This is a genomic window from Adlercreutzia sp. CNCM I-6216, from assembly GCF_977113345.1.
The window spans coordinates 1-41,150 of sequence record NZ_CDSBIE010000017.1; the positions used below are offsets into that span (position 1 = coordinate 1).

34 protein-coding genes, 1 rRNA gene and 1 other RNA gene are annotated in these 41,150 nt (G+C 63.3%); 29 read left to right on the plus strand and 7 right to left on the minus strand.

What is annotated here, in order from left to right; translation table 11 throughout:
* Positions 1-15: 15 nt before the first annotated feature.
* The 4 genes from rrf (at position 16) to aspS (ending at position 5,639) form a co-directional block, all read left to right on the plus strand.
* Positions 16-130 (plus strand): 5S ribosomal RNA (rrf, locus tag ACYVRU_RS11160).
* Between the two features lie 273 nt (positions 131-403).
* Positions 404-1,006, plus strand: a complete 603-nt coding sequence (locus tag ACYVRU_RS11165) for a HEAT repeat domain-containing protein (RefSeq protein ID WP_022738987.1) — start codon at positions 404-406, stop codon at positions 1,004-1,006.
* An 18-nt stretch (positions 1,007-1,024) separates the two neighbouring features.
* The gene (gene acnA / locus ACYVRU_RS11170; protein WP_302683263.1) at positions 1,025-3,685 is read left to right on the plus strand and encodes an aconitate hydratase AcnA; all 2,661 of its coding nucleotides are present in this window, start codon (positions 1,025-1,027) and stop codon (positions 3,683-3,685) included.
* Between the two features lie 172 nt (positions 3,686-3,857).
* Positions 3,858-5,639, plus strand: a complete 1,782-nt coding sequence (aspS, locus tag ACYVRU_RS11175) for an aspartate--tRNA ligase (RefSeq protein WP_302683264.1) — start codon at positions 3,858-3,860, stop codon at positions 5,637-5,639.
* Between the two features lie 111 nt (positions 5,640-5,750).
* Here the strand turns inward: aspS and ACYVRU_RS11180 are convergent, their stop codons facing one another.
* Positions 5,751-6,422 (minus strand): type II toxin-antitoxin system RelB/DinJ family antitoxin, encoded by a 672-nt coding sequence (locus tag ACYVRU_RS11180; RefSeq protein WP_114540185.1) that lies wholly within the window; start codon positions 6,420-6,422, stop codon positions 5,751-5,753.
* Positions 6,423-6,941: 519 nt separating this feature from the next.
* On the opposite strand from ACYVRU_RS11180, the gene ACYVRU_RS11185 reads away from it, so the two are divergent.
* Genes ACYVRU_RS11185 through ACYVRU_RS11255 form a run of 15 tightly spaced genes read left to right on the plus strand, consistent with a single transcriptional unit; the run spans position 6,942 to position 22,781 of the window.
* Entirely contained in the window at positions 6,942-7,490 is a 549-nt protein-coding gene (locus ACYVRU_RS11185) for a 4Fe-4S dicluster domain-containing protein (RefSeq protein WP_022739000.1), read from the plus strand.
* Between the two features lie 20 nt (positions 7,491-7,510).
* Entirely contained in the window at positions 7,511-9,685 is a 2,175-nt protein-coding gene (gene fdhF / locus ACYVRU_RS11190; protein WP_022739002.1) for a formate dehydrogenase subunit alpha, read from the plus strand.
* A gap of 37 nt (positions 9,686-9,722) precedes the next feature.
* Positions 9,723-10,316, plus strand: coding sequence for a 4Fe-4S dicluster domain-containing protein (locus ACYVRU_RS11195; protein ID WP_114540184.1), 594 nt, complete (start codon positions 9,723-9,725; stop codon positions 10,314-10,316).
* Positions 10,317-12,407: a hydrogenase 4 subunit B gene (hyfB, locus tag ACYVRU_RS11200; protein WP_114540183.1), complete on the plus strand. Its 2,091-nt coding sequence runs from the start codon at positions 10,317-10,319 to the stop codon at positions 12,405-12,407.
* Positions 12,408-12,416: 9 nt separating this feature from the next.
* Positions 12,417-13,343, plus strand: a complete 927-nt coding sequence (locus ACYVRU_RS11205; protein WP_114540182.1) for a respiratory chain complex I subunit 1 family protein — start codon at positions 12,417-12,419, stop codon at positions 13,341-13,343.
* 9 nt (positions 13,344-13,352) lie between these two features.
* On the plus strand, positions 13,353-14,009 hold the full coding sequence (gene hyfE / locus ACYVRU_RS11210) for a hydrogenase 4 membrane subunit (protein ID WP_114540181.1): 657 nt from the start codon (positions 13,353-13,355) through the stop codon (positions 14,007-14,009).
* A 3-nt stretch (positions 14,010-14,012) separates the two neighbouring features.
* Positions 14,013-15,590: a hydrogenase 4 subunit F gene (locus tag ACYVRU_RS11215; protein ID WP_114540180.1), complete on the plus strand. Its 1,578-nt coding sequence runs from the start codon at positions 14,013-14,015 to the stop codon at positions 15,588-15,590.
* Positions 15,590-17,329 carry a hydrogenase large subunit gene (locus tag ACYVRU_RS11220; RefSeq protein ID WP_114540179.1) on the plus strand — a complete coding sequence of 580 codons (1,740 nt, stop codon included), beginning with the start codon at positions 15,590-15,592 and terminating at the stop codon, positions 17,327-17,329. Before ACYVRU_RS11215 ends, ACYVRU_RS11220 begins: the two co-directional genes overlap by 1 nt.
* A gap of 3 nt (positions 17,330-17,332) precedes the next feature.
* Positions 17,333-17,863, plus strand: a complete 531-nt coding sequence (locus ACYVRU_RS11225) for a formate hydrogenlyase complex iron-sulfur subunit (RefSeq protein ID WP_114540178.1) — start codon at positions 17,333-17,335, stop codon at positions 17,861-17,863.
* Positions 17,864-18,646, plus strand: a complete 783-nt coding sequence (locus ACYVRU_RS11230) for an NADH-quinone oxidoreductase subunit B family protein (RefSeq protein ID WP_461186155.1) — start codon at positions 17,864-17,866, stop codon at positions 18,644-18,646. It abuts the gene before it with no gap.
* Complete coding sequence (locus ACYVRU_RS11235) at positions 18,643-19,230, plus strand: formate hydrogenlyase maturation HycH family protein (RefSeq protein ID WP_114540177.1); 588 nt, start codon at positions 18,643-18,645, stop codon at positions 19,228-19,230. The genes ACYVRU_RS11230 and ACYVRU_RS11235 overlap by 4 nt, the downstream gene beginning before the upstream one ends.
* Positions 19,224-19,730, plus strand: coding sequence for a hydrogenase maturation peptidase HycI (hycI, locus tag ACYVRU_RS11240; protein ID WP_114540176.1), 507 nt, complete (start codon positions 19,224-19,226; stop codon positions 19,728-19,730). The genes ACYVRU_RS11235 and hycI overlap by 7 nt, the downstream gene beginning before the upstream one ends.
* A 51-nt stretch (positions 19,731-19,781) precedes the next feature.
* A complete protein-coding gene (locus ACYVRU_RS11245) occupies positions 19,782-20,612 on the plus strand; it encodes a formate/nitrite transporter family protein (protein ID WP_157012727.1) in 831 nt (276 codons plus the stop codon).
* Between the two features lie 3 nt (positions 20,613-20,615).
* Entirely contained in the window at positions 20,616-21,425 is an 810-nt protein-coding gene (fdhD, locus tag ACYVRU_RS11250; RefSeq protein ID WP_114540175.1) for a formate dehydrogenase accessory sulfurtransferase FdhD, read from the plus strand.
* A 21-nt stretch (positions 21,426-21,446) separates the two neighbouring features.
* On the plus strand, positions 21,447-22,781 hold the full coding sequence (locus tag ACYVRU_RS11255) for a chloride channel protein (protein WP_227070566.1): 1,335 nt from the start codon (positions 21,447-21,449) through the stop codon (positions 22,779-22,781).
* Between the two features lie 159 nt (positions 22,782-22,940).
* Here ACYVRU_RS11255 and ACYVRU_RS11260 read toward each other — a convergent pair whose 3' ends face one another.
* Both ACYVRU_RS11260 and ACYVRU_RS11265 read right to left on the minus strand, forming a co-directional pair.
* A complete protein-coding gene (locus ACYVRU_RS11260; RefSeq protein ID WP_461186156.1) occupies positions 22,941-23,978 on the minus strand; it encodes a tyrosine-protein phosphatase in 1,038 nt (345 codons plus the stop codon).
* Between the two features lie 5 nt (positions 23,979-23,983).
* On the minus strand, positions 23,984-25,639 hold the full coding sequence (locus tag ACYVRU_RS11265; RefSeq protein WP_173111765.1) for a serine hydrolase: 1,656 nt from the start codon (positions 25,637-25,639) through the stop codon (positions 23,984-23,986).
* A 231-nt stretch (positions 25,640-25,870) separates the two neighbouring features.
* Here ACYVRU_RS11265 and ffs point away from each other — a divergent pair.
* The 5 genes from ffs to recR all read left to right on the plus strand — a co-directional run bounded on the left by ffs (position 25,871) and on the right by recR (position 30,492).
* Positions 25,871-25,964: signal recognition particle sRNA small type (gene ffs, locus ACYVRU_RS11270), an RNA gene on the plus strand.
* A 145-nt stretch (positions 25,965-26,109) separates the two neighbouring features.
* Positions 26,110-26,964: a VTT domain-containing protein gene (locus ACYVRU_RS11275; RefSeq protein ID WP_461186157.1), complete on the plus strand. Its 855-nt coding sequence runs from the start codon at positions 26,110-26,112 to the stop codon at positions 26,962-26,964.
* 3 nt (positions 26,965-26,967) lie between these two features.
* Complete coding sequence (gene dnaX / locus ACYVRU_RS11280; protein WP_461186158.1) at positions 26,968-29,481, plus strand: DNA polymerase III subunit gamma/tau; 2,514 nt, start codon at positions 26,968-26,970, stop codon at positions 29,479-29,481.
* A gap of 75 nt (positions 29,482-29,556) precedes the next feature.
* Complete coding sequence (locus ACYVRU_RS11285; RefSeq protein ID WP_022739071.1) at positions 29,557-29,865, plus strand: YbaB/EbfC family nucleoid-associated protein; 309 nt, start codon at positions 29,557-29,559, stop codon at positions 29,863-29,865.
* A 30-nt stretch (positions 29,866-29,895) separates the two neighbouring features.
* Positions 29,896-30,492 carry a recombination mediator RecR gene (gene recR, locus ACYVRU_RS11290; protein WP_022739074.1) on the plus strand — a complete coding sequence of 199 codons (597 nt, stop codon included), beginning with the start codon at positions 29,896-29,898 and terminating at the stop codon, positions 30,490-30,492.
* Between the two features lie 80 nt (positions 30,493-30,572).
* Here the strand turns inward: recR and nrdD are convergent, their stop codons facing one another.
* Positions 30,573-30,890, minus strand: coding sequence for an anaerobic ribonucleoside-triphosphate reductase (gene nrdD / locus ACYVRU_RS11295; protein ID WP_022739078.1), 318 nt, complete (start codon positions 30,888-30,890; stop codon positions 30,573-30,575).
* A 143-nt stretch (positions 30,891-31,033) separates the two neighbouring features.
* Positions 31,034-31,990, minus strand: coding sequence for a response regulator transcription factor (locus tag ACYVRU_RS11300; protein WP_278572501.1), 957 nt, complete (start codon positions 31,988-31,990; stop codon positions 31,034-31,036).
* 377 nt (positions 31,991-32,367) lie between these two features.
* On the opposite strand from ACYVRU_RS11300, the gene ACYVRU_RS11305 reads away from it, so the two are divergent.
* Positions 32,368-33,957 carry a YfcC family protein gene (locus tag ACYVRU_RS11305; protein WP_330037209.1) on the plus strand — a complete coding sequence of 530 codons (1,590 nt, stop codon included), beginning with the start codon at positions 32,368-32,370 and terminating at the stop codon, positions 33,955-33,957.
* A gap of 255 nt (positions 33,958-34,212) precedes the next feature.
* Here ACYVRU_RS11305 and ACYVRU_RS11310 read toward each other — a convergent pair whose 3' ends face one another.
* Positions 34,213-34,425 carry a hypothetical protein gene (locus ACYVRU_RS11310; protein WP_114540168.1) on the minus strand — a complete coding sequence of 71 codons (213 nt, stop codon included), beginning with the start codon at positions 34,423-34,425 and terminating at the stop codon, positions 34,213-34,215.
* Positions 34,426-34,457: 32 nt separating this feature from the next.
* Complete coding sequence (locus tag ACYVRU_RS11315) at positions 34,458-34,853, minus strand: hypothetical protein (protein WP_114540167.1); 396 nt, start codon at positions 34,851-34,853, stop codon at positions 34,458-34,460.
* Between the two features lie 279 nt (positions 34,854-35,132).
* Between ACYVRU_RS11315 and ACYVRU_RS11320 the strand changes: the two genes are divergently transcribed.
* From ACYVRU_RS11320 to ACYVRU_RS11335, 4 genes are all read left to right on the plus strand, one after another.
* The gene (locus ACYVRU_RS11320) at positions 35,133-35,636 is read left to right on the plus strand and encodes a helix-turn-helix domain-containing protein (protein ID WP_114540166.1); all 504 of its coding nucleotides are present in this window, start codon (positions 35,133-35,135) and stop codon (positions 35,634-35,636) included.
* A 254-nt stretch (positions 35,637-35,890) separates the two neighbouring features.
* A complete protein-coding gene (locus tag ACYVRU_RS11325) occupies positions 35,891-36,262 on the plus strand; it encodes a type IIL restriction-modification enzyme MmeI (protein ID WP_114540165.1) in 372 nt (123 codons plus the stop codon).
* Between the two features lie 148 nt (positions 36,263-36,410).
* Positions 36,411-37,478 (plus strand): DNA-processing protein DprA, encoded by a 1,068-nt coding sequence (locus tag ACYVRU_RS11330; protein WP_114540164.1) that lies wholly within the window; start codon positions 36,411-36,413, stop codon positions 37,476-37,478.
* Positions 37,479-37,486: 8 nt separating this feature from the next.
* Positions 37,487-41,059: a hypothetical protein gene (locus tag ACYVRU_RS11335; protein ID WP_461186159.1), complete on the plus strand. Its 3,573-nt coding sequence runs from the start codon at positions 37,487-37,489 to the stop codon at positions 41,057-41,059.
* Positions 41,060-41,150 lie beyond the last annotated feature (91 nt).

The following is a 41,150-nucleotide window of genomic DNA, read 5'->3' on the forward strand; positions in this document are numbered from 1 at the left end:
GGGAGCGCCTCCCGCGAGCGGAACCATGGAGTGGGGGATCACCCGATCCCATTCCGAACTCGGCAGTTAAGCCCCACCTCGCCGAAAGTACTGCGGCGCCAGGCCGCGGGAGGACAGGTCGTTCCGCTCGCAGGGGGCGCTTTTCTGCGCTCCGGCCGCCCTGACGGGACGGCCGGACCTGCCGATGCCTCGCCGACTTCCTCGGGCGAACCTGTGCGACAAAACTATATTATTATTATTATTATTTGGACGCCCATGCGGGCGTCTTTTTGTTTTTGTGCGCCCTTAACCGTGAAATGGGAACGGCTTCTTTCTTTGAAAATATAAGGACGCGTATAATGTTTTCTGGAAAACTGGCGTCGATGACAGAGCCGAAGGGCTCGTCAGGAAAGGGAGGTTTCCCTTGAGTTCAGAGACCCCTGAAGATAAGAAGCGCGTTGAGGAGGCGCTGAAGGATTCGGCGAAGCTGAAGGAGTTGGTGGAGGCTCTTTCCGATGGGAGCCGCCGCGGCCGCCAGCAGGCAGCGAAGGTCATTGCGGGCGTGGCTGCTGAGAATCCTGAAATACTCGTGCCTTTCGCGTCCGATCTCGTCGACGCATTGGAGCGCCCCGAGGCTCAGACGCGTTGGGAATGTCTTGATGCGCTGACTTACGTCGTGCCCTTCGACTCTCGGCCCTGCGACAAGGCCATCCCCGGCGCCGAGGCGGCCCTGTTCGACGAGGACAGCGGTCCTTTGCGTTTGGCCGCCATGCGCTTTCTGTGCAAGCTGGGTGCGACGACCGAGAAACGCTCGGAAAAAGTATGGCCTCTCATCGACGAGGGCATCCAGTGCTATCACGGCGATTTGGAATTCCAGGATATGCTTCTGGCGGTCATCGACTTCTCCCAGGGGAAGCTGGACGGGTCTGTGAAAAGCGCCCTGGCCGATCGTATGCGCTTCGATGCCGAGAACGGCAAGGGCATGCTCAAGCGCCGTGCCGCTCAGATCATCGAAAATGTAGCTTAGTTCCAAGGAGATTGACACATGAGCTTTGAAGCTTCTTTGAAGGTGGGCGATGGGGCCTACACCTATTACCCGGTGAGCGAGATAGAGGGGGCGGCGCAGCTGCCTTACTCCCTTACCGTGCTTTTGGAGAATGCGCTGCGCTGCGGGCGCACGCCCGAAGAGGCCCAGGCCATGGCCGAGCGCATCGTAACTGCCGGCTTGGCGGGCCAGACGGGCGAGGAAGTGGAGTTCTCGCCGGCGCGCGTGTTGTTCCAGGACTTCACGGGTGTGCCGGTGTTCGTCGATTTCGCCGTCATGCGCGAGGCCTGCGCCGATCTGGGCGGCGATCCGAAGAAAATTAATCCCCAAGTGCCGTGCGATTTGGTCATCGACCATTCGGTCATCGCGGATGTGGCCGGGTGCGACGGCTGCATGGATGAGAACATGAAGCTGGAGTTCAAGCGCAATGGCGAGCGCTACGACTTTTTGAAGTGGGCCCAGGAGTCCTTCGAGAACGTGCGCATCGTGCCGCCGGGACAGGGCATCTGCCACCAGCTGAACATCGAGAAATTCGCCAGCGTGGTCATGGAGTCTCCCGCCGGCCTTACCGGCGCCGATGGCACGCCCGTGGTGTACTTCGATACGCTTGTGGGCACCGACTCCCATACGCCCACGGCCAACGGCATCGGTGTGCTCGGCTGGGGCGTGGGCGGCATCGAAGCGGAGGCGGCCGCGCTGGGCCAACCCATCACGACGCTTGTGCCCCGCGTCATCGGCGTGAAGCTGACGGGCGACTTGTCCGAAGGCGTGTCGGCCATGGACGTGTCGCTGACGTTCGCACAAATGCTGCGCGAGCGCGGTGTGGTGGGCTGCTTTGTGGAATGCTTCGGCCCCGGTGTGGCGGCGCTTTCCGCCACCCAGCGCGCCTGCATCTCGAACATGACCCCGGAGTACGGCTGCACCTGCACGCTGTTCCCGGTGGACGACCGCACCCTGGACTACCTGCGCCTCACGGGCCGCAGCGCCGAGCAGGTGGCTCTGGTTGAAGCCTACGCGAAGGCCCAGGGCTACTGGAATGATCCCGAGGCGGCGCCGCGCACCTATGCCGAGGTGATCGAGCTCGATCTTTCCACGGTTCAGCCTTCTCTGGCGGGCCCCTCGCGCCCCCACGATCGCATTCCGCTCGCCAAGGCCGGCGAGCGCTTCCGCGCCATCTGCGCCGAGCGCGGCCTCGACGATGCGACGGTGCATGTGGAAGTTGACGGCGAGGACTACGAGCTGACCCACGGAGCCATTGCCATCGCCGCCGTGACGAGCTGCACCACGGCTACCGACCAGGCCATGATGCTGGCCACGGGCCTCATGGCGCGCAACGCCGCCGAGCGCGGGCTTGCGCCGGCACCCTGGGTGAAGACCATCTTGGCTCCCGGTAGCCGCGCCACCGAGCTTCTGCTCGAGCGGGCGGGGCTTACTGAGCCCTTGCGCCAGCTGGGCTTCTATACCTGCGGTTTCGGCTGCATGAGCTGCATTGGCAACTCGGGCCCTCTGTCCGAGGCCATGCATGCCGTGGCCGACGACATCGAACTGGCCAGCGTTCTGTCGGGCAACCGCAACTTCGAGGGCCGCATTTCGCCGGACGTGTCGCAGAACTACCTGATGCAGCCGGCCAACGTCATCGCCTACGCCATCGCCGGCACCATGGACATCGATCTGGAGAAGGATCCCCTTGGCACGGACGCTGAGGGCAATCCCGTGTTCTACGCCGACATCGTGCCCGCCGCCGACGAGGTGGCCGCTCTTGTGGACGAGTTCGTGACGGCCGACTTGTACGAGCAGGGCGCCGCAAACATGTTCGAGGGCGACGCCGCGTGGCAGGCCCTGGGGGCCGAGCCGAGCGATACCTTCGCTTGGGACGACGACTCTACCTACGTGCGCCGCCCGCCCTATTTCGACGGCATGACCCGTGAGGTGTCGGGCCAGGACGCCATTGAGGGCGCCCGTGTGCTCGGCAACTTCGGCGACTTCATCACGACCGACCATATCTCGCCGGCCGGCGCCATCGCACCGGACATGCCGGCGGCCGAGTACCTGGAGGCCCATGGCGTGGCTCCGGCCGACTTCAACACCTACGGCAGCCGCCGCGGCAACCACGAGGTGATGATGCGCGGCACCTTCGCTAACGTGAAGCTGCAGAACAAGTTGGCCGATGGACGCAAGGGCGGCTGGACCCGCGACTTCACTACCGGTGAGATAACGCCTCTGTATTATGCTGCCGAGAACTACGCCGCCTCCGACACGCCGGCGGCGGTGCTCGCGGGCAAGATGTACGGAAGTGGCTCGTCCCGAGACTGGGCGGCCAAAGGCCCGATGCTGCTCGGCGTGCGCGTGGCCATCGCGGAGAGCTTCGAGCGCATCCATCGTTCCAACCTCATCGGCATGGGCATCCTGCCGCTGCAGTTCATCGAGGGGCAAAACGCGGAGACGCTGGGCCTCGACGGCTCCGAGACCATCACGGTGGCGCCCATCGACTTCTCGGCGGGGCTGCCGAGCCCGGCTGTCGTGAAGGTGACGGTCGAGAAGCCCGATGGAAGCGCCGTGACCTTCGATGCCACCGTGCGCATCGACACGCCCACGGAGGGCCGCTACTACGAAAATGGCGGCATCCTCCAGTACGTGCTGCGCGATCTGATTGAAGGATAAGAGCCGATCGCGCATTGTCCAGCCCCCGTCGCTGCTTGTGAGCGACGGGGGCTTTTTGCTGCCGTCTGTGCGCTTTTCCGTTGCCGAACGCGCCGAAAGCTAGCTTGCGCGCCTGCAATGCGGTACGATTACGGGCACGTGATTTTTGACCCCTAGGAGCAACGAAACGACTATGGAAGACTTCCGCAACGAATATTGCATGCATACCGCCACCTGCGGGCAGCTGCGTGCGACTGATGTGAACCAAGAGGTGACTTTGTGCGGTTGGGCGTGGCACACCCGCGACCACGGCGGCCTCATCTTCATCGACCTGCGCGACCGTGATGGCTATACTCAGGTGGTGGTCGATCCCGATTGCGTGAGCGAGGAGGACTTCCATGCGGCCGAGCACTTGGGTCGCGAGTACGTGCTGAAGGTGTCCGGGCGCGTGCGCGAGCGTGCACCGGAGGCGATCAACCCGAACATGATCACGGGCGAGATCGAAGTTTTGGCCAATGCGGTAGAGGTGCTGAACACGTCGGTGACGCCGCCCTTCTCCATTGAGGATGGCATCGAGACCGATGAGATCACGCGCATGAAGTGGCGCTATCTGGACATCCGCCGTCCCGAGATGCTCGCCAACCTGAAGCTGCGCCACACGGTGACCCAGGCCATGCGCCGGGCCCTGGACGAGCGCGGTTTCCTGGAGATCGAGACCCCGATTCTGGCGAACTCCACGCCCGAGGGCGCCCGCGACTACATCGTGCCGTCGCGTCCGAACCCGGGCAAGTTCTACGCCCTGCCCCAGAGCCCCCAGCAGTTCAAGCAGATGCTCATGTGCGCCGGCGTGGAACGCTACTACCAGATCGCCCGGTGCTTCCGCGACGAGGACCTGCGCGCCGATCGCCAGCCCGAGTTCACCCAGGTCGACATTGAGATGTCCTTCGTCGAGGGCGACGATGTGTGCGACATGATGGAAGGCGTCATGGCCGAGACCTTGAAGGCCGTGGGCGTGACCGACGTGACCTTCCCGCTGCAGAAGATGCAGTATGCCGACGCCATGCGCGACTACGGCTGCGACCGCCCCGACGTGCGCTTCGGCATGCTTCTGCACGACATCACCGACATCGTGAAGGACACTGGCTTCAAGGTGTTCGCCTCCGTCGCCCAGTCCGGCGGAGTGGTGAAGGCCATCAACGTCAAGGGTGCCGGCGACTGGTCCCGCGGCGAGGTGGAGAAGCTCGCCAGCATCGCCGAGGCCAACGGCGCCAAGGGCATGGCCTGGGTGGCGTTCACCACCGATGGCCAGGAGAAGAGCCCCATCAAGAAGTTCTTCACCGACGAGGAGTGGGCGGCCCTGAAGGCCGAGATGGAAGTAGAGCCCGGCGATCTTTTGCTGTTCGCGGCCGATAAGCCCGAGATCGCCAACGCGGTGCTCTCAGCCCTGCGCCTGCACATGGCCGACGCCATGAACATCCCCCGCGAGGGCCACGCGCTGCTGTGGGTCGTGAACTTCCCCATGTTCCGCTACGACGAGGACGAGAAGAAGTACGCTGCCGAGCACCATCCCTTCACCCATGTGCTGAAGGAGGATCTGGACAAGATCGAGAGCGATCCGCTGGCCTGCGGCAGCTACTCCTACGACTTGGTCATGGACGGCTTCGAGGTGGGCGGCGGCACCATCCGCATCCACAACGCCGAGGAGCAGCGCCGCATCCTGCGCGTCGTGGGGCTGACCGACGAGGAGATCGACGAGAAGTTCGGCCACCTCATCCGCGCGCTGGAGCTGGGCGCCCCGCCGCACGGCGGCATCGCGCTGGGCTTGGATCGCCTCGTGATGCTTCTGGCCCGCAAGGACTCCATCCGCGACGTCATCGCCTTCCCGAAGACGAGCAGCGCGAGCGACCCGATGACGGGCGCTCCGAGTGCCGTCACCGGCCGTCAGCTGAAGGACGTGAACCTGCGCATCCTGTAAGCGCGCAGCGAGCTCTCGCAGATGCGACAACCTGTTTTGCACGGCGCCTGCCCTTTGGGGTGGGCGCCCTTTTTGTGAGCAGTCGATTCTTCTCTGGCGGCGAACAGAGGCCTATCGGGTGATGTTGGAGAGCTGCTTGTTGAAGGTCTCCACCGGATAGCCCGTCAGCACGTTTCTGGCGGCAATGAGGCAAGCGGTGAACGAGAGGCGGTTGCCGGCGTAAAGGCGCGCGGCCAATCTGACGGTCGCGCCGTCTTGGAAGGAGACGTCGTCGGCGAGAAGCTCCATCACGGTGCCGATGAGCGATCGGGGAACGCGGTAGTCCTCCTCGAGCAGCTGGACGGTGAGCGCCGCCGTTTCCGGATAAGCTTGGGCGCATCCGGAGGCGATCAGGCGCCGCGCTTTGGCCGATGGTCGCGGCTCGTCGTCGAGCAGGTAGTGCAAGAGGACGGTTTCATCCACGATGGTTGTGGCGGGGTCGGCGACGGTTGTCGTGCGAAAGCGCGCGTCGCCCGTGTTCTCCCCCTGCTTTTTGAGCCATGCGGCGCGCTCGTCTCCCGTAAGGTGGGGGTTGGCGTAATGGCGCAGCTTGCCGAAAGCCGACGTGCCCCCCTCGCTTTTGCTGAGGTGCGGCGTGAAGGGGAGCCGTCGCTCGATAACCGATTGGGCCACGAAGAGGCGCACGGCCTCGGAGGGGGAGAGGCCAAGGGCCTCGAAGAGGCGGTCGGCTTGTTCTTTGAGATCCTCATCGATGCGAATTTGCATGGTTGCGTGCTTGGCCATGGGAGCCTCCTGGGTAGCGCCGTTGCGGCCTCTTCGGTAGCGAGAAGAGGCTTATTTCGGGGGTTTTGTACCAACTTCATAAAGAAACCCCTGGGAAATGGAATATAGTGTAGTACAAATACACTACAAATAGAAGAAGGCTCATCCAAGCTGTCCCTTATTTCCAATTTGAAAAAAGCCAAAATTCACTCTTGCGAAACACTTTCGAGGGGCGTATAACGGCCGTGACATCTTCGAGAGGCACTAGCTGTCCGACTTAATATCTTTTTCCTTTGCTACGGCTTTACCGCAGGGGACACCTGCGTCCATTTTGAGGGGTGCGCAAAGAGCACTCCCGGCGATTCCGGAGCGCCGGGAAGTCGTTGCGCAGCGTCAGGAGGCGCGCGTCTTTGTTGGGTGAAGCGAGCCGCCGCTCCGTGCTTGGGCCGATCCGACGATAGGGGAGGCAACGGCAGGGCGCGGAATCATGCCAGCGACGGCCTTGCGGCTGTCGCGCGAGAAGAGCGTAGGAGGATCTACATGGGTTCCAAATTCGTCATTGCCGACCCGGGCCTGTGCATTGGTTGCCAGACCTGCATGGCGGGCTGTCTTCTGAAGCACAGTGTGCCGGGTGACGTTCCCAAGCCGCGATTGAATCTCATCACCACCCTTACCATTTCGGCGCCCATCGTGTGCCACCATTGTGCCGACGCGCCCTGTGTGGCATCGTGCCCCGAAGGCGCGCTATACTTCGATGGCGCCCGCGTGGCCGTCAAGCAGGAGCGCTGCATCGGTTGCCGCAGCTGCGTGCTCGCCTGTCCCTATGGAGCCGTGGAGGTCGTCTCCCAGGAGGGCGCGGCCAAGCTCGGCGGCCTTACGGTGGAAAGCGCTCCCAAGGCATCCCTTGTCAAGTGCGATTTGTGCTACGACCGCGAGGGCGGCCCGGCCTGCGTGGAGGCCTGCCCCACCGGAGGTCTTATGGTCGTCGACGAGGAGGAGCTGGCCGACCGCCAGCGTCAGCGCCGTATGAGGGCCGCCGTGGCCTCGGGCGCCTTCTCGAGCGTGCCCTTGAACACCGATCTCAACTAGCCCCAAGGAGGAATTGCACTATGGAAAAGCACATGGCCGTCTGCCCGTACTGCGGTGCCGGTTGCAAGCTCAATCTCATCGTGGACGACGGCATGGTCATCGGCGCCGAGGGCCTCGATGGCGTGACCAACGAGGGCGAGCTGTGCCTGAAGGGCCTGTCGGGCTTCGATTTCATCAACGACACCAAGATTCTCACGCCGCGCATCCTGCATCCGATGATCCGCCGCGAGAAGGGCGGCGAGCTGGAGCGCGTCACCTGGGACGAGGCGCTGGACTTCACGGCCAAAAAGCTCATGGCCATCAAGGAGAAGTACGGCCCCGACGCCATTATGCTCACGGGCTCCTCGCGCGGGCCGGGCAACGAGGCCAACTACGTCATGCAGAAGTTCACCCGCGCCTGCGTGGGCACCAACAACATCGACAACTGCGCCCGCACCTGCCACGGCCCCTCGGTCATCGGCCTTATGGACACCGTGGGCTCCGGCGCCATGTCCGTCTCCATTCCCAACATGGAGAACGCCGACCTCATCATGTTGTTCGGCTACAACCCCTCGGCCTCGCACCCGATCGTCGCCCGCCGTATCGTGAAGGCCAAGGAGAAGGGCGCCAAGATCATCGTCGTCGACCCGCGCTCCATTGAGACGGCGCGCATCGCTGATCTGTACATCCAGATCAAGAACGGCTGCAACCTCGCCTTCATGAATGCGTTCGCCAACGTTATCGTGAGCGAGAACCTGCACGACCGCGCCTTCATCGACGCCCACACCAACGGCTTCGACGAGTGGTGGGAGACCATCAAGAACTACACGCCGGAGTCGGTCGCCGACATCTGCGGCTGCAGCCCCGACGATATTCGCAAGGCCGCCCGCATGTACGCTACGGCCCCCAACTCCATTATCGGCTGGGGCATGGGCGTCACCCAGCAGCGCCAGGGCGTGAAGACGGTGCACACCATCGCCGCCATTGCCTGCGTCACGAACCAGATCGGCCGCGACAACGCCGGCCTGGCTCCGGTGCGCGGCCAGAACAACGTCCAGGGCTCCTGCGACATGGGCATGTGGCCGAGCCTGCTTCCCGGCTATCAGAAGGTGGAGAACCCCGAGGCCCGCGCCAAGTTCGAAAAGGCATGGGGTCTGCCGGAGGGGAAGCTTCCCGCCGAGCCCGGCTTCAAGCTGACCGACCTGCCCCATGGCGTGAAAGAGGGTAAGATCAAGGCCTTCTACAACTTCGGCGAGGATCCGTTGCAGACTGAGCCCGACTCCGCCGATATGAAGGAGACGCTGGAGAACCTCGAGCTGCTCATCAGCCAGGACATCTTCATGACTCAGACGACGGCTTTGGCCGACGTGGTGTTCCCGGGCACGTCCTGGGGCGAGCATGACGGCGTGTTCTCCGCTTCCGACCGCACCTTCCAGCGCTTTACGGCTGCCGTGCCGCCCAAGGGCGAGTGCAAGCACGACTGGCAGATCTTCAGCGAGCTGTCGACCCGCATGGGCTATCCCATGCACTACGAGGACACCCAGGAGATTTGGGACGAGATGCGCTCGCTGTGCCCGAACTTCTACGGCGCCACCTACGAGAAGATGGCCGGCGTGGGCCATGCCCAGTGGCCGATTCCGACGCTGGAATGCCCGGGCACTCCGACGCTTTACAAGAACGGCCAGTTCAACACCGCCGACAAGAAGGCCATTCTCATGGCTCACGATTTCGTGGAGCCCACCGAGATGCCCGACGACGCCTATCCGCTCGTGCTGTGCACGGTGCGCGAGGTGGGGCACTACTCCTGCCGCTCTATGACCGGCAACTGCAAGGTGCTCTCGATGCTGGCCGACGAGCCGGGCTACGTGCACATCAACCCCGCCGATGCCGCCGCCCGCACCGTCAAGGACGAGGATCTGGTCTGGGTGAGCTCGCGCCGCGGCAAGGTGATCACGCGCGCGAAGCTGGACGAGCGCATCAACAAGGGCGCCGTCTACATGACCTACCAATGGTGGATCGGCAAGTGCAACGACCTGACCATGCATGTGACCGACCCGCTGTCCGGTACGCCCGAGGACAAGTACTCCGCCTGCGAGGTGCACTGCATCGACGACCAGGTGTGGGCCGAGCGCCATATGCAGTCGCTCTACAGCGCGATGAAAGATCGCCTGGCTGCGGAGGCGGCACCTCAGAACGTCGCGCCCGCCGCTCAATAGGGCGTCTCGCTACCGCACTCATTCCGAAAGGACTCTGATGAACACTTTCATCGCCATAGAGCCGGATAGGTGCATTGGATGCGGCACGTGCCTTGCCGCCTGCAGCCACGGCCACCGTGTGGCCGGGCTGCAGGCGGAGCCCCGTCTCGCACTGACGTTTACCCCGCAGGTGACGGCCGCCGTCACCTGCCATCAGTGCGAGGGGGCGCCGTGCTTGGCGGTTTGCCCCGTGGATGCGATCAAGCGCACCGAAGAGGCCATCGTCGTGAACGAGCAGACCTGCATAGGCTGCAAGTTGTGCGCGGTGGTGTGCCCCTTCGGCGCCATCCATCCCTCGGGCACGTCCACGGCGGGCGTTGCCGGCATCTCCTATCCCACTCCCACTCAGCCGCGGGGCACATCGCCTCTGCTGGCTTGGAGCATCGGCGTCTACACCTGCGCCGTCAAGTGCGACCTGTGCTCCACCTTGGGCCCCGACGAGGAGCCCCATTGCGTCGAAGCGTGTCCGACCAAGGCGCTCTACGTGCGCGATGCCACGACGCTCGCGGGCGTTCGCAAGGACAAGATGCGCGCCGCCGTGGCGGCCAACCAGATCATGATGGGTCGAACGACGAACTTGAAGGAGGCCTAAATGTTGGAACTGATACTGCTTTCCCTCGGGCTCTCCTGCGCCACCGGCGTACTGTCGCTGGTGGCGTCGAAGGCCCGCGCTGCTTCCAAGACCATCGCTTGCGTCGGCGGCATGGGGGCAGCGGCCTTAAGCTTTGCCGGCGGCATCGGCGCGCTGTTCCAGACGGCTACCTACGCCAGCTGGATCGGGCCTATGCCCTTCACGAACTTCACGCTCTTGCTGAATCCGCTGGCGGGCCTTCTCATCGCGGTCATCGCCGCGCTGGCCTTCGTGGCGTGGCTCTACGGGCTTTCCTACTTCGATGAGTACTACGAGGCGGGCATTGGCGTCATCGGGTTCTTCATGAACCTGTTCATCGCCTCCATGAACCTCGTCATCCTGGCCGACAACGCTTTTTGGTTCCTCGTGTTCTTCGAGCTGATGTCGCTCACGTCCTACGTGCTCGTCATCATCGACCGGACGGAAGCGTCGCTCAAGGGCGGTTTTCTGTACCTCATCATGGCCCACATCGGCTTTCTGATGATCGCGTGCTCGTTCTTCGCCATGGCCTCGGCCACCGGCTCGCTCGAGTTCGAGGCGTTCCGCACCCATGCGTTCGCCCCCGGCATCGCCACGCTGGCCTTCGCGCTGGCCTTCTTCGGTTTCGGGGCGAAGGCGGGCATGGTGCCCTTCCATTCGTGGCTGCCCCAGGCCCATCCGGCGGCGCCCTCCAACGTGAGTGCGCTCATGTCCGGCGGCATGATCAAGATCGGCATCTTCGGTATTTGCAAGGTGTGCTTCGATCTGCTCGGCGCTGCGGGCGGCGAAGTTGGTTGGGGCGTGCTCGTCATCGTCATCGGCGCCGTCTCCTCGGTGCTCGGCGTGGTCTATGCTCTGGGAGAGCACGACCTCAAGAGTCTTCTGGCCTACCACTCCGTCGAGAACATCGGTATCATCCTGCTTGGTGTCGGCGTGGGCATCTACGGCTGGGCCGCAGATCTGCCTTGGCTCGCCGCCATCGGGCTTCTGGCCGGTCTCTATCACTTGGTGAACCATGCCATGTTCAAGGGCCTGCTCTTCCTCGGCGCCGGCAGCGTGCTGCATGCCACGGGCACCCGCAACATGGAGGTGCTCGGCGGCCTGGCGAAGGTGATGCCCATCACGGCGGTGTGCTTCCTCATCGGCTCCCTCGCCATTTCGGCCATCCCGCCGCTCAACGGCTTCGTGTCCGAGTGGTTCACCTACCAGGGACTCATTGGGGCGGCCATGGACGGCGGCATCTTCATGCGCATCGTCTTCGCCTTTGCCGTGGTGGCCCTCGCCATCACCGGCGCTCTGGCGGTCACCTGCTTCGTGAAAGCCTTCGGCGTGACGTTCCTCGCCCGTCCCCGTTCGGAGGCGGCCGAGCATGCCCACGAGGTGCCGGCTCCCATGACCATCGCCATGGTCATCCTCACGGTGGCCTGCATCGCTCTGGGACTCGGCGCGGCCTGGGTGGCGCCCGTTATCAGCTCCATCGCGAGCTCGATGCTCGCGGCGCCGTCTCTGCCGGTGGTCGAGGGCGCGACACTGGTGTCCTTGGACACGGTCTCGGTAGTCTCGCCGCTCATCATGGCCGCTCTTATGGCCGTTGTCATCGCCCTGTGCGCCTTGGTGCGCAATGCCGCCAATCGGAAGGGCGGCATGAAGAGCGACCCGAGCACGTGGGCGTGCGGCTATGAGGCGGATCTGTCCATGGAGACGCTCGCCTCTACGGTGGGCGCGAACGTCAAGACCTTCATGGGGCCGCTCTACGCCCTTCGCTACGGCGTGAACCGCGCCGGCCAGGCGGTTGCCCGCTTGATCGCCCGCGCGCTTGAGTCCGATGCCGAAGAGGCTCCCGCCGCCCCCGTGGCGACCGGCGCTGTGGCCTCGCGCTACGATCGCGACCGGACGGTCGGCATCGCTCCAGCCGAGCGGCACGCTCCGGCGCTTTCCAACTCGGTGCTCTCCATCGTGAGCGATGTGGGCGCCTGGTTCGGCCGCATGGAGAGCGGGGATTTCCGCACCTACATCGTTTACATCGTCGGCGCGCTGGTGTTCTTCCTCGCGCTCATCATCCTGGTACGTTAGGGGGATGCCATGACTATCATTATCGCGATACTTCAGGCCATCCTTCTGGTCGCCATCGCCCCGCTTCTTTCCGGCATCACCCGCAAGATTCGTGCGAAGATGCACTCCCGTACGGGCACGAGCGTGCTGCAGGACTACTACGACCTGGCGAAGCTGTGGCGCCGCTGCGAGGTGAAGGAGGGCGGAAGCAGCATTGTCTCCCGCCTTGCGCCGCCGATATTCTTGGGCTCGTTCATCCTGCTCGCTGCGGGTCTTCCGCTTGTGACTCAGGCGTGCCCGGTGCCTATTCTCGGCGACATCATCACCATTCTGTACCTCATGGCCCTTCCGCGCTTCATGTTCGCCCTGGCCTCCATCGACTCGGCCGGTTCCTACACGGCCATCGGCGGTGTGCGCGAGCTGCTCGTGGGCGTGCTGGTTGAGCCCTCGCTCATACTGGTGCTCTTTGTCATGGCCGTGGCCGCGGGCTCGACCAACGTGGGGCTTATGGCCTCATCGGTGGCCAATCTGACGGCATGCCCCTTCGTGGCCGTCGTCGTGGCCGGCGTGGCCTGCGCCATGGCCTGCTACATCGAGACGGGAAAGCTCCCGTTCGATCTGGCCGAGGCGGAGCAGGAGATTCAGGAAGGCCCTCTGGCCGCCTACTCGGGTCCGTCGCTGGCCATGATGAAGCTGGGCGTCTCGCTCAAGCAGCTCGTGGTGGCGAGCTTGTTCGTGGCGATCTTTCTGCCCTTCGGCGCGGCGGCCACGGCGTCTCCTCTCGATCTGCTCGGCGGCCTGGTGGCCTACGCGTGCAAGGTGCTCGCGGTGTTCCTTGTCGCCTCGGTGATCGAGAACGCGGTCATGCGCGTGCGCTACAAGTATCTCGGCCGTTACACCTGGTTCGTCGTGGGGATTGCCTCGCTGTCCCTCGTGTTCCTCGTCATTGGAATTTAGGTGGTGAATATGTTCGGTTACCCATTAGTCAATGTGCTCGGCGCCTGCCTCATCATCACCTCGATGATGGTGGTGCTCGCCCGCACCGGACGGGCGGCGGCCTTCTTGTACTCGCTGCAGTCCCTGGTGCTCGTTGGCGTGCTCGCTTCGCTCGGCGCCGTCACGGGCTCGACAGAGCTGTTCACCTGGTCGGCCACGGCCTTCGCCACGAAGGTGGTGCTCGTGCCCGCCATCCTGCTGTTCACGCTGAAGAAGATTGGCGACGACGCCGAGGCGGACCTTCCGCCGAAGCTAAACCCCATGAAGTCGGTGGCGCTGGTGGCCGTGGAGGTGTTCGTCTGCTTCGTGGCCGTCTCCGGCATCGATTTGCCCACGGCTGCGGCGGTCAAGCCCACGCTGGCCGTGTCGCTCGCGCACTTCTTCATCGGGCTCACCTGCATCGTTATCCAGCGCTCCATCTTCAAGCAGATCTTCGGATACTGCCTGATGGAGAACGGCTCCCATGTGACGCTCGCGCTTCTGGCGCCTCAGGCGCCGGAGCTGGTGGAGATCGGCGTCGCCACCGACGCCATCTTCGCGGTGATTATCTTGGCGGTGCTCGTGTGGCGCATGGCGCGCTATGCGCACACCCTTGACGCCGACGACCTCTGCGAGCTGAAGGGATAAGCCATGGATTACTCAATGTTACTTCTGGTGCTTTTGGGCTGTCCTTTGGCGGCGGCGCTGCTCATTGCCGTGCTGCCAGCGAAATCGACTCCCCGCGGCGCCTACGAGACTCTTCACGTACTCTCCCTGGCGGGCGTCGCGGTAGCGGGTCTGACGCTTGTGGTGGCCGCCTTTGCGGGCAGCGACATCTTCGCTTTGGGGGAGTGGTTCCATCTCGATGGCCTCAGCGCCCTGTTCTTGGGGCTCATCGCCGTCATCGCGCCTTGCACGGGCGTGTACTCGCTGCCCTATGTGGCCCACGATGTGGCCGAGGGCAAACTCGGGCCCTCCCAGGTGAAGCAGTACTATGCCTTCTTCAGTCTGTTCGTGTTCTCGATGATTCTCGCCGTCACCTCCAACAACATCATCATGATGTGGGTTTCGGTGGAGGCCACGACGCTTTCCACGGTGTTTCTCGTCGGTGTGTACCGCACGAAACTCGCCCTGGAGGCGGCTTGGAAGTACGTCATCGTCTGCACGGCTGGCGTGGCCTTCGGCTTGTTCGGGACGCTGCTCGTCTATGCGAACGCCGCCGACATTATGGCCGATCCGCACCAGGCGGTGTTCTGGACAGCCATCCTTCCCAACGCGCCGTTCATGGACCGGTCCCTCATGATGATCGCGTTCGTATTCGCGGCCATCGGTTTTGGAACCAAGGCGGGCCTGTTCCCCATGCACACGTGGCTCCCCGATGCCCACTCCGAGGCGCCGAGCCCGGTGTCGGCCCTCCTCTCCGGCGTGCTTTTGAAATGTGCCATCCTCATTGTGCTGCGCTTCTACATTCTGACGGCGGCCAATGTGGGCGCGACGTTCCCCCAGACGGTCATGATGATCCTGGGCGTGCTGTCGGTGTGCTATGCGGCCTTCGAGGTGTACAAGCAGAACGACCTCAAGCGCAAGCTGGCCTACAGCTCGTGCGAGAACGTGGGGCTCATCGCCGTATGCTTCGGCATCGGCGGCCCCCTCGGCATCATCGCCGGGCTCGTGCACTGCGTTGCCCACGGCCTCACCAAGGCCCTCATGTTCTGCCTGTCCGGCAATGTGATGATGAAGTACCACACGCGCGACCTCGCGAAGATCTCGGGCATCATTTCGGTGGCGCCGGTGACCGGCGTGCTGTTCGCGGCCGGCTGCCTGGCTTTGGCGGGCTTCCCTCCCTTTGCCATGTTCGTCAGCGAGATGTTCATGGTTCTCGCCGGCGTGGCCGCGGAAGTTTGGTGGGCCGTGGCGCTTGTGCTCGTGGCGCTCGTGGTGGTGATTATGGCGCTCGTGCGCATGATCACCGGATCGGCGCTGGGGCGCGTGCCCGAGGGCGTGAAGCGCGGCGACGTGCCCGCTTTGGCGCTTGTGCCCGAGGTGGTGCTCCTCGCTTTGGTGGTGCTGCTCGGCGTGGCGCTGCCGGGGCCCTTGGCCGGCTCCATTGAAGAGGCCAGCGCCATTGTCATGTCCTACGAGGAAGAGGGCCTCTCTTCCGGCAGCTTGTTCGAAGATGCCCTGGCGGCTTTGGCTTTCGATGATACCCCCGAGGAGGTGTTCGAGTAATGACGACGAAGAAGCAGTCGCCTTTGCGCGTGGGCGAGACCCATGTTCAGGCCGTGAGGGACACCTTTCCCGGCGCGGTGCTCGATGCGACGTGGCAGGCCGCCGATCAGGTGACCATTACGGTGCCCACCGATATGCTGCCCGATGTGGTGGAGTTTCTGTACTACGGCCGCGGCGGCTGGCTGCCCAACATGGTGGCCAACGACGAGCGTCCGCTGCATGGTTGCTACGCCCTGTACTACCTGCTCTCTATGGAGGAGAGCGATCCGGGGTTCGTGGTGGTGCGCGCCGAGGTGGATCCGCATTCCATGGAATACCCGTCGGTGACCCCGCGGGTTCCCGCTTGCGTGTGGAGCGAGCGGGAGGCCTTCGACATGTTCGGCCTGCGCGCCATGGGGCTCCCCGACGAGCGCCGGCTCGTGCTGCCGGACGACTGGCCCGATAATCTGTATCCGCTGCGCAAGGACTCCATGGACTACCGCAAGCGCCCGGCTCCCGTGACCGATGTGGAGAACTACTCGTTTCTCTACGAGGGCCATGCCGAGGAGACGACCGAGGTGCCCATGGGCCCTCTGCATATCACCTCCGACGAGCCGGGGCACTTCCGCCTGTTCGTGGAAGGGGAGGACATCATCGATGCGGACTACCGCCTGTTCTACGTGCACCGTGGCATGGAGAAGGTGGCCGAGAGCCGCCTGAACTACGACGCCGTGACGTTTCTGGCGGATCGCATCTGCGGCATCTGTGGCAACGCCCACTCGGTGGCCTACGCCGAGGCGGTGGAACACGCCCAGGGCATCGAGGTGCCCGTGCGCGCCCAGTACATCCGCTCCATCTTGCTGGAGGTCGAGCGTTTGCACTCTCATTTGCTGAACCTGGGGCTGGTGTGCCACTACTGCGGGTTCGATACGGGATTCCAGCACTTCTTCCGGGTTCGCGAGAAGACCATGGACTTGGCCGTGCTGCTCACCGGAGCCCGCAAGACCTACGGCTTGAACCTGATCGGCGGCGTGCGGCGCGACATCTTGGACGAGCAGAAGCTCGCCACGATCAAGTACGTGCGGGAGCTGCGGCACGAGGTGGAGGCGCTCGTGGACATGCTCGTGTCCACGGCCAACTTCGAGTCGCGCACGGCCGGCATCGGAAGGCTTGACCCGGCGGTGGCCCGCGACTTCAGCCCCGTGGGGCCCTGTGTTCGCGGCAGCGGCATCGCCCGCGATGTCCGTTTCGACCATCCCTTCGACGGCTACAAGTTCCTCGTGGGAATGTCGGCGCGCAGCCACGACGGCTGCGACGTGCAGAGCCGCACGCTGGTGCGCGTGGAGGAGTTTATGGATTCCCTGGATATGATCGAGCAGCTGCTCGAGGGAGCGCCGTCCGGGCCCATTCAAACGGAAGACTGGCAGTACACACCGCACAAGTTCGCCTTGGGCTACACCGAGGCGCCCCGCGGCGAAGACATGCACTGGGCTCAGGTGGGGGACAACCAGAAATGCTATCGCTGGCGCGCCAAGGCGGCCACGTACTCGAACTGGCCGATTTTGCGCTACATGTTCCGCGGCAACACCGTGGCCGACGCCGCCATCATCGTGGGTTCCATGGATCCGTGCTATTCCTGCACCGATCGCGTGACGGTGGTCGATGTCAAGAAGAAGACGTCCACCGTGCTCACCAAAGATCAGCTCGAGGGCTACTGCCGCCGCCGCACGCACTCGCCTCTTTCCGGGAAGGGGTGGTAGGCTATGCTGAAGCTGTTCAAGGAAATCCGCAAAACCGGCGACGCCACGGTGGGCTATCCTTTCACTCCCCTGGAGATGCCCGCGGGGTTTCGCGGCAAGCCGGAGCACAACGAGAAGCTCTGCATCGCGTGCGCGGCCTGCGCCATCGCCTGTCCCGCCAATGCCATCACTATGGAACTTGATGCCGAGCAGAACTACCTCACGTGGGATATCAGCTACGGTCGCTGCATCTTCTGCGGGCGCTGCCAGGAGGTCTGCCCTCTGTTCGCCATCGAGCTGACAACCGACTTCGAGCTGGCCGTGACGAACAAGGAGGATCTGCGCGAGTCCTGCTCCTACGGCGTGGCCCGCTGCGCTCGTTGCGGCAAGCCCTATGCCCCGGCCAAGGAGGTCGATTACGCTCGCCGCGTGCTCGCGGGCGTGGGCGGTTCTGCCGCGGCCGATATCGAAAAGGTCGACCTGTGCCTGGATTGCCGCCGCATCGACGATGCCGAGGCCTTTGCGCACCAGGCGCCCGAGAGGGGGGAGGAGTAAATGCTGGAGAACGATTTTCCGCTCGATCTCCAATGGCGGCCCGATCCGGTCGTGCTGGACGCGAAGGTGGCCGAGGCGAAGCAGAAGCTCCTTGAGTCCATCAAGCGCTCCGTGTACGTCTATCGCGTCGATTGCGGCGGTTTCAACGGCTGCGAGATCGAGATTTTCGCCACCATCACCGCGGTCTTCGACGCGGAGCGCTTCGGCATAAAGGTCGTGCCCTCGCCGCGCCATGCGGATATGCTCATCTATACCGGGGCCATGACGCGCTCCATGCGGGAGCCGGCGCTTCGGGCCTACCATGCGGCCCCCGATCCGAAGATTGTGATGTCGTACGGGGCTTGCGGGTGCACGGGCGGCATCTTCCACGACAACTACTGCGTGTGGGGCGGCACCGATCCGATTCTGCCAGTTGACGTGTACGTGCCGGGATGCCCGCCCTCGCCGCCGGCCACGATCTTCGGGTTCGCCACGGCTTTGGGCCTTTTGGATCAGAAGTTGCACGCGAGCCACCATGTGGCCCCGGCCGGCGAGCAGGCGCCCGTGGCCTTCCCGGCCATTCCCTACAAGGTGCGCACGGCGTTCGAGCGCGAGGCGCGCCGCATGAGCGGGTACTACTACGGAAAGCAGATCGTGGACGAGTTCATGCTGGCGTTGTCCAAGGACACGGTGGATGCCCTGGGAGCGGCCGATGCGCTCATCGCCGCCGAGACCGATACGCGCAAGCGCGCCGTGTTCATGGATCTGAAGGCGCTGCTTTTGAGCAAGGTCGTCGACGAATGAGCGTGACCGTGCGACAGCGATGCAGGCGCGAGGCCGCCGGTTTCGAGGAGCCGGCGGCCTTGGGGGACGTCCTTTCGCCCACAAGGCCGCTCGCGGCCCATACCACCGATGGGCGCACGGCTCGCGAGGTGGTGTTCTACCGGCTGGGCGAGAAGTTCGTCGATCACGAGCGCTCTATCCCTGAGGATGTGCGGTCGGTGCTGTACTACACGCTGGCCATTGGGCACCATACCGGGGTCATCGATTGCCTTGCCCCTCGCTTGACGACTTCGCGCGAGGTGTTCGCCGACGTGCTGGCGCTTCTCGGCCCGGGTCGGGCCCACGACAAGCTGGCGGGTATTGAGAAGTTCGGCGAGATCGAGGTGAAAAAGGAGCACGTGCCCGTGCTGAAGCCCGCGGTTCTCGCGGCGCTCGATCGCGTGGGCGCTGCCCTGGAAGTGAGCGACGAGCCGCCCTTGTGCGCCGTGTCGGAGGCGGTTGTCGCCATCGATGCCCCGGCGTGGCTAGAGGAGTTCCTGCGTCTTTTGGAGGAGATCCAGTGCGAGCCGTGCGTGTACGCCATGGGGAGGAGGGTCACATGCTGAATGCCGAGGAGATTCTCGCGGCCAGCGAGGCGTCCAAACGCGGTGGCAACATCGTTTTCTGCGTGGGCAGCGTCCTGCGCGGCGACGATGCGGCCGGGCCTCTTCTGGCCAAGAAGCTGGAGGATTTTCCCGTGGAGGGCTGGACGGCCGTGGACGGCGGCCAGACCCCCGAGAACGATCTGGGCTATCTGCGGCGCCTTGCGCCGAGGCGGCTTCTGCTGGTGGATGCGGCGGCCATGGGCCTTGAGCCCGGCGCTATCCGCCGCCTTCAGGCCGCGGACGTGGCCACCCAGTCGCTTATAACGACCCACACGCTGCCCATCACGTACCTGCTCGGCGAGCTGGAGGCCGTGTGCGAAGAGGTCGTGTTTCTGGGCGTGCAGCCCGCGGGGACCGAGTTCTTCGATCCGGTGAGCCCCCGGGTGCTCGCGGCCGTGGAGCACGTGTACCAGTGCCTCGCCGATGGTGCCGATTTCGAGCAGTATCCCTTTGTGAATTGAGATGACGCACGTAGGTGCGCCTTTGGTAACTTGGAAAGGATTGAAACAACTATGGCTATTGTGAAAGAAGATCTGGCCGCTGTGAGCCCCGATGCGCTCGCGCCGGCGGCCACCGAGGCCAAGGCCGAGAACATCGGCGTGACGAAGGCGGCCATGCCCGGTGCCAAGTGCTTCGTCTCCGCCATGCTCGCCGGCGCCTTCATCGGCTTCGGCGGCATGTACTTCTGCACCTTCCTCGGCGACACCACCATGGCCTTCGGCGTGCAGCGCCTCGTCGGCGGCTTGTGCTTCTGCCTGGGCCTGTGCCTGGTGCTGTGCTGCGGCGCGGAGCTGTTCACGGGCAACGTGCTCATGGTGTGCGCGAAGGCGTCGAAAAAGATCACCTTCGGCGGCCTGTTCCGCAACTGGGGCATTGTATGGGTCGGCAACCTCGCCGGATCGCTTCTGGCTATGTTCATCATCTTCATGTCGAATTTGCAGGGTATGAACGGGGGCGCCGTGGGCGAGGCGTTCGTCTCGGTGGCCGCCGGCAAGGTGTCGCTCGCGCCCGAGGTGCTCTTCTTCAAGGCGATTCTCTGCAACATCCTCGTGTGCCTGGCCGTGTGGATCGGCTTCTCCTCGAAGACGACGGCCGATAAGGTTCTGGGCATCCTGCTTCCCATTTCGGCCTTCGTGGCCTGCGGGTTCGAGCACTGCGTGGCGAACATGTTCTTCCTTCCCATGGGCCTGGTGCTCAACGGCCTCGGCTTCGGCGCGGCCGGCGCGGTGACGCTGGGGGGCGTTGCCTACAACCTCGTGCTCGCCACGCTCGGCAACATTGTCGGCGGTCTTTTAGTGGGTCTGGCCTACTGGTTCATCTACCGCAAGAAGCAGGAGAAGTAGATCATGAACGTGATCGATCGGTATCGGGAGGGCGAGCCGGTGGAGCTCTGCGAGGGCGAGCTGCTGACGCCGGCGGGACTTGCAGGCGACGCCGCGAGAGGGGTGCTCGTCGAGCATGCCATGGAGGTGACCGTCAACACGGTGCCCACCATGCGCGTCGTCTGCACTCCCGATCACCTGGTCGATTTGGTGGTGGGCCGTCTCTACACCGAGGGCATCGTGGGAGGGCTCGACGATATCGAGGACATCTACGTATGCGATCAGGGGACGCGTGCCTCGGTGCTGCTCTCCTGCCATCATGCTGATTTTTCGCGGCAGGGTGTCGAGACGGTTCCCTCGTGCTGCACGGGCAACCGCGTCTATAACCGCTACTTCACCAGCGACGAGCGCCCGGCCAAGGTGAAGCCCATTCCGTGGGAGGCGGCATGGGTCTTCGCCGCGGCGCGAGCGTTTGCGGAGGATTCGCCTTTGCACAAGGCGACGACGGGCACTCACAGCTGCTATCTCGTGCTCGGGGGCACCGTGACCATCTGCCGCGAGGATCTGGGTCGCCACAACGCCTTCGACAAGGTGGTGGGGGCCGCTTTGCGCGAGGGCATCGATTTGCGGGACGCGCTGATCTTCTCAAGCGGTCGTTTGCCGGTGGACATGGTCATGAAGGCCATCCATGCCGGCGTTCCGATTTTGGCCACCAAGGCGGTGCCCACCGACGAGACCATTCGCCTCGCCCGTGAATTCGATCTGACGCTTATCTGCCAGGCGCGTCCCGATTCGGCCGTGGTCTACAACGACCCTTTGGGGGAGAAGCGCTAGGGGGTTGAGAAGGGGAGGCCGATGAGCGCCGCGAAGCGACAATCTGCGAGGGCGGGCGTGATTTTCGCGCTCGCCTTGGTGGTGCTCGGGGCGCTGGTCGGCCTGCTCACCGTTGCGCTCAGCGTTGCCGTAGACGGGGGCGCCTCCCTGTTTGCGGAGCGACCGCAGCTCGTTTGGCTGCTGCCGGTGGCGGGGCTTTGCTCCTATGGGGCGTATCGGGCGGTCGGCCTTGATTTTTCCTGGAGCACCGCTCGGGTCATGGAGGCAGTTCGCGATGGGCGTTCGGTGCCTCCGCTGCTTGCGCCGGCGATCATCGTGGGCACGGCGCTCACGGTGCTGTGCGGAGGGTCGGTGGGCAAGGAGGCGGCGGCGCTCCAGATGGGCGCGGCGGCAAGCGGCCTTTTGCGCGATCGTGTTTCCGCGCGTTTCCGCACGGTGCTGGCGCCAGCGGCTATGGGCGCCGCTCTCGGCGCTATGCTGGATGCCCCGTTGGCGGGCGTCGTGTTCTCCTTCGAGGCGCTTCGCCGAAGGCCCGGCTCGCTTGCTTCGCTCGCTGCGCCGGCGGTGACGTCTTTAGTGTCCTGGAGCGTGGTACGGGCGATGGGCGTACGCTTTCTTCCGGGTTCCGTTGCGGCGCCGGCCGTATTGGACGTTGTCCTCGCAGGCGATTCCTTCATGGGGGATCGGGTTGTCGGGGCTCTGCTTTTGCTCGCTGCGGTGGGTGCGGCGGCGGGACTGCTGGCCCTTGCTTTCTGCGGAGCGCTCGGGAAGCTTCGGGGCGGTCTCGCCCGGCTCGGGGCGCCCGTCTTTGCGCTGGCGGTCGGGGGAGTGGCCACGGCGCTCGTCGTCGGCTATGCGGATCTTTTCCACTATGAGGACGTGCGCTCGTACTGCGGTACGGGCCTTTTGCAGATTGAGGCGGCTCTGGCGGGGGAGGCTCTGCCTTGGTGGGCCTTCATCGTAAAGGCGGCACTTACGCTGCTCACTCTTGCCGGTGGTTTCAAGGGCGGCGAGATCATGCCCGTTCTCGCCATCGGCACCTGCCTCGGCGCGGCAGTCTTCTCCGCTGCGTCGTCGCTTCTCCCCGCATCTATCTTGGGCGCTGTGGGAGCGAGTAGGTCTCTCGGAGCCCTCGTCGGCATGGTCGCCTTTTTCGCCGCCTGCACTAACTGTCCTCTGACGGCTCTCGTGTTTGCTGGCGAGCTACTCGGCTTCGCTTCCTTGCCCGCCACGATTGTCGCGATAGTTCCCGCCTATCTGATCGCCCGCCGGGTCAGTCTTTATCCGACCTCCTTGCAGCGTGCGCGAGGCAAATGCCAGTTCGACCCCGTTATGGCCCGGCGCGATGCCAGTTAAGGGGTGAAATGGTAAGGAAATGCCAGTTCGACCCCGTTATGGCAAGACGCAAACGACCATTTCTGGGTCGAACTGGCATTTGCACGGGCAAAAGCGAAAATGCGCGCCCGAGCTTTGGGCTGTCGGCTTCCAGGGCGCAGGCGTTTTCTGGAGCGCGTTCTAGGCCACCAGGGCGCGGAGGCTCTCGATGGCCTCGTCGGTGAGATGCAGCCCCTCGCGCAGGTAGGTGTCGAAGCTGCCGTAGAGGCGGTCGATCTCGCCGAAGTAGGCGCGCAGGTAGGCCGGGCGCGCTTCCAAAAACGACATCAGGATGGCGCGCTCATGGTCGGTCATGCCCCCGTCGAGCCGTGCGGCCTCTTCCGCGATGAGATCGGCGTGGTCGGTGTTCACGCGCAAGTAGTCCTCCATGATCGCACCCTCGTCGGCGCCGGTGGCGCGCAGCAGGGTGGCGCACAGAACGCCGGTGCGATCCTTGCCGTTCACGCAGTGGATGAGCGCGGGGCGCCTCTCGGCGGCCATGGAGCGCAGGGCCTGGCCTACCAGCGGATACTCGCGCACGTAGCGGCGGTAGTTCGCGGCCATGCGCTCCTCGGGCTCGCCGTAGCGCTCGATGACGCCGGCGATGAGGCGCTTGTTGGAATCCTTGCGGCGGTGCTCGGTGGAAGGCTCCAGCGCCACGGTGCGCATGCCCACGATGTAGGGCTCCGGGTGCGCCGCCACCTCGGAGGCCGTGCGCAAGTCGTAAATGGTGGCGATGCCGAGGGCACCCGAGAGGAAGGCCGCCTCCTCACCGGTGAGGTTCGCGAGCTCCCGCGAGCGGAAGATGCGCGCGTCCTTGAACGAGCCGCCCACGGCTCGGATGCGCGCATCCCCGTAAGTGCCCCCGGCGGGCAGCGCCTCGAAGGCGAAGCCGGCTACCAGGGTGGAGGGCTCGCCGTCCTCGGTCACGGGCCGCACCTTCAGAAGATAGCGCCCGGGGGTTTCCGGCGTGTAGACGAACCGCCAATTCACGCCGCGGCTCTTGTCCACGGCGGCGGTGGGGTAGGCCGTCCAGGAGGCGCCGTCGTCAAGCGAGAACTCCATGGCGCAGATCGTGCGGTCGAAGTCGTCCACATAGCCGGCGAACTCGATGGGGGCCCCGGCATAATAGGGCGGCCGCGTGCGTGGGGCGAGAGGGTTGTCGGAAGTATCGGCCACGGAGATCACACCAAGTCGCCGCGGATTTCCAGCAGGGTGCGGGCGAGGTGGGCGAAGGCCTGCTCGCCGGCGGCCGAGTCGGGCGCATTGGTCATGATGGTTATGAGGTAGTCGCGACCGTTGATGGTGACGATGCCCGAATCGCACACGGCGTCGTCGTCTTGGCCGTCGATCCAGCCGGCTTTGTTGCGCACGGTGATGTTTGTGCCGATAGAGGCGACGGTCTTGTCCTCTTCAATGAGCGTCTGGCCGCCCTCCGCGTCTTCGGCGAGCACAGAGCCGTCCCCTTCGGAGCCGTCGGCGGGCGTGATCTCCTCGGAACCCTCCTCGTCGCTTCCGTCGTCTTCCACGCCCTCCTCGCCGCCGGAGCCCTCTTCCGGCAGGTAGTCGGTGTGCCCTGCGCTCGTGGTGCCCAGGGCGCCGTTGCGCAGGAATGAGACTTCGGTTTTGCTGAAGGTGTCGGAGAGCCACTGGGCTGCCGAGGTGTCGGCAGTCGTCAGGTACTCGTAGATCTTCAACCACATGAGGGCCGACTGGCGTGCTGTGTAGGTGGGGAAGTACGTGTCGTTCACCAGCGCGGTGTCGACGCCGGCCTCCGCCAGCCACGCCTCCATGCCGTCGTTCCCGTAGGTGCGGCGCAGCTTGCCGTAGGAGGCGTTGTCCGACCAGACGATGGTGTTTTCCACCTGAGTGAGGCGCGAGGACGAAGCGCGGTCGATGTCGTTGGGGAACTCCTTGTTCACCACATAGGCGCAATAGGGACCCTTGAACGAGCTGGCGCCGTAGATGGGCACGTCCACGTTGCCGGCAATGCCGCGTCCCGTGCCCAGATCCATGATGAGGTAGCTGGCCTCATAGCCATTGTTGTCGTAGTAGGAGAGCGCGTTGTTCAAGCTCACGAGGGAACGGTCGGAGAGCACGGGCGCGGCGGCCTGTTCGCCGGCGTCGTTGGTCGCGTTGCCGAGGGCGAAGGCGAAGGGGGCCTTCTGCCCGGCGAGGTTGGTAAGGTCGTCGCGGGTTGGCGTGTAGGCGGGCAGCTGGGCCAGCTCCGGCTCGACGGGGCGGGCGAGGCTCACCTGGGTGGCGACGTTCTGCGCGAAGTAGGAGGCGTTGCCGCCCACGGCGTTGGCGCTGGCGACGCCGACATGCTTGCTGCCGTCTTTGGCGGCGGCCGATGCGAAAGGACCGATGTGGAAAAGCGCCATGGCGAAGATGACGGCCAGCGCGATGGCGATGAGCGCCATGGCCGCCCGTGCGAGATTGAAGCCGCCGGCCGGGGCGAGCGTGTGCATTTGGGGGGCGAACGCGGCGCCTGCGCGGGGGGCGTGGCTGCCGCGGCCGGAGGGGGCGCCGTTGCGCGGACGTCCCTGGGCGCCGCGATTGCCGGCGGGCGTTTGTTTGCCGCGGGGCTGCTCGCCGCGTGTGGAGCGCTCGCCGCCCGAGTGCCGGCGTCCCGGCTCGGGCTCGCGACGGCGGTCGCGGCTTGAGGGATACTCGTCGCGCAGGGGGTTGTGCCGGGTGCCGCGCGGGCGGTTGCCGGAGGAGGAAGACGAACGGGTGGTACCCGTGGAGCGGCCATCGAAGCGGCCCGTGGAAAGAGAGAGGCCGCCTTGGGAGCGTCTGGGTTCGTCGTCGTAGCGGCTGTAATCGGATCGGGCCATGACATCCTCGGGACTGATGTGTTTGAGTTACGTTTAAGGGTCGAAAGAATAGTAGCAATTCCCCGGGTTTTTGCGAAGACCTTACGAAGATCTTAACAAGGATCGCGTAGTGAAAACGCCCGCAGACGGTCTTTAGCGGGCGCCCTATGGACTTTTAGTTACCGGAGGGGAGCGCCGTCGCCAGTTGTGCGCGCTTCCCCTATACTTAAGCCCTACGAGTTCGAGTGCCTCGAATGGGTATGGGCGGCGACATGTTCCGAACCTGGTCAGGTCCGGGAGGAAGCAGCCATAAGGGACCGCTGACGAGCGCCCATACCTATTCGGGGCACTTTTGCGCGAAGGGCGCACCGCGGTGCCAACGTAAAATTACCGTGGCGCTTTTGCGCAGGGCCTCGTTGCCGTGACCTCTGAAAATACAATGGGGCCGGCGGCGCGCCGCCTTCTACATTATTCTGCAGATTGGAGACTCGGTGGGCATCATCGACTTTTTCATCAACCTTTTGAAAGACCCGCGCGGCTTCATCGCCGGCTGGATCATCGCTTTGGGCCCGGTGTGGGTGTACACGCCGCTGTTCCTTATCGTGTTCGTGGAGACGGGGCTCGTGTTCTTCCCGTTTCTGCCGGGCGACTCGCTCCTGTTCGCGGCCGGCGTGTTCTCCGCCGACGGCGGCGGCCTGAACGTGTGGGCCACGCTCATCGTGTTCTGGGCGGCGGCCATTCTGGGCAACACCTCGAACTATTGGATCGCGCGCCTGTTCGGTAGCCGCATCATCGATTCGGGGAAGGTGAAGGCGCTCACGCCCGAGCGCATGGCCAAGCTCGATCACTTCTTCGAGCGCTATGGCGGGCTCACGATCATTATCACGCGGTTCATGCCGTTTTTCCGCACCTTCGCGCCGTTCATCGCCGGTACCGGACACATGAACTTCGGGAAGTTCACGTTCTTCAACGCCGTCGGCGGCATCTCCTGGGTGAGCCTGTTCGTACTGGTGGGATACTTCTTCGGCGGCATTCCGCTGGTGCAGGAGCACTTCGAGGTGATCGTGCTGGGCATTGTGGCCGTGTCCGTGGCGCCGGCCTTCATCGGCGTCATCAAGGCCGCGCTGAACAGTCGTCGCGCCAAGGAGGGCGATCCGGTTGCCCAGGCGGCCGAGCGCGTGAACGAGGCCGAGTACGAGCGCGAGCTGACCGAGGAGCGCGTGATGCGCGCCGAGGCCGAGGCGAAGGCGGAGGCGCGGCGCCGGGTGGCGGCCGAGCAGATCGCGCAGCCGGCCGAGGGCGCGCAGGCACCGGCTTCCGAGACCGAGGAGAAAGGCGGGGAGTAGGCCATGGCCGAGGCACTCTATCGCAAGTACCGACCGCAGATCTTCGAGGACGTGGTCGGTCAGGAGCACATCGAGCGCACCATCAAAAACGCCATCGCCCAGGACAAGGTGAGCCACGCCTACCTGTTCACGGGCCCGCGCGGCACGGGCAAGACCACCACGGCGCGCCTTTTGGCCAAGGCGCTTCTGTGCGAGAAGGGGCCGACCGCCGAGCCCGACGGCACCTGCGAGGATTGCGAGATGATCGCCGCCGGCGAGCACCCGGATGTCTACGAGCTGGATGCCGCGAGCCGCACCGGCGTGGAGAACGTCCGCGAGGAGATCATCGGGCGCGTGCAGTTCGCGCCGACGCGCGGGCGCTACAAGGTGTACATCATCGACGAGGTGCACATGCTCTCGACGGCCGCTTTCAACGCGCTTCTGAAGACGCTGGAGGAGCCGCCGAGCCACGTGGTGTTCATCCTGGCCACCACCGATCCGCAGAAGGTGCCCGAGACCATTCACTCGCGCTGCCAGCGCTTCGATTTCCGCCGCATCTCCACCGAGGCCATGGTGTCGCGGCTGGGTGCCATTTGCACCGCCGAGAACGTGGAGTTCGAGGGGGAGGCGCTCGAGCTCATCGCGCACCGGGCTGAGGGCGGCATGCGCAATGCGCTCACTTCGCTGGAGCAGCTCATCGCCTTCGGTGACGGTGCGGTGACCATGGAAGTGGCCGAGCGGATGCTGGGAGCCGTGGACTCCACGGATTTGGCCGACATTGTGCGGACGATAGGCGCCCGCGATGCGGCGGCGTGCTTCCGCTGGGTGGCCGAGTACGTGGAAACCGGCGCCGACATGGCCCAGTTCGTGGCGAATCTGGCCGAGCACATGCGCAACATGTACGTCATGGCCGTGGCGGGACCTGAGGTGGTGCTCGACGTGTCTGAGGCGACGCGGCGCGAGCTTTCCGAGGAGCTGCCGCTGTTCGGCGTCGACCGTCTGGCGCGACTTCTGGGCGTTTTGGGGGATGTAGCCGGCGAGCTGAAGACGTCCACGAACCCGCGGCTTACCTTCGAGATCGCGCTGACGCGCATGGTGCGCCCCGATGCCGATGTGACGCTGGAGGCTCTGGCCGAGCGTGTGGAAACCCTGGAGCGCCAGCTGGCCGGCGCCTCTGTCGTGGCTGCCGCGCCCGTTGTGCCTGCGGGAGCGGCCCTCGTAGGGGGCGACCTTGGTCGCCCCTCGGCTCCGTCCGGATCAGCGTCAAGCGGCAGTCATTCTGCCGTGCTCACGGAGGGCGGCCCAAGGCCTGCCCCTACGGAGGGGATTGCCTCGACAGCGACTCCCGTTGCGACCGCCCCGGCAGCGGTTGCCCCTGCGTCTGCGGCAACCGCCCCGGCTGCCGTTGCCCCCACGAGGGCGAACCCGGCTGCGGCCGTCTCGGCGGGATCGATCCCCGTAGGGGGCGACCTTGGTCGCCCCTCGGCTCCGGCCGGGTCAGCGCCGTGCGACAGCCAGTCTGTCCCGCTCGCGGAGGGCGGACCTGTGTCCGCCCCTACGGAAGGGGTTGCCCCGACGGCGACTCCGGTCGCCGTTGCTCCGGCCCCGTCTACGGCATGCGCCCCGGCCCCCGCCCCATCCGCTCCGGCGGTCGCGGGCTCTCTGTCGCCCGAGATCGTCGCCACGCTCTCGAACATGGCGGCGCTGCAGCGCCTCTGGGCCGGCGTCCTCGCCTCGTTGAAGAAGTCCAAGGCGGCCTATGGCGTGCTGTTCATGAACACCAAAGCGGTCTTCGATGCGGCGGCGGGCGCGCTTTTGATCGAGTTCCCCGCCGAGAACGACTTCGCCTTCCGCGCCGTGCAGAAACCCGACGTGCAGGCCGAGCTCGCCCAGGCCCTGCGCCGAGAAGCCCACGGGGACATTTCCTTCGAGCTGCGCAAGGGCGGCGCCTCGGCTCCGATGGCCTCTGCCCCCGCCGCGGCTTCCGCATTTAACGCACCCGCACCGGTAGCTCAGTCGGTACCTGCCCCGTCCGCTGCCTCTTCCGCTGCTTCGGCGAGTCCGATGTCCGGCGCGCCTTCTAGCGTGAACGCGCCCGCGGTTCCCGCTTCCGCTGCTGCGTCGCCGGCCCCCGCGCCCGATGATGATCGGCCGCCCTACGACGACTACGTCCCCTACGACGATGCGGATATCCCTTTCGAGGACCCCTTCGCCTCCCGGGCCGCCTCGCCCCAAGGCGCAGCGACCTCCCCGGCGCCGAGCGTCCCCGCAAATGCCGCTTCCGCAGCTCCTTCCGAGGTGCCCCCGTGGGAGGATGCGCCCCAGGTGCCGGCGCCGTCTGGTGCGACATCTCAAGCGCCTGCGTTCGCTCCTGCCCCCTCGCCGGCCCCTTCGATGGCAGCACCGTCCGCCTCCGCGCTTCCCCCCGAGCCCGATGCCGTGTCCGGGCCTTCCCCGAATCCCGTAGAGGAGCCCGACCTCGCCGCCTCGCTTGCCTTCGGCTTCGGCGACGGCGTCAACTTCGAGGAAGTCGTCTAAGCGAGATTGGGCGAGATGCCCTAGAATACGTTAGCAGTCGGGCGCGACCCGCGAACCAGCAAAGGAGACCCTTTCATGGACATGAAGAAAATGATGAAGCAGGCTCAGAAGATGCAGCGCGATGCTGCCGCGGCCCAGCAGGAGATCGCCGCCATGACCTTCGAGGCCTCGGCCGGCGGCGGCATGGTGAAGGCCACGGCCACCGGCGAGATGGCCATCACCGACATCACCATCGACCCCGCTGCCGTGGATCCCGAGGACGTGGAGATGCTGCAGGACATGGTCGTCGCCGCCGTGAACGAGGCGCTGCGCGCCGCCAGCGAGGCGGCCAACGCCCGCATGAACGCCGTCATGGGCGGCATGAAGATCCCCGGCCTGATGTAGCCAGGCCGTCTCCATCTCAAGGCGACATTCGTGCAAGCGGCACCTTCCATTCAAAAGCTCCTCGACGAGCTGGAGCGTCTGCCCGGCGTGGGGCCGAAGTCGGCCCAGCGCATGGCCTACTGGATCCTGAACACCGACGCCGCCGAGGCGCTGCGTCTGGCCGATGCCATCCGCGAGGTGAAGGCGGGCGTGCACTTCTGCGCCCGTTGCTTCAACTACGCCGAGGGCGATTTGTGCGAGATCTGCGCCAGCTCCAAGCGCGACGGCGCGGTCATCTGCGTGGTGAGCGAGCCCCGCGACATCCCGCCCATCGAGCGCACGGCCGTGTTCAACGGCGTCTACCATGTGCTCGGCGGCGTGCTGGCACCCATGGAGGGCGTCGGCCCCGGCGACTTGCGCATCGCCGAGCTGATGGCGCGCCTTGGTCGCGAGGACGTGACCGAGGTGGTGCTCGCCATGAACCCCAACATTGAAGGAGAGACCACGGCCGCCTACCTCGCGCGGCTCATCAAGCCCTTGGGCGTGAAGGTGACGCGCCCCGCCAGCGGGCTTCCCGTCGGCGGCGACTTGGAATTCGCCGACGAGGTCACCTTGGGCCGCGCCCTGGAAGGGCGATTGCCGCTGTAGGCTTTCAGGCTGCGAAAAAAGAAGGGCCGTTGCGAAAAGCATCTCGCAACGGCCCTTCTTTATGGGTTGAAAAAGCCAGGTTACTTGCAGCAGGCGGGAACCTCGTGCTTGACGCGGTCGTGCTCCTCGGCGCGCTTGGCGTCGTTGAAGCGGTCGAGCGTACCCACGAGATAGCCGGTGATGCGGCGGATGCGGTCGAACTTCACCGGCGCGAGGCCGTAGTGGATGCCCACGTCCTCGCCATCGACATCCAGCGTCAGCGACTCCAGCTGACCATGGGGGTACTTGTCGTAGGCGCGCTTGATGTAGGCCTTGATCTCGTCGTCGGATACGGGGGCATCGCTGGCTTGGGCGTAGTTCACGGCCACCTTCACGCCGTCGATCATCTTGTTCTCCATGGTGGGCTCCTTGTCGTTTGCGGTTCGGTTAATGCCTCGCAGGTTCACTATATCTAGTTAGCGAAACGGAATTCTAACACAATATGTGGCCCTTTGGGGTCATGTTCTCGAGATGTAGCAAAAACCTCGCGAAAGACCTTTGCTCAGCGCTCCCAGAAGTCGGCAGCCAGCTCGGCGCGGTTGGCGTGGCCGGTCTTCTTCAGGATGTTGTGCATGTGCACCTTCACGGTGCCGGCGGAAAGCGTCAGCGCGCTTGCGATGTTCTGGTTGTCCTTCCCCATGAGCGCGTGGCGCAATACCTCCTCCTCGCGTTTGGAGAGGTCGTAGGTGCGGCTATACAAAGGCAGCAGACGATCGATGGACTCCGCGAGCAAAGGATCGTCGCCTTCGGGCAGCTCGCGGGCTCGCAGCTGCAGGGACACCGACGCGCCCCGCAGAACCGCTAGGCCGTAGCAGATGAATAGGAGGTTCTCCATGGGGCTGCGCTCGGCGAGGACCCACATGCCGCGGGGAATGCTGCCGGGATCGAAGATCAGCTGGACGTACACGTTCTCCAGAATGATGCCGCAGGTAAGACCGATGGCCCAGAAGAACGCGGTGCGGTGGCTCTTCATGATGGAGCGCCGCTCGGGGTCGGGGGAGTGCGTGTACCACCAGGCGAGCAGGCCGTAGCAGACCAGCTGTAGCACAGCGCGCAGGTTGTAGTAGACGAACTCCCTCCATTGCGGGTTCTCGATGAACTGATAGGCGGCCAACGACAGCGCGGCCCACAGTGCCACGGGCGCAAAGCGAACGACGGGGCGTTCTTCCCGGCAGTAGCGGCAGGCGGCCAGCCACAGAAAGAGGAACGCACCGCCGCCGGTGATGATGGAGGTGTAAGGGTGTCCCACATCGTAGAACGAGGCGGCTTCGAACACGGCATCGGGGGTGATGAAATTGTCTTTAAAGACGAGGGAGACATCGAAGAAGTAGAACGTGAATCCGAACGTGGCGTACAGGAACGTGCGACGGTGCGACACGTAAAAGGCCGACAGGCTCGTGGCCGCCACGATGGTGTAGAAGAACATGATGAGAAGCGTGTAGTAGAACAGCAGGGTCATTGGTGCTCCTCGAAAGCAGATGCGGCGGCAGGACTCGCTCGGCGTGGTTTGCCAGCTTGGCGGTAGTGTAGCGAATCGCGGCGGGGGCCGTCGAGCCGCTATGGCGCTTTGTTGACGGATCGGCAACGGCGATGTTTCCACCTGCGGTTTAGTCCGTGTATAGATGGAGGTCTTCGCAATATCTCCAAGTTATACCCGCTGCGCTCGAGGAACATCCCCGGCTTATGCCTTGGCTGCGCGCAGCCCGTGCCCCTACACTCGGATCATCACATCCTCCCATGGCTCGCGGTCGAAAGCAGTGGCTCCGATGGCGATTCCGATGGCGGCCCATGGGAAGGCATCACGGCGTTTCGCCCCGATTCAGACAGGAGATCATCATGGCCGAGACAACCATGGAAGCCGTTCCCATCCCGACCGCCGAGCCCGAAAAGGAAAGGAAGAAGCGCAAGTTCTCCTTCCCTTCGGCGTTCACGATTCTGTTCATCGTGACCATCATTGCCGTCATCTGCACGTGGTTCGTGCCGGCCGGCCAATACTCGAAGCTGCTCTACGATGCCGAGAGCGGCAAGCTGGAGATGACCACGCCGACCGGCGAGGTGTCCCAGCTTGACGCCACCCAGCAGACGCTCGACGACTTGGGCGTGAAGATCGGCATCGACCAGTTCACGAGCGGCGCCATCACCAAGGCGGTGTCTATTCCCGGCACCTATGAAGGGCTCGATCCGCATCCGGTGTCGCTTGCCGACATTCCCTACTCCATGGTCTGGGGCGTGATCGACGGCATCGACGTCATGGTGTTCATCCTGTGCCTGGGCGGTCTTATCGGCGTCGTGAAAGTGACGGGCGCCTTCGAAAGCGGCCTTTCCGCCCTCACGAAGAAGACCAAGGGCCGCGAGTTTCTGCTCGTGTTCGGCGTGTCGGTGTTCATGATCTTCGGCGGCACCATGTGCGGCCTGGAGGAGGAGGCCGTGGCCTTCTACCCGATTCTCGCGCCGATCTTCATCGCGCTCGGCTACGACTCCATTGTGGTCGTGGGCGCGATCTTCATGGCCGGATCCATCGGCACCACGTTCTCTACGGTGAACCCCTTCTCGGCCGTTATTGCCTCAAATGCTGCCGGCACGGTGTTCACCGAGGGCATCGCCGTGCGCGCCTTCGCTCTCGTCGTGGGCGCCATTGTGTTTCTGCTGTACCTGCATTGGTATGCCAAGAAGGTGAAGGCCGACCCGAAATTCAGCTACTCCTACGAGGATCGCGAGAAGTTCAATGCCCAGTGGGAGCTGGATGAAAGCGGTGCAGCGGCCCGGGAGTTCAGCCTGCGCAAGAAGATCGTGCTCGTCATCTTCGTGGCCGCCTTCATCATCATGATTGTGGGCGTCATGAACCTCGGTTGGTGGTTCCCGCAGATGGCCGCAGAATTCGTGACGCTGTCCATCCTGGTGATGTTCATCGGCGGCACGGGCAAGGACGGCGTGGGGGAGGCGAAGATGGTGGACGCTTTCGGTGCCGGCGCTTCCAGCCTGGTTCCCGTGGCGCTCATCATCGGCCTGGCGCGCGGCGTGAACCATGTGCTCACCGAGGGCATGATCAGCGATACCATGCTGAACGCGGCCTCCAACCTGGTGGCCGGCATGAGCGGCCCTCTGTTCGTGGTGTGCCTGCTGCTCATCTTCTTCGTGCTGGGCTTCGTGGTGCCCTCCTCCAGCGGTCTGGCCGTGCTGGCCATGCCCATCTTCGCGCCTTTGGCCGACACCGTGGGCATCCCCCGCTGGATCATTGTGGCGGCCTACCAGTTCGGCCAGTACGCCATGCTCTACATCGCGCCTACAGGCCTGGTGATGGCGACGCTGCAGATGCTTGACATGAAGATGTCCCACTGGTTCAGGTTCGTCTGGCCCATGATGGTGTTCACCTTGGTGTTCGGCGCCATCCTTTTGAGCATCTGCTCCGTGGTGTTCGCGGTGTAGCGACTTTTCCCGATAGGTCGGGCGGCCTTGCCGGCGCCGCCTAGGCCCTTCCCGACAGAGGGCGACCTTTTCGCGAGGGCCGCCCTCTGGTTGTTGCGCAGGAGGGGGCGTGCCACGGAGGCTCTGCGCCGGTAGCTACCAAGGCCTAGAATTCGGCTTGGGGGACAGATTCGCGCAGGATCGATCCTGCTGCAAAAAGCGCTGCCCTCGTAAAGGAGCGAGGGCAGCAATCGCGAAGGGCCGATCGGGCGGGAGCTAGGCTTCAACCACTTCGATTTTTATTTCTTCGTCGTAGTCGGGCTCGGGGTTGTCTCCTGGGTTGGACATATGCAGGATCTCTTGCCCCTGGAAGTAGCAGCTCTTGAGGTAGCATCCGTATTCGTAGGCGTCTTCCTCGGTATCGTAGAGGTCGTCTTCCTCGTGCACCTCGCCGTCTTCGGAGATGAGTCTGACCTTGTACTGTGCCATGTTATAGCCTTTCTCTTTGAGCAATTATTTTCTTAAGCCACGGCCAGTGCCTGGCTCGCGGTCTCTTCTTCAGGGAGCGAATCGAGCATGCCGACGAGCTTGAAGCGGAGGGATTTGGCCACGTGGTAGCCTTCGATTTTCTGCTTGATGGTCTCCTTCGTCTCGCCCTGCTTGTACAGCTGCTTGACCACGTTGGACAGGATTGCGTCGAAGCCGAACTCGGATATTCCTCGCACTAAAAGCAACGCGACGCCCAAAGTGGCCACGCCCCCGATCATACCGCCGGGCCCCAGGGAGCCCAAAGCTGTGGTGATCGCAGCTGCACCGGTGAGCCCGGATCCCCCCAGGGCCGTCAGGAGCATTAAGCCGGGCACTCCGAGTGAGGCTACGGTCTCGACGATCTTGTCTAGGGGTACTGTCTTTTTCATTTCTACCTCTCTTTCCGGCGTCGCGTCCGACGGCGCCATTTCTGGATCTGCGTCGGGGGCCGTTCGAGCCTGCGGAGATGGCGCGAAGTGTAAACTACTCGAAAGGAGGTATCAGCCCAAATGAAAGGAGATGGATTGCCTTCTCCGAGGATCGCGGTCTCCCGACGGACTAAATAATATGACGGAGAGGGTCATGAAGCGAGGAGCGGAAACAGCCCATTTTGGGCTCCAATGGATAGCTTTTCTATCCATTATGGGGCATATATAAGGTGGTAGCGAATGGAAAACATCGATTTGGCGAGGGAGATGAGAGCGCGGCTGTATCGGGAATGCCGCGAACGCGGGCAGTTCAGCAGCAGGGACAAGGCGGCGTCGGCCTTCTCTGTGGAGAACGTCAAGATCAGCGCGTCGTCTCTTAAAGATTTCGAGACGGGGAAGAGGACGCCGTCGCCTAATTTGGTGCTTGATATGGCAAGGGTGTACCAGACCCCCGAGCTCAAGTGGCTGCACTGCTCGACGGTCTGCCCGATCGGACTGGAGATCTACAAGAAGGGTGCCGGGCTGGGAACCGAGGACATCTACCGAACTTATTTCGAGCTGGCGGGGGCCTTCGACCGCATCAACGATGTCGAGACGTCACTGCACGAGATCATAGCCGATGACGCCTTCACTCCCGACGAGGAGGAGAAGATGGACGAGATACTGGGAGTTCTCGATAAGATCACCGAGAGCACCGATAGACTCCGAGTGTGGATTGAGAAGAGTCGGAAGGGCGCTCGCTGATAGGCAAATCGTGTCTAATTTGTGACCTCCGATTACCTTTGGGCCGCCAGCAATGAGCTGAACCCCGCTATCGGGGTTCAGCTCAGCTACGGCAGGGCCTTTTTTCATGTTGGCGGATGCTGTACGGGACACTTACAGCCCTGATCAAGCGTTAATCTGTGTCTTATGCAGATAGCAGAAATGCAAGGCAAGGTGATGCATCTATAATAGCTTCTTGGTGGTTTATACCCTCGATCAAAGATTGAAGTTGAAATATGACACAATCAGAGAAGGTAAAGGCTGCGCGGCAGTTTGCCGAAGCGTGGAAGGGCAGAGGCTACGAGAAGGGCGATGCCCAGGTTTTCTGGACGGAGCTTCTGCGCGATCTCATAGGCATGGAGCACGTCTCGTTTAATGCAAAATTCGAGTACTGGACCGTTGATGGCGGTTTCATAGACTACCTCATATCGGATGCGGCGGTGTTCGTTGAGCAGAAGGGCTTGAGCATAGACCTCAGCAGGCCCGAGGAGCCCGGAGGGAGGATGGTCGCGCCGTTCGAGCAGGCGCTTGCCTATGCGGAGAGTTTCGGGCGCAACAAGCAACCGCGCTTCATCGTTATGTGCAATTTCGGAACTTTCTGTGTGTGACCGCAATGCGCATTCCAGGAAAAAGCCGGGTGATAAGAACAAGATGCTTGTGGTAATGCAATGGCAACTCGACTCGGGTATGATACCGAGGGAACGATACTGCCTTTGAGCCTGCGAGCGATTGAGGGAGAGAACGAGAGATACAGAGATGGTTGGACTAGAGCCAGGTGATAGGTGCGTTAATACTTTCATTCTGACGCTTATGGAGCTGCCCGGGGTTGGAGCCCGGACGGTTCAGAAGATCCTCGAGGATAAGCGGTTGATAGTTGAATCGACGGAAGTTCTCGATGGGGAGTTCGCATTGGCCCTGAACGTTGGGGCAGTCAACAAGGCCCTGGCTTACGATCCTATCGATTCGCCGGATGCCAACGCGGAGCGTGCTGACGCCATTTGGATGGAGGCCGAGGGCGTGGCCGATATGATCGTCGAACGCGCGAATGACTGCGGTGCGAGCATCCTGAACCCCTATATGAGCGCATATCCGCGCCGCTTGCTTCTCAACAAGAGGTACCCGCCGATCCTGTTCTGTAGAGGCGATGCCGCCGTGCTCAACGCGGAGAAGGCTGTAGCCATAATCGGCACGCGGGAGCCCACGGATTTCGGGAAGAGAATGGGGACGAGGCTCGCGGAGGTTCTTGCAGCCGACGAGTACGTGATCGTGAGTGGGCTTGCTTTGGGCTGCGACACCGTTGGACACGAGGGCGCGCTTCTGGCCGAGGGGAAGACGATTGCTGTGCTGCCCACGCCGATCGACGCGCCCGTGTACCCCTCGCAGAACCAGGGTCTGGCAGACCGTATCGTGGGAGGTGGTGGCGCGTTGGTTTCGGAGTACGCGCCCGGCGCCATGTTGCACGACAAGCAGCTCGTGAGTAACCTAGTCGCGCGCGATGAGTGGCAGCCCGGACTCTCGGATGGTGTCATCGCTATCGAGACGAGCGTCGCGGGGGGCACCAACCACGCTATGAAGCACGCCCAGGGTACGAACACCCCCATCGCCGTTTTCGACTACAGCAGCCGCATGGGCGAGGACTTTTACGCCGACGAGCGCTTCGGCGGGAATGTAAAATACCTCAAGGACGGTGCGTTTCCCATATTCGAGGCCTCCACCATTGAAGACTTCAAGATCGCCATGGAGTCCTACCGTCAAAGGAATTTCAGAGGAGCCAGCGGTGGCACGGCGCTTGGCAGGGACAGCCAGCTGAATCTGTTCGGTTAGGGTGATCGATGATGGTCGGGGATTCCTGCGACAACCTGCTCGCCAACTATCGGATCTTTTTCGAGGGCATGCCCGATCCGGTGTTCTATAAGTACTTCTATCCCACTGGCGATAATACTGGCGTGCTCTGGGATCTTTACCACTATGTGAGGGGACTGAAGAAGGATAAGGATAGCGACGCCGAATGTTACTACAAGTACAGCGAGATGCCCGCGGGGCCCAATGGAGGGAACCTCAGCTATTACGAGAAGGATCTCCGACAAATGCTGAGGGCTGTTTGGAAAGACACGGGCGGCAAGGCAGTCAAGGGCGCCGTTGCCACGATACCCTCAAGTGACGTACTCAAGATCAACAGAGTGACCGAGATGGTACGCGACGTGCTGAGCAGCTCCGGCGGCGCCTATGTCGACCTGACGCGAATCATCCGGCGTGGGAAGAGCCGCGGAGCCTTCCATTTGGAGGGAGGAAAGCGCAGTGTGGCCGAGAACAAATCGACCCTTTTGATATCTAATCCGGGAATTCTCGCCAGGCTTGATTTGGTCGTCGTCGTTGACGACGTCCTGACCACGGGCAGTTCTTTCAGGGCGATGGGCGAGTTCCTGAGGGAAAACGGGTTCCGGGGGAGGATCGTCAATTTCGCCTATGCTCGGGCTTTTACGGGCGAGGTCGTGAAAGCATACTTGAGGTACGATCGCGGAATCGAGTACGAGTTCTTTCCCGACGCACGGCAGCTGCGGGAGCCGTTTCCCGAGAAGGGCGGGTCGCAGGATCCAGATGGCCCGATCGGCGCGATCGTCTACGACTTAGACCAAACGCTCATCGACAGCGGCATAAGGGATCTGCGCTACGAGGAGAACATGGCCCATGCGGTTATGCCCTACAAGGTCTACGAGGGCGTTAGGGAGCTCACCTCGCTTCCCATTCCGACTGCCCTTCTGAGCAATCGGTCGAAATGGCAGATGGACAAGTTGCTTTCTCCTTCCGAAGCGGTCGACAATATTAAATTCCCGGAGCACCGCGGGCTCATTCCCTTCCCGGTGTTCACCTATCCACAAGATGAGGATGAGGGGGGCTTTCGCAGAAACTACTACAAGCCCTGCCGTCGTGGCGTTTGCGAAGTGGTGGACTATCTCAAGAAATACTACGACGTTGGAGGCTGTCGCATAGTGGGTCTGGGGAATACCTGTGAGGACATGATCGCGTACAAGTCTGCCGGCATCGACGGCGCTCTTGCGCTCTGGGGCGTCCCCGACTACCTCAAGGGGCACGCGCGCAAACATTGGGGTGCGGACTGGGTCTTCGAGAGAGTCGAGGATTTCGCGGCATGGTGTAAAAGCCGCATGAACTTCTACCAGCGCGGAATCGAATGCATGGACACAGACGCTGATCTCGCTAAGAAGCTTTTTGATAAGGCCATTCGGGTGGGAGATAATGTCGGTTCAGCGGCGAGTTGTCTGGGATATTTGATTTCCAAAGAAGATCCCAAGACAGCGATTGAGCTCTATAGAAAGGCCATCGATGCCGGCGAAGTAAAAATGGCCGCCAACAATCTCGCCCTTCTCATCGAAGAAGATTATCCCGAAGAGGCCGAGTCGTTGTATATGAAGGCGATCGAGGCGGGAAGCAATAAGCTAGCACCGAGAAACCTCGCGCTGCTTATCCGAATGAGCGATCCCAAGCGCGCCGTGAGTCTTTTCAGGCAGGCCGCCCTCAATGGCAATAGTCAATATCTCGAAAAAGACCTTCGGCCGCTGATTCGATCGGGTGTGGAATGCGCCGTGCGGTTGTACGAAGCGCTCTTGGTCTCTGCAGATGGAAAGAAAGCCGCAGAGCTGGCCCAGTTGGTCGAGGAATGGGACACCGAGAAGGCCGAGACGCTGTATGCCACCGCGATGTCCTCTGGAGACAACTATGATGCTCCCAGGTGTTTAGGACGACTGCTAAGGGAGAGCCAGCCGCAAAGGGCGCTCGACCTCTTCGCGGTGGCGGCGAGACACGGCAACACTGAGGGGATGTTTGAGGACGTCAAGCCGATGATCAAGAACGGCGTTCTGGAGGCCTTGGAATTCTTCGAGCGTTCAGTGATCACGCAGGACGGGAGAGGAGCGGCCGATCTGGCGCAATTCCTCGAGAAAGAGGATCCGGGCAAGGCGCGCGGGCTTTACGCAGCCGCGGTCGAAGCCGGTGCCGGAGGATTGACTTGCACGAAGTTAGCCGATTTGCTGCGCGACGAGGACCCTGCGAGGGCCCTGGAGTTGTACGAGCGCGCGATTAAGGAGGGGGACGAGTTTAGCGCGCCGATTCGTTGCGCGAAGATGATTATGGACCGCGATCCCGATCGCACCCTCGATTTGCTGCAGCTTGCGGGTAAAGCTGGCAATTACACGGAATTGTCGGATGTCCTCATGCCGCTCATTGCTGACGGCAGCGAGCGGGCGATGCAGCTTTATGAAAAATATGTCATAGCTACGGACGAGCTTGATGGGGATTCTCGTATTCAAGATTTGGCCACTTACCTTCACGATAAGAATCCGCATAAAGCGGTCGAGCTCTATAAACGGTTGTTCCACACCGACCTCAAGGGTGAAGCAATGTACAGTTATGGCATTTTGATACAAAAAGAAAGCCCCGGAAAGGCCAAGGAAGCATTCAGAATGGCGATAGCGGCGGGCAACGAGCAGTATGCAACCTGCGCCCTCGCGCGGCTTATTGAGGACGAGAACCCGGCAATGGCGATCGAGCTGTTTGAGAGATCGCTAGCCGTGAAGTACGACAGCGATGTCGTCAACGAGCTCGGGATCGTGAGGGCGAGTAAGGATCTTGACCTGGCTAAGGACACCTTCGTCGAGGCGATGGAGGCCGGGGACAAGCTGTGCGCCCCGTGCAATTTGGCCCATCTTCTCATTCCCGACGATCCCAACAGGGCAGCGGATCTGTATCTATCTATACTGGAACAAAACGAGCCGGAGGTTGCCCTCGGCCTCTCCTTTTTGGTGCGGGAGAGCGACCCGGCGCTGGCGGCCAACCTGTTGAACAGAGCCATCGTGAATCGAGAAGACAGAGAGCCGCTGCGCTTCTTCCTCACGTTCCTTGCCTTGGCCGACAAGGAAACAGCTCTGAATGCTTGCAAGTACTTTGCCAACCAAGGCTTCAGCGCAGCGCCCGGCATCGCGTCCGAGATCATGTTTGGGAGCGCGTACGACCCCGCTAAGGGCACCGTGTCCCTGAAAAAGGGCACTTGCGAAGACGATGCAGCATGCGAATGGATCGTATTGCGACAGGACGGAGGGAGGGTGCTCCTTCTCGCGCGCGACGTCGTGTCGCACATGCCGTTCGTCCAAGGGGTTGACACTCTGGACTGGTTCAGCTCCGAGGTCAGGCGATGGCTCAACGGGGAATTCCTGGCCGACTCGCTCGACTGGGACGTGGCCGAGTTATTGGTGGCTGGCGACGAGACGGACGATCTCGTCTTCTGCCTGTCCGCGGAGGAGGTCAAGAGGTACATGGACGAGGGGCACCTCCTGGCGGCTCGGGCCTGCAATGACGCGACCGGATTGCGCGCAGCGCGATGGTGGTGTTAGCGTCGGGCGAGAATAGCCACCTAAAGTCAAACTAGTTCAGCCAAATTCCAGTCAAGCAAAAACAGCCATTGCGACGCTGCTGGCCCTACAC

Excerpts from the sequence above, each read along its gene's own strand:
- acnA (WP_302683263.1), top strand. The coding sequence starts at position 1,025 with ATGAGCTTTGAAGCTTCTTTGAAGGTGGGCGATGGGGCCTACACCTAT.
- aspS (WP_302683264.1), top strand. The coding sequence starts at position 3,858 with ATGGAAGACTTCCGCAACGAATATTGCATGCATACCGCCACCTGCGGG.
- ACYVRU_RS11180 (WP_114540185.1), bottom strand. The coding sequence starts at position 6,422 with ATGGCCAAGCACGCAACCATGCAAATTCGCATCGATGAGGATCTCAAA.
- ACYVRU_RS11185 (WP_022739000.1), top strand. The coding sequence starts at position 6,942 with ATGGGTTCCAAATTCGTCATTGCCGACCCGGGCCTGTGCATTGGTTGC.
- fdhF (WP_022739002.1), top strand. The coding sequence starts at position 7,511 with ATGGAAAAGCACATGGCCGTCTGCCCGTACTGCGGTGCCGGTTGCAAG.
- ACYVRU_RS11195 (WP_114540184.1), top strand. The coding sequence starts at position 9,723 with ATGAACACTTTCATCGCCATAGAGCCGGATAGGTGCATTGGATGCGGC.
- hyfB (WP_114540183.1), top strand. The coding sequence starts at position 10,317 with ATGTTGGAACTGATACTGCTTTCCCTCGGGCTCTCCTGCGCCACCGGC.
- ACYVRU_RS11205 (WP_114540182.1), top strand. The coding sequence starts at position 12,417 with ATGACTATCATTATCGCGATACTTCAGGCCATCCTTCTGGTCGCCATC.
- hyfE (WP_114540181.1), top strand. The coding sequence starts at position 13,353 with ATGTTCGGTTACCCATTAGTCAATGTGCTCGGCGCCTGCCTCATCATC.
- ACYVRU_RS11215 (WP_114540180.1), top strand. The coding sequence starts at position 14,013 with ATGGATTACTCAATGTTACTTCTGGTGCTTTTGGGCTGTCCTTTGGCG.
- ACYVRU_RS11220 (WP_114540179.1), top strand. The coding sequence starts at position 15,590 with ATGACGACGAAGAAGCAGTCGCCTTTGCGCGTGGGCGAGACCCATGTT.
- ACYVRU_RS11225 (WP_114540178.1), top strand. The coding sequence starts at position 17,333 with ATGCTGAAGCTGTTCAAGGAAATCCGCAAAACCGGCGACGCCACGGTG.
- ACYVRU_RS11230 (WP_461186155.1), top strand. The coding sequence starts at position 17,864 with ATGCTGGAGAACGATTTTCCGCTCGATCTCCAATGGCGGCCCGATCCG.
- ACYVRU_RS11235 (WP_114540177.1), top strand. The coding sequence starts at position 18,643 with ATGAGCGTGACCGTGCGACAGCGATGCAGGCGCGAGGCCGCCGGTTTC.
- hycI (WP_114540176.1), top strand. The coding sequence starts at position 19,224 with ATGCTGAATGCCGAGGAGATTCTCGCGGCCAGCGAGGCGTCCAAACGC.
- ACYVRU_RS11245 (WP_157012727.1), top strand. The coding sequence starts at position 19,782 with ATGGCTATTGTGAAAGAAGATCTGGCCGCTGTGAGCCCCGATGCGCTC.
- fdhD (WP_114540175.1), top strand. The coding sequence starts at position 20,616 with ATGAACGTGATCGATCGGTATCGGGAGGGCGAGCCGGTGGAGCTCTGC.
- ACYVRU_RS11255 (WP_227070566.1), top strand. The coding sequence starts at position 21,447 with ATGAGCGCCGCGAAGCGACAATCTGCGAGGGCGGGCGTGATTTTCGCG.
- ACYVRU_RS11265 (WP_173111765.1), bottom strand. The coding sequence starts at position 25,639 with ATGGCCCGATCCGATTACAGCCGCTACGACGACGAACCCAGACGCTCC.
- dnaX (WP_461186158.1), top strand. The coding sequence starts at position 26,968 with ATGGCCGAGGCACTCTATCGCAAGTACCGACCGCAGATCTTCGAGGAC.
- ACYVRU_RS11285 (WP_022739071.1), top strand. The coding sequence starts at position 29,557 with ATGGACATGAAGAAAATGATGAAGCAGGCTCAGAAGATGCAGCGCGAT.
- nrdD (WP_022739078.1), bottom strand. The coding sequence starts at position 30,890 with ATGGAGAACAAGATGATCGACGGCGTGAAGGTGGCCGTGAACTACGCC.
- ACYVRU_RS11300 (WP_278572501.1), bottom strand. The coding sequence starts at position 31,990 with ATGACCCTGCTGTTCTACTACACGCTTCTCATCATGTTCTTCTACACC.
- ACYVRU_RS11305 (WP_330037209.1), top strand. The coding sequence starts at position 32,368 with ATGGCCGAGACAACCATGGAAGCCGTTCCCATCCCGACCGCCGAGCCC.
- ACYVRU_RS11310 (WP_114540168.1), bottom strand. The coding sequence starts at position 34,425 with ATGGCACAGTACAAGGTCAGACTCATCTCCGAAGACGGCGAGGTGCAC.
- ACYVRU_RS11315 (WP_114540167.1), bottom strand. The coding sequence starts at position 34,853 with ATGAAAAAGACAGTACCCCTAGACAAGATCGTCGAGACCGTAGCCTCA.
- ACYVRU_RS11320 (WP_114540166.1), top strand. The coding sequence starts at position 35,133 with ATGGAAAACATCGATTTGGCGAGGGAGATGAGAGCGCGGCTGTATCGG.
- ACYVRU_RS11325 (WP_114540165.1), top strand. The coding sequence starts at position 35,891 with ATGACACAATCAGAGAAGGTAAAGGCTGCGCGGCAGTTTGCCGAAGCG.
- ACYVRU_RS11330 (WP_114540164.1), top strand. The coding sequence starts at position 36,411 with ATGGTTGGACTAGAGCCAGGTGATAGGTGCGTTAATACTTTCATTCTG.
- ACYVRU_RS11335 (WP_461186159.1), top strand. The coding sequence starts at position 37,487 with ATGATGGTCGGGGATTCCTGCGACAACCTGCTCGCCAACTATCGGATC.